Origin of the sequence: Paenarthrobacter nitroguajacolicus (assembly GCF_007786235.1) — a bacterium.
Taxonomy (GTDB): domain Bacteria; phylum Actinomycetota; class Actinomycetes; order Actinomycetales; family Micrococcaceae; genus Arthrobacter; species Arthrobacter nitroguajacolicus_A.
Genome location: NZ_VNFK01000005.1, coordinates 282682 through 337572, shown reverse-complemented (window position 1 = coordinate 337572; position 54891 = coordinate 282682). Strand labels below are relative to the sequence as shown.

Here is a 54891-nt window from a genome sequence, read left to right as displayed (position 1 = left end):
AGCACCTAGATGCCGTTTTCCGTGGATATCGTGTGGCCCGACCGAGTACTTCGATTGGGGAGAATCCATGGCTGATATTGACCTGCCGGGGCGGGCGTTCGCGACCACGCGTGCCGTCCTATGAGCTACACAGACGTCGAACATTCACCACGATTGGCAGCTAGCCGCTCTTCCTGGCGATGAATTGCCGGATCCACTCGACCGTCTGGGGGTGGTCCAAGTGCAGGCCATGCCCCGCGCCGGGTACCCGCACCAGAACCGAGCGAGGGATGTGCTCACGAAGGAGCAGGGCATTGGGCAACGGGGTGAGCCGGTCGTCCGTGCCGTGAAGAATCAGAGTAGGAGCCTTGATGGAGCCGAGTTCGCTCCAGGCATCGTGATCACGACTGGCCTTGAAGTGACGTGCTTTGGCCCAGGCCGAAGCGTGGGAATTGAAGAAGGTGTGCGTCGCTTCGGGATTGGCGCGGACCCACTCGGCATCGAAGAAGAGATCTTCCAGCCGGGCCATGTCGCCGCTGACCAGGGCCGCCAAGGCAGCTTTGTCCGGTTGGACGCTGACGTCCGGCCACTTGCCTCCACTCGTAGCCGCCAGGATCAGGGTCCGAACGGCCTGGGGATGATCGATGGCCAGCCACTGCCCGATCCTCCCGCCCATCGAGTGGCCGTACACGTGTGCTAAATCCGCATTCGCCGCTTTGAGGACGGCGGCAGCATCTTCGGCAAGGAGTCTGGTGGTGTAGCGCTCGGCGTCGCCCTTCCCACTGCGTCCAGTCCCCCGGTGATCGAAGCGGATGACGCGGTAGGAGCGGGACAGAAGCTCCGCCGTCGGGCCCCAACCGTCCATTGCCGTGGCCTGTCCGGCGATCAGCAGCAGTGGCTCGCCCTCGCCCGACTCGGTCCAGGCGAGTTCGGCGCCGTCGGGGGCGGTGGTGAAGTTCACCGTGACACTGTATCTTTGCCGTCCGCGGGGCGCTGCGGCGTGGAACACAGTGCGTCACTCTGCGACGAAAATGTCCTCAATGGCACAGTCGAAGGTCCGCGCAATGAGGAACGCCAGGGGAAGCGAGGGGTCAAACTTCTCCCGTTCGATGGATATCACCGTTTGGCGGGAAACGCCGAGCGCAGCCGCCAAGTCAGCTTGAGTCCAGTTGCGTCCGGCCCGGCGCTCGGCGAGGTTGTTCTTCACTTCAGATCCCGGTAGCGGATGACCAGATACCGAACTCCCGCATCCACTGCACTCAATCCAATAAGGCCAAGAAGGACCGGAAGCGCATCAACCGTGAACCGTCCGATGACCAGCACAAGGACAGCAACCAGCACCGCGACCAGAATATCCAAGAACGCACCTGCTCCGGCTTGGCGCATCCACTGCAGCTCCACGCTTTGTTCGCCGTGGGCATCGCGGGCCACCGTGTGGTTCGACACGAAGACCTTGGCGCCCAGCGACATAGCCGGGTAGGCAGCACACAGGGCACCAATCCCGGCAGCGAGCCAGAAGTCACCGGGGTTCGATGCCCCGACCAGCACCGAAACCGCGATGGTCAGGATGGCGCCGAGGATGAAGGCGAGAACGTAGTGGTGGACCGGCGCACGCCGGGATGTAAAGGAAGCTTTACTCATAATGAAAAGTAAAGCACCCTTTACATCGGGAGGCAATGGCCTCGGATTTAGTCAATGTATTCGCCCTGCACACTAGGCTGGCGGTGATGTATGAGCAGAAATCCAGCTCGTCGCCGGCCATCAATTCCATATGGAGGGCCTATGTCGAAGAGCCAGACGTGTACACGGACCCAGCGAACGAGTTCTGGGGCCTGGCTTTCACTCGTCGCAAGGACTCCACGCTCCGAGCCGAGCTGATCGGCCCGTCGCTCCAGCCGCGGCTTCTCCAGAGCGTCAAAGGCGACACGTACTGGGGCGTCGAATTCCGGGCCCATGTGGTCATCGACGGCGCGTCGAAGGAAAACATCCTTGGGGAGACCGTGGATCTTGGGGTGGACGGAGAGCTCTTCGATATACTCGGGCGGCGGTACGGCGTCCCGGAGTACGAAGGCCTGGAGGCCTTCGTAGGGCGTCTGCTCAACGACGGCGCAATCACCAGTCGCGACGACGTAAGCCGGTCCCTGGCTGGCGATGTGGGCGGATACTCGCCGCGCTGTTGGCAACGCCATATCCGTTGGGTCACGGGCCTCAGCCGGAAGCAGATCCAGCAGCTCGAACGCGCACGCGCCGCCTTCTTTCTGCTCCAGAGCGGATATTCCGCCAGCTCAGCCGCCGCAGCCGCCGGATACGCGGACCAAGCCCACATGACCCGCTCTCTGCGCCTGCTCCGATCTGAAACTCCTGCGCAAATCATTGCCCGCCACGTCGCGGGCTGAGTTGGCGTTTTTCTTCAAGCCAACCCGCACGAAAGATGGCTGACTTGTAGGTAACAACCACCGACTTCGAAGGGTCGTTATCATGAGCACTCCCAAAGCCCCGGGCGGCTACAACACCGTCAACTCCTTCATCATCACCGAGGATGCACCCGGAATGATCTCCTTCCTCACCGCTGTCTTCGGTGCCCATGAAGTCCCTGAAGCTCACACGCTCGACGACGACGGCCTAATCCTTCATTCCGAACTCAAGGTCGGCGACTCCACAGTGATGGTGGCGGCCAGGAAACCGGACTGGCCATTCACTCCCAGCCTCTTGCAGGTGTATGTGGATGACATTGACGCGACGCTGGCCACTGCCCAGGGCCTCGGGGCCACCGTGGTGACTACTCCAACCGAATTCTTCGGCGATCGCCTTTCGCGCCTCGTGGACCCATGGAGCAATCTGTGGTGGATCTATCAGCACAGCGGGGAAGCGCCTGAGTGGGATAACAGCGGCACTGACTGGGGCGAAATGAACACTGAGGAGGATACCGGTTGGACCCCAGAAACCACCCCGGAACTCGTGTACATTCACGACACCTTGCTCACCACGATGAAGGGTCTCGGGCGCTGAGGACGGTGCGCTCTTTGCCAGCTGGAGCTAGCGTTGAGTGATGACCGCTGACTACAGGTACGACGTCGAGGTGCTGCACCTTTTGGTGTCACCGGCACATGCCTACTTTGGCCGTGCCCGGGAAGGGGCGGCCGACGTGCCCACCACAGATGCCGATCAGGCCGAGTTGGTGGCTGGCAAGGGAATTGTCGGCGACAGGTTCTTCGGCAAGGCGGCGCACATGGATGCCGCCGTGACCTTGTTCGCGGTGGAAGCCCTGGAATCCATCGCCGCCGAGCTGGGAGCCGGCCCGTTTGATCCGCTCCTGACGCGCCGAAACGTTGTGCTGAGGGGTGTTGAGTTGGCTCCCCTGCTCGGGCACGAGTTCACCCTGGAATCCGGGGACGACTCCGTCAGGCTGAAGGCCGGCCGGCCCGCTCACCCCTGCGCCTGGATGGATGAAATGCTCGCTCCGGGGGCACACAAGGCGATGCGTGGGCGTGGCGGTGTCAGGTGCCAGGTGGTCGCAGGCGGCGTGCTGCATCGCGGACCAGCGGTGTTGCTCAGCCCTGTGCCGCTTGACCCTGCAAAGGCCGGAGACGCCAACGTGCTGCGGCCATCAAGGTTGCCTTAGTCCCGCTGCGTCCAAACTCACGGAGGGTCAGGGAGCGGACCGCCTGCCGTGTTTCATTTCCACCGCGGCTTGGAATGCATCCAGTCGTCGGGTTGCCTCAGCGACGACGACGACGTCACGGTTCGAGTGGAGCCACGTCGCAGCACCGGCCTCGTCCGCGAACAACCCGTAGTCCAGTGCGTCCCGGCTCTGCTCAATGACGAATCTCCACAGTGGTCCACGCGGGATCTCTGCTTGAGCCAGACTGGCACCTTTGAGCAAGGTGGTATCCACTTCCCGCTCATTGCCCAGTCTCTCTGCTGAGGCGAGCCATGTGGGCAGATGATCAACACTTTGGCGTGCTGGCAGTATCCTCCGCCCGCGCATTTCGTCCTGCCCGGACACATCCCGAAGGAACCCGCCTTGCTCCCCGGCAACCAGCGAGCCATCCGCTGTGCAGGGCACTACCACCACGTCCAGCAGCCAACCGCGCCAGCTCTCATCCACCCAAAGTTGCCTCAGCAGAGCTGTTGGCACGGGCAGTGAGCGAATCATCCAATCCTGGACTTGCTCGGCGCATTCCCGTTCATGGCTTGTCATCCACTCGACAAAAGCTCTCAGATCTGCGGATCTACATACGGCGCCGACATTTCCAGGCGAGCAATAGATTCTGACCCTTTTAGTACGCGGGGGAATTCAAATTCAACCCGCTCAGGTTGATGGGAGGGCCTACGCAGTCCAAAGAGGGTCAGGAAGCCACATGCCCCGCAACCGGAAAGCTCAAACTTCTTCCGCCGCCGGCGCCGCGAATTGGGCCTCGTACAGCCGGGAGTACGCCCCGCCGACTGCCAGCAGCTCCAAGTGGGTTCCCTGCTCCACGATCTGCCCGGCCTCCATCACCAGGATGAGGTCCGCGTCCCGGATAGTGGAGAGCCTGTGGGCAATCACAAAGCTGGTCCTGTCGGATCGCAGGGCGTTCATGGCTTTCTGCACCAACACCTCGGTGCGGGTGTCCACGGAGCTGGTCGCTTCGTCCAGGATCAGCACCGATGGCCGGGACAGGAAAGCCCTGGCAATGGTCAGCAGCTGCTTCTCACCGGCAGAGACGTTTCCGCCTTCGTCATCCAGCAGGGTGTCGTAACCTTCCGGGAGCGAACGAACAAAACGGTCCACGTAGGTAGCCTGCGCCGCTTCAATGATTTCTTCCTCGGAAGCAGCAGGCCGCCCGTACGCGATGTTGTCGCGGATAGTCCCACCGAACAGCCACGTATCTTGGAGGACCATGCCCATCCGCGAGCGCAGTTCCTGGCGCGAAAGTGAGGCGATGTCCACGCCGTCCAGCGTGATGCGCCCGGAATCCAACTCGTAGAAGCGCATCATCAGGTTCACCAGCGTGGTCTTGCCCGCACCTGTGGGCCCAACGATCGCAATGCTTTGCCCGGGCTCCGCGACCAAACTGAGGTCCGTAATCAGCGGCTTGTCCGGCGTGTACCGGAACGACACATTCTCGAACACGAGCCGCCCGCGTGAAGGGCCGGAAGCAGAAGCAGCGGGCTCCTCCGATTCTTCCTCTTCATCCAACAAATCGAACACCCGCTCTGCCGATGCCACGCCGGACTGCAGCATGTTGGCCATGGACCCGAGCTGCGCCAGCGGCATGGTGAATTGCCGCGAGTACTGGATGAAGGCCTGGACATCACCAAGCTGCATGGCACCGGAGGCCACCTGCAAACCGCCCACCACGGCGATTCCCACGTAGACCAGGTTCCCGATGAACGTCATGGCCGGCATGATCAAGCCGCTCACGAACTGCGCACCGAAGCTCGCCTGGTACAACTCCGAGTTCTTTGCGCGGAACTTCTCCTGTACCTCGTTCTGCCGTCCGAACACCTTCACCAGCGCGTGCCCGGTGTAGGTTTCCTCGATCTGGCCGTTGAGTTCGCCGGTGTTCTTCCACTGCGCCACGAACAGTTTCTGCGAGCGCTTGGCGATCAGGAGCGTGGTTCCGAGGGTCAGCGGGATGGTTACCAGCGCGATCAAAGCAAGGAGGGGTGAGAGCAGGAACATCATCACCAGCACACCCAGCACCGTCAGCAAGGAAGACACCACTTGGCTGATGGATTGCTGGAGACTTTGGGAAATGTTGTCGACGTCGTTCGTCACCCGGCTGAGCAGCTCACCGCGCTGGATGGAGTCGAAGTAGCGCAGGGGCAGCCGGTGGATTTTCGCTTCGATCCGCTGACGCAGCCGGTAGACGGTCCGCTGCACGACGCCGTTGAGCACGTACGCCTGCATCCAACCGAACGCTGAGGCCAGGACATACAGGGCCAGCGCCCACAGCAGGACGGAGGACAGCGCACCGAAGTCGATTCCGACGCCGGGTGTCAGGGTCATGGCGCCCAGCATGTCCGCTTTGCTGTCGTCGCCGGAGGCGCGCAGGCCTGCGATCACGTCGGCTTTGGAAACCCCTGCGGGCAGTTGTTTGGAGACGACGCCGGCGAAGATCAGGTTGGTGCCCTCCCCCAGGAGCCTGGGCCCAATCACGGACAAAGCCACACTGACCACGGCAAACACCAGCACCAGGGTCAGCCAGAACCGTTCCGGCCGAAGCGTTCCCAACAACCTGCGGGCAGAGGCACCAAAGTTGGACGCCTTCTCCGCCGGGATGTTCATCCCCGCGAACGGCCCACCCCGGCCAGGTCCCATCGCCGGCCGCTGGGGTCCACGCGGACCGGCTGATACGGCGCTCATGCTGCTTCCTCAGCCGCGAGCTGGGAGGACACAATCTCCCGGTACGTTTCGGAAGTCTCCAACAGCTCATGGTGCGTTCCCTGCCCAACGATCCTGCCGTCGTCGAGCACTAATATCTGGTCTGCATCGGCGATGCTGGAGACGCGCTGGGCGATGATCACCAAGGTGGCGCCGTTGGTGTGGCGCTTGAGGGCTTGCCGGAGCCGGGCGTCAGTGGCGGTATCCAGTGAGGAGAAGGAATCGTCGAAGATGTAGAGTTCCGGCTGCTTCACCAGCGCCCGCGCAATGGCGAGCCTCTGCCGCTGCCCGCCCGAAACGTTGGTGCCCCCTTGGGAGATCACGGCGTCCAGGCCGCCCTCCATCTCCTGCACGAAATCATCCGCCTGGGCCACGCGGAGCGCTTGCCACAGTTCGTCCTCAGTGGCGTCGGGTTTGCCGTATTGAAGGTTGCTGCGAACCGTGCCGGAGAACAGGTACGGCCGCTGCGGCACCAAGCCAATGTGCCCCCACAACAGGTCGGGGTGCAGGTCGCGGACGTCCACACCGTCCATCCGCACGGACCCGCTGGTGGCGTCGAACAGTCTGGGCATCAGGTTCACCAGCGTGGTTTTGCCGGCGCCGGTACTGCCAATGATCGCGGTGGTTTGCCCGGCCTTCGCGGTGAACGTGACGCCGCTCAGGACCGGCTGCTCCGCACCCGGGTAGGCGAATCCGACGTCGCGCATCTCCAACTCGCCACGGCGGATCCCGCCTGTGACAGGGTTCGACGGCGGCTGGACGCTTGAGTCGGTCTCCAGCACCTCGCCGATTCGGTCGGCAGAAACGGACGCGCGCGGGATCATCACGGCCATGAACGTCGCCATCATGACGGACATGAGGATCTGCATCAGGTAGCTCAGGAAGGCGATCAATGTGCCCACCTGCATGGAGCCGTCCTCGATCCTGAAGGATCCGAACCAGATGACCGCCACGCTGGAAACGTTCATCACCAACATGACCACAGGAAACATGAGCGCCATCAGACGCCCTGCCCTTAGCGCGACGTCAGTGACGTCGTCGTTCGCTTTACCGAACCGGGTGGCTTCCATGTCCTCCCGGACGAACGCCCGCACCACGCGGATACCGGTGAGTTGCTCGCGGAGAACGCGGTTCACGGCGTCGATGCGGACCTGCATCTTCCGGAACAGCGGCACCATCCGCGTCACGATCAGCCCCACGGCCACCAGCAGCACCGGCACGCAGACCGCGATCAGCCAGGACAACTGTGCATCCTGCCGCACGGCCATGATCACGCCACCAATACTGAGCATGGGCGCCGCGACCATGAGCGTGCAGGACATGAGGACCAGCTGCTGCACCTGTTGGACGTCGTTGGTGGAACGGGTGATCAGCGACGGCGCCCCGAACCTGGTGACTTCTTGCTCCGAAAACTCGCCCACCCTGCTGAAGATGGCGTCGCGCACGTCCCGGCCCATCCCCATTGCGGCTTTGGCGCCGAAGTACACGGCCACCACTGCGCACGCGATCTGCAGCAGGGTGATCAGCAGCATGAGCCCGCCCATGCGCAGGATGTAGTCCGTATCCCCGGTGGCGACGCCGTGATCGATGATGTCGGCATTGAGCGTCGGCAGGTACAGCGACGCGATGGACTGCGCCAGCTGGAAAACGACGACGGCGATCAGCAGCCGCTGATGCGGCCGCAGGAACCGAACAAGAACCTTCCACAGCATGGGAACTCCAAGCAGACGCCGTGTGAACCGAAGGCCAGTTTACGTCTGGTTGCTGCGGGCAACTAGAGGATTGCCGGTGTTTTAGTCGGTCACCAACTGCTGCTTTCCTGTAGCACTAAGCTTCCCCGTAAACAGCAGTGCTACGTCACTCAGCTCCGTTTCGGCAAACTGCCGAGTGCCGTCCACATCCCCGTTGAGGACGGTGGGCGCGAAGCGGACGTGCGTTGCATCTTCAATGCCAACAAAGTTCAACCAGTCGGCAAAGTAGGTGCTGCTGAAGTCGGAACCGAAAGCTGCCGGAACGCCGGGAGCGTAAACGCCGCTGGTGTGGATGGCCAAGGCATGCTTGCCCTCCATTAGCCCGCGGTAGCCCTGTTGCGGATCGAACCCAAAGCTCCACCCGGGCTGGGTGATGATGTCGATCCACTGCTTCAGGACGTACGGCACACCGGAGTTCCACATGGGGATGTTGAAGACGTAGGCGTCTGCGGCGGCGAACTGGTCGAACACGGCACGGGCTGATTCCCAAGCTGCAACCTGTTCGGGCGTCTGGTCCTGGCCGGTAAAGACGGCCATCTTCGCGGAGGCGGCGATCCGACCGAAGGCCGGCAGCGCACCGTCGTCGAACAAGTTCACGGTCTCCAGTTCGAACGTCTCTGGGGCGGCAGCCTGCACGGAGTCGATGAAGTGCCGGGCCAGCCGCAACGAGTCACTGTTGGAATAGCGGGGTGAGGCGTTGATATGGAGGATGGAGGGCATGGGATTCCTTTCAGGCGGTTCGGGGGCGATGCGCCCCTAAAACCACCCTCGCCCGGACGCCCCGCCCGGCGTAAGAACGCACTTATTTGTGCCTAGGGAACCTCTAAGTGCCTGCCACCGGCAATGATGGATGCATGACACTCACTGCTGAACAGAACCGCCGGAAAGCACAGCACCGCTACAACGCTTCCCTGGAACTCTGCCCGGCGCGCCAACTGCTGGAGGCCATCAGCAGCAAATGGGTGACGCTGGTGATGCTCGCCCTCGAGGAGGGTCCGCAGCGGCACAGTGATTTACGCAGGCAGATCCCGGGAGCCAGCCAGAAGATGCTGACGTCCACGCTGCGTTCCCTGGAACGCGACGGCCTGATTGGGCGGGAGGTCACCGCGTCCGTTCCGGTCCGGACCGACTATGAACTCACCCGCCGTGGACGATCCCTCCTTCCGATCATCTTCGACATGAAGGAGTGGGCGGAGGACAATATGGACGCCGTTGCTGCTTCCCGGCAGCAACATGACAGGGACCGTGCCGCCGCCGTAGCCGGACAGTAGGGTGGAATGGTTCGAGTAGATAACGCATCGAAGGGACCTGAGTTTTGGCTTACATCACCGTCGGAAACGAAAACAGCACTGAGATCGAGCTTTACTACGAGGACCATGGGAGCGGCCAGGCAGTGGTCCTGATCCACGGCTACCCGTTGGATGGCTCGTCCTGGGAGAAGCAGACCGCGGCCCTGCTCGACGCCGGTTACCGCGTGATCACTTATGATCGCCGCGGTTTCGGCAAATCCAGCCAGCCCACGGAGGGCTACGACTACGACACTTTTGCCGCTGACCTGAAGACCGTGCTGGAAACCCTGGATCTGAACGACGCCGTCCTGGTGGGCTTCTCCATGGGCACCGGAGAAGTGGCACGCTACATCAGCACGTATGGTTCGGCCCGCGTTGCCAAGGCTGTGTTCCTTGGCTCCTTGGAACCGTTCCTGCTGAAGACAGATGACAACCCGGACGGTGTCCCGCAGGACGTGTTCGACGGGCTTTCGTCCGCCGTCAAAGCAGACCGCTACGCCTTCTTCACCGACTTCTTCAAGAACTTCTACAACAGCGACACTTTCCTGGGCACCGACCGTCTCAGCCAGGAATCCGTGGACGCCAGCTGGAACCTCGCCAGCAAGTCCGGCGCCTTTGCATCGGTAGCTGCCCAGCCCACCTGGCTCACGGACTTCCGCGCCGACATCCCCAAGATCGATGTTCCGGCCTTGATCGTCCATGGCACGGCTGACAACATCCTGCCCATTGATGTCACAGGTCGCCGTTTCAAGGACGCCCTGCCCAGCGCCGAGTACTTGGAAATCGAGGGCGCTCCGCACGGACTGCTCTGGACGCACGGTGCCGAAATCAACAACGCCTTGCTGGGCTTCCTCAAAAAGTAGCCGCTCCACAGTCAACGGCCCCGACGCTGGGTTGTTCCGGCGTCGGGACTTTTCACTTTTTCTTGAGCCGCAGCGTCCGCGCCTTCCCACCGCTCTGCAGATATTCCTGCTCGGTGGCGTCGCCGGCGTTGCGTTCCATGGCGTGGAGCACTCCGTACGTGAAAGCACTGCTGCCGGTGTCCGTCGCAGAGCCGAGCTTCAACAGTTCCTCGCGGGCCATCACGCTGTCCTGATGCTCGCCCAGGATGGACTGGACTTTGTGGGCTGCGTCGCCCAGCTTCGCCGCCCGTTTGCCGTGGACACTCTCCACTGCTGCGGCGGCGAACCGCAGTTTCTTGGCGGACTTCCGGACTTCGTGAAAGGCCATGTCGCGCTGAGGCCCGACGGCGGCACTCACCGCTGCGTCGTGGCGCTTGCCTAGCCGTTTCACGGCCTTGTTGACGAGTTTTGCGGTGGTTTTCCGTGCAGGTTCTGTCCCCTTCGGGGCCACGGGCGGCGAGCTGATGAAGGCATCAAGGTTATCCAGCAAGCGAAAGTACCGGGGGCTGTTGAGCCGAGTCTTGATAGCAGACAACGCAGTGTCAGCCCGGACCGTCATGCGCTGGTCAAGTTCATCGTGCAGTGAACCGAAAACGAGCTTTTCGGGCAGTTCACCAATGCTGTTCCTGAGGCGTTGGTGCAGGACCTCGGTGTCCCGGTAGCGGCCCAGGGTTTTGGCCAGAGATTTCAGCTCTCGCTGAAGGCCGCGGACGGCCTCTACCTCGAAGAGCTTGCGATAGGTATGCAGCACCGACCGGATGCGGCGGATCAGCGAGCGCATTTGATGGACTGAATCCTCCCGATTCAGCCTCACGTGGGCATCTTGAAGAAGCAGATCGGCAACCTGGGCTTCCAAATAGTCCAGGACGGGAACTACTGCCGGTGCTTTGGCGCTGGCCGTTCCGCGATCAGCTGCCCGGGGCGCGGGCCATGATTCGCCCAGTGCGGTGGCCAACTTGGAGGTTCGCTGACTGGGCTTTGCTCCCGCGTCCGAAAGCTGTTCGGTCAGGCTGTCCAAGAGCGCGTCGTCAGCCTCATCCTGCGCCGTCAGCTCCACTTCCCATTCCCGCCACTGGAGTTCGCGACCCTGGCCGATAATGATGTGAGCGCTGACGTGATCGTCCACAAAGTCGGCTATCCGCTCCCCGCCGCTGCCGTACAGTGCGTAGCTGGTGCGTTCCGTGTTGAGGTTGGCTATGGCCGCCACTGCATGCCCGCGGGTATAGGCCAGAACACGGTCCATGAGTTCCACCGGGACGGTCTCTGCAGTGCCCAAAGGCGCCTGGATCTCTGTCCGTTTACCAGGGCCGAGGGGCAATTTGAGGTGCCAGCCGGCGTCGGGTCCTCCAGTGCGGCGACGCAAGGTGATGCCACGGGCGGCGAGAGCCAGATGATGCGTATCAAAGTAGATGGCATCCAGGCTGTGGCTCCCCGGTTCACCGACTTTTCCGATTCCATCGATCGTGTCGAGGGCAGGTATGGGTGTTGACTCCTCGGCATCGAACTTCCGCTCAGCTTCCACATTGCTGGACGTTGCCATGACTGTCGGTTCTCCTCTGTGGTTGCCAACTCCGGAAAATGCCGCGAGGGCCGGCCCGTTGCGGTGGCCGGCCCTCGTTGGAGCTATGTATTGGTGCTGTATCCAGTGTGAATCAGACTAGGGTGCCGCGCTAGATCCCGATTGAGCGCGGCAGAGTGGGCTCACCCGTGTCGTCTACGTCGCCGCCGGACACGGTTCCGCGCCAAGCTCCGGTTTCATGGCCCTGCGCCTCGATGAACTTCTTGAACTTGTCCAGGTCCGCGCCCACCCGCATGCCATCCACGCCGAGCGCCGAGCCTGCCTTTTCCGTGAGGCTTTCGGGCTCCCAGACGATCTCGACATTGACGCGGGTCTTGGTCGGTTCCAGGGATTCAAAGCTCACGGTGCCGCCGTTGCGGGGGCCATCGACGCTCGCCCAACTCACCAACGAATCCGGGATCTGCTCAACGATCTGTGCGTTGAAGTCTCGCTTCACACCGCCCACGTTGGTGGAGAAGTGCAGAGCGGTTTCGTCAATCTGTTCCACCGATTCCACCCCGTTCATGAACTCGGGGAAGGTTTCGAACTGCGTCCACTGGTTGTAGGCGACAGATACAGGCACGTCTACTTCGATTGATTTATTGACAGTAGCCATAGGGTTTGCTCCTTCGATCGTGTCTCGGGTGCTCATGTGTTTGCTGCTGGGCGGCGCGCCAGCCAGCTGGCTGCTTAACCAGTGGCGCGCCAGTCTAAGCGCGCCAGCCAAAGGTTCTAGCCGGCGTCGAAACTCTCTTCGTCATCGTCATTGGGCGACTCTTCCTGGGGAAGGTCGTTGCCGCTGCCGTCAGGCAGGTCATCGCTGGAGTCTGGTTGCAGGGACTGTTCGGCGTGGGACTGCTCGTCGATCCCGCCAAAGCGTCCGGCTCCCGGTTCGCCTGAGCTGTCCGAGTCCTCCGGATCCAAGTGGCTAAGGTTCGGTGCACCCGTGGCGTAAGTTTCGCCGTCGGGGCTGTCTTGGCTCAATCCGGCCTCCGAGAGGTCTTCTTCCACGCGGGGCTGGGCCTGTCCGCCGCCGGCTTCCTGCTCGGCGGTAGGGGTGCCGTAACCGCCTACTTCCTCTTCGGGAGTGGCATTCTGCTTGTCCATGTGACCTGTCCTTTCCAAACGGTGAACGTGTTAATGGAACTCTTCGAACCTATAAGTGCCGCTGGTGGCATGTCCATGCCCTGACGAAATTAGTCAGTAATCTTAGCGATTTGCGGAGGGAGGCGTTACTGTTCGGCGTGGACTTCCCGCGAAATCACGATGGCTGCGGAATTTCACACCCACCCTGAGGATCCAATCCGGTGTAATTCAACGGACCCGCCACGATATTCAACGCAATGGTCGCCACCTGCGAGCACTGCGCCGGCGGAGTGGTGAAGTAACCTCGCTGACCGGCGGCAACCGCCCCAATAACGAGCCACACGATGACAATTAGACCGATAATTGACCCGATTCGCATCACTGCCCCAATCGCTAGACTGCTAAGACCCCAGCTATTAGTAAGCATACTGACGAAAGCGCGATAGGGCAAAGAAGAGCGACCGCGGGCCCGGATACTCCCGGCCCGCAGCCGCTTCGTCCGCACTCAGTCGGTGGGATTGGCCTCTGTGGTCAAACCGCGGTTATCAGCGGTTTTCTCATCTTTCTCCTCTGCTGGTCCGGGTGGATTCGCAGACTCGCTGGGACCTGCGTCAACGGCATCCTCCGGACCTTCCGAAGCTGCGTCACCCACCGGAACCTGGCCACCGGTGCCGGGCTCATTTGGATCCCGTGGAATGGGATGCCCGGGAGTGGTGGTTCCATCGCGAACCTGGGCAAAGCCCGCGACTTCGCTGGGATCAGTTGTCATACGCGCGACGACCGGCCCCGGCCCACAACCCAGCCAATAAGGGCCAACACCAGCAAGATAATTCCTACCCACAGCAGGAAACTGAGGGCTTGGTTGAATCCACCGACAAGCAGCAAGATGATTGCGATTACGCCGGCGATGATGAGGAGTGTATTCATTGAGCTACGCATCCCTTCAATAAATGATGTCTATTCAGGAAGGCGTCCGCTGACACCCCGTAATGGAGCGCCACCCATGCCAACGGGCACCGATCGGAGAAATTCATCTCCATATCTTTTACGTACCCACCCGAAAAAGGTTCAAACCGAACTGTGCCGGGCGGAGCACGTTCACAGCATCATGATAAGCACCCTTTGGGTTACGGCGAAGTGCTTTGGTCAGGAAATTTAGTGCGTCGTCACTGGAACTGCCTGTGGGGTGACTCACGCCGCACCTCGGCACATCCCCGGCCCACCCTGCGTTGTAACAGTGACGAGGGGAGGCCTCATGCTCATTGTTCTGACGGGAATTGACGGTTCAGGAAAAACGACGGCGGCCCGCGCCTTGGTCGACTCGGCACGCACTAACGGCCGGAAAGCCCTGCTGCTTAGCAACCACGCTGCCCGGAGGCGGATGTCGCTGCTCAGCGAGCGCTTCGGCGGGCGGTTGCCGCCACGCGTTGCGGACTTCATCGAGACCGGCGTTCGCCTGTTCAACGTGCTGGTCAACCACGCCCGCGCCCAGCGTTTCGACGGTTTGGTGGTGATGGACCGCCACCTGCACTGCCAACTGGCGCTGCGCCACGCCAGCGGGTTGCAGCGGGGCTGGTTGATTCCTTGGCTACTCGAGAAACTCCCAAGCCCAGATGTCCACGTGCACTTCGACGTCGATCCGCGTCTCGCCCACCAACGGGTCACGGCCCGTGGGACCGACAATGAATCGCTGGCCGATCTGGAGGCGTTCCGGTCCGCCTACCGCTCGCTCCCTGAGTTCGACGACTTCGTGGTGGTGGACGCCAATGGGGCACCGGGCGATGTCGTGGCCCAGCTGAACCGGGCGATCGCGGCCTCGGAACCCACCCATCACCCAACCACGGGACAGATAACGTCCTCTTGAGCCTTTATGAGCGCGTTTGCTGTCCCCTACATTTCCAGCAGCGGCGCCGTTTGACTTGCTCTCTGTCGCTCGCCGGGTAGGCTCGCCCCAAATGCCGGCAACGGCGTGGGTAGTGATTTTGGGGGAAACTAATGAGCGCCAAAACCCGGCGAGGGCTTCTGATCTTCATCTGCGGATTCGGGGCCTACTCCATTCTGTTGTCCGAGTTGGGCCCGCTACAGGCCCTCCTTCTGGGCCTTCTGGTGGCCGCGGCTGCCATCTACTTGGATGGATGGCTACGACTCAGGTTCAGCAGCAAACATGCTGACATCAAGGCCCCCGATATCCCCGCCGACCGGCAGCTGCCGCGTTGAGCCAACCAGCGGAAAGCACGACGGCGGGAATCGCCTTGGCTCTTGCGGCTCGCCGGGGGGCCGGATCGGTGAAATGGGCCGGAGCCGGAACTGAGTTCGTCTTCTACGAGGCAACTCTGGGCGGGAACCGGGAGGGCTACCGAATTCCTCGTTCCGTCGAATTCAACACAGCCAACAACCGGGGCGTCACGGCCCGGAGTCTTCAAGATCAGGAGATGGCCCTGGCCCGGTGGGCTGCTGACAACGGAATCCCCACTGCCGGCATCGTGGATATGGTCGAGCAGAACGGTTCTCCCGTGTTGATTCTGGAAGTCGTGGATGACGATGGCTCGGAGCTGAGTTCCGCTACCCTCGGCTCAGTAGTTGCTGCCATGCATCGCCGGCCCTGTCCCGACATCACGTTGGTCGCCCAGGATGGAGTTCCCTTGGCAGCCCGGCTCCTACATCGCCTGGAGGAGCGATACGGGGAACTCCGTAAGCGTCACATCCTTCCGGCGCTACCCGACGCGGCAGTTCTGCTGGCAACCCTTGTAAGCAATACCAGCGCGCCGCGCCTCACCCATCTGGATCTTCGACGCCAAAACGTGAGGGTCCAGAACGGTGAGCCAACGTCAATCTTCGACTGGAGCAACGCCCTCGTGGCGCCTCCCGAACTGGAGCTTGCCCGGCTTGAGGAGTACTCGGTCATTGAGGAAAACGGCATCAACTTCAGCGCCTTCCTGGACGGCTACGCCCAAGGCGGCGGAAGCATCGACGTCGGGAGCGCGTCTTGGCCGCTCCTCAGGCTGGACGCGGCCGTGATGTTGGCCGTTGTCTTTGATTCGGTGGCCCCAAACGCCGGGTTGAGGGACCGTTTCTTGTCCCGGACCGAGACGCTGGTTGGCCAGCTTTGAAGACAGTAATCTCAGAAGCGCGGATCGGCCGCGACTCTCAGAAGGTCATCGCAGGCGTCGTGGGGGTGGCCTGCTTCTTCATCATCGCGACTGCTATTCCCAGCGGAGTGCTGCTGATCACCACAACCCTGGCTGTTCTTATGGCGCTGCTGACCGCGCTGGTGCTGCGTATGAGGGTGACAATCGAAGCATCAGCCGAAAACCTGGTGCTCCGATGCCGGCCGTTCCACGCGAAGACCATCCCGCTGGCAGACATCGTCGACGCCTCCCCCGCCCCGTCCAGTTCCATGACCGAGGGCTTCGGCATCCGGTACCTGGGGCAAAAAACGTGGGGCCTGCTGGTGGGTGGTCCAGCCATCACGGTGGAGACGCCGAACCGCACATGGATCATCTCCACGCCAGAGCCGGAGGCGACAGCAGCGGCGATTCTCGCCCACGCCGGCAAACTGAGGGACGGGTAACGTCCTACTGAGCTCGAAAGGGCGTTGTCTGTCCCCTACTTGGGTAGACCCACTTGGGTAGACCTACTTTGGTACAGCGGGGCGCATCAGCGGCGGGTTAAGCACCGCGCGGGTGGGGTGGCCCGCCGTCGGACGTGCCTCGGGGGCGAGCCGGAAAAGCGCAGCCGGACGGCCGGCGTCGCCTGTTGTCATACGGCCGGTGTCCTCCAGGAAACCGGGCGTCCCTGTCGCCTTCCGGTGGAAGTTGCGCGGATCCAGGCGGGTGCCCCAGACGGCCTCGTACACGGCACGAAGTTGGGCGATGGTGAATTCCTCTCCGCAGAACGCCGCGCCCAGGGGGGAGTATTCGAGCTTCGACTTAGCACGTTCCAGGGCGTCGTCGAGGATCCGTTGGTGGTCGAAGGCGAGTTCCAGCGCGCCGCCTTGGACTTCCCTCACCGGGTACCACGCGGCATGCTCCGCGTCGCTGCCGGCAGCCAACACCGGGAAGTCCGGCGCCAGCAGCAGGTGCGCCACGGTGAGGACGTCGCCGCGGGGGTCACGGCCCTTGGGTCCGTAGCTGCCCAGTTGCTCAAGGTGCCCGGGTAGATGCTCGACGCCGGTTTCTTCCGCGAGTTCACGGACCGCCGCCTCCTGCAGGTCCTCGCCTGCGAGGACGAAGCCGCCCGGTAGCGCCAGCTTGCCGCGGAAGGGCTCGATGAGGCGGGTGATGAGCAGTACGCGCAGTTCGCCGTCGCGCACGGTGAGGGCGACGACGTCGACGGTCACCGGGAAGCGCTGGGGCGCCGGATGGGATTCAGGCATAAATCAATCGTAGGAAATTATCGTCACGTTGACAATAATCCCGACTCGCCCTACTGTTTAGTTATCGTCAAGGTGACGACAATAAACGAAGGAGAACATCATGGCAATCATCAAGCGCTACCCCTGGATCAGCCACTTTCTCGGCAGCCCCACCGGCTACGTCGTCCACCTGCAGAAGGGCACGGTCAAGCACCAAGGAGTGGGCCAAGCGTTCTTCTTCCGCCCCGCGAACTCGGTGCTGAGTGAGGTTCCGGTGGACGACCAGGAACTGCCCACCCTCTTCCACGCCATCACCCGCGACCACCAGGACGTCAGCGTTCAGGCCAACGTGACCTACCGCTTCATCGATCCGGTGGCCGTATCCACTCGCCTCGACTTCGGATTGCAGACCGCGGGAAAGGCGCCGGCAACCGGTCGCGAACAGGTTTCCACCATCATCGGCCAGCTGTGCCAGAGCCACGCGATCGACCAGATCGCGACCACCACACTCGCCGAAGCGCTGGAACGTGGGGTCAGCCAACTCCGGGTGGTGCTCACCGATGCCCTCCGCGCCGATGCAAGGCTCCAGTCCACGGGCATTGAAATCCTCGGTGTGCAGGTCCTGGCGGTCCGGCCCGAAGCCGACGTGGAACGGGCCTTGCAGACACCCGTCCGCGAACAGCTCCAAGCCGAAGCGGACCGGGCGGTTTACGAAAGGCGGGCAGTCGCCGTCGAACGTGAACGCACTATCTCCGAGAACGAGATGGCAAGCCAGATCGAACTCGCGGTCCGCCGCGAAAACCTGGTGGCCCAGGAGGGCGCAAATGCCCGGCGTGCCGCCGAAGAGAAGGCAGCCGCAGGCCTGATCGAAGCCCAGGGATCCGCCGAACGCAAGGGCATTGGCGCCGCCGCTGAAGCGAACCAAATCCGCCTGGTGGGCGAAGCAGCCGCAGCCCGCGAAGCCGCCACCATGGAGGTCTACCGCGGCATGGAGCAAGCCACCCTGCTGGCACTGGCCCTCAAGGATGCAGCGGGCAGCCTGCCGAACATTGGTAACCTCACCATCACCCCCGACCTGCTCAGCGGAGCACTTGCCGGACTGTTCAAGGAACCCGCGGCCACCGCCGAAGTCACCAAGTAAGGACCCGTCATGGCAACCCCTCGCATCGTCCTCGTCCACCGGCGGACCGAACTGCAGGAACTCCTGAACCGGCACGCAACCCGCGGCCAGGCAGAGTTCTTCCTCAGCACCCGCGGCCGCAGTATCCAGGACGTACAGGACCGGCATGATCGCCTCACCGCCGCCCTCGCAACAATTCGGGCAGCGGTGCCGTCCGACTGGCGGCAGGCGGAAGTTGAACGCGCGGACCTCAGCCGCTTCCTTCTCACGGCAGAGGACATCGTCGCCGTGGTGGGACAGGACGGTTTAGTGGCGAACGTAGCCAAGTACCTGAACGGACAACCGGTCATCGGCATCGACCCCGAACCCGGAGCAAACCCCGGAGTCCTGGTCCGGCACACGCCGGCAGCCGCCGCAGCCCTGCTGGCCAGTGGCGATGTTGGGCGGCTGCGCCTGCAGGACCTCACCACCGTGACGGCAACGCTCGACGACGGTCAGCAGCTTTCGGCGCTCAACGAAGTTTTCGTGGGGCACGCCTCGCACCAGTCGGCGAAGTACACGCTCGCAGCGCCAAGTTTCACCCAGACCGGCGGACAGACCGAGCGGCAATCGTCGTCGGGCCTTATCGTTTCCACCGGCACCGGCGCAACCGGATGGTGCGCTTCGATTGCCCTGGAACGCGGCGGGCGAGCCTTGCCGGCACCCACCGATCCGCGGCTCGCGTGGTTCGTCCGGGAAGCGTGGCCCTCCCCCGTCACCGGCGCTTCGTTGACTGAAGGCGTGCTGGAGGCCGGTGAAGTGCTGCGGATCACCGTGGCATCAGACCAGCTCGTGGTGTTCGGCGACGGCATGGAGGACGACCGGCTCACCGCCTCGTGGGGACAGGAGATCATGGTGAAGCTGGGGCAGCGGCCGCTGCGGTTGGTTGTTTGAGCCCGCGGGGAAACGTCGCTAGGCGCTTGCCCGCCACATCGGCGATCCTCTACTTGCCCGGCTTTGTCCGCAACCTCCGCTAATGTTGGCTCACTTGTCGAAATTGAGACCATGGGGGTCAAATGGAATTTGCAGAACGGCTGTCTGCATTGGCGGCCAAAGTACGACAGCAGCGTGGGGTTATAGAGACTGAGGAGGCAACGAAAAATGCATTCGTCATGCCGTTCATCTCGTCCATCTTGGGCTACGACGTCTTCAATCCGCTGGAAGTTGTCCCCGAGTTCACGGCCGACGTAGGCGTAAAGAAGGGCGAAAAGGTTGACTACGCCATCGTGAAAGACGGGGAAGTTCAGATCCTCATCGAATGCAAGAAGTCCATTGAGCCCGTCAAGATCGAGCACGCATCCCAACTTTTCCGCTATTTCGCGGTGACCAATGCGAGGATAGCGATCCTCACGAACGGCGAGACCTATCAGTTCTTCACGGACCTCGACGCACCGAACCGAATGGATGCGAAACCGTTCCTGGTCCTCGACCTGAACGACATCGACGAGACCCTCCTGCCTGAACTTCAGAAATTGTCCAAGGACGTTTTCGATTTGGATTCCATCATCAGTGCGGCGGGTGAACTGAAGTACATCGGCGAACTCAAAAGGACTCTTGCGGCACAGTTCCGGGAACCGGAGGATGAATGGGTCAAGTTCCTTACGGCTCGCGTTTACACCGGAGCGTACACGCAGCGCGTCCGCGAGCAGTTCACAACTCTGGTCGGCAAAGCCACCAAGCAGTTCCTTAACGATCAGGTCAACGAACGCCTGAAGAAAGCTCTTGGCGCACAGGCTTACGCACCAAATGACGACGTCGCCGCCGCCGTCGTGTCCAGCCAGCCCGTTGCGGAAGCAGACCTCGCGGAGGCTGACGCAATCGAGACCACTCTCGAAGAAATAGAGGGCTATCAGATTGTCCGCGCCATTGTTTGCAGCGAGGTGAAACCCACTCGAGTGGTCCAGCGCGATGCCAAGTCTTACTTTGCCGTCCTTCTGGACGACAACAATCGCAAACCCATCGCGCGGCTTCACTTTAACCGAACGCAGAAATATATCGGATTGTTCGATGCCAACAAGGAGGAGACTCGCGTTCCGATTAGCTCTTTGGAGGAGATCTACGAACACACTGAGGCTCTCCGAGCGAGCGTAAAGAGCTACCTCTGAGCCTAAGCTCGTTGATCAGCGGCAGCGGGTTAATCCATTCGGTGTATTATTCATGGATTGGCCCGCTTCTTCATGCCCTGGGCCTCACTTCCTGACTCAACCCGAGGAGCTCCCTTGAGCCATCCCGAGCAAACCGCGGAACAAGTCCGTGCTCCCAAGGCCACCGCTTCGGGTGGTCGCACTGCCTCGCGGGCCTGGTTACTCGGGTTCCTGGCAGGCGTACTGGGCCTCGCGCCGTGGCTGATCGGCGGAGCGAAGCTGCCGCTGCAGAACTTGTGGCGGTCCGAGGCTCTTCCCGAGCACATGCCTTTTGCACTCTTGCCCCTCAGCCAATACGAGCTCACCACCATTGTTGCCCTCGTGACCGTGGGCGGAGCCGCGGCAGGACTGGCAGTCCGGATCTGGTCGCCGGAGTACCGCAGGCTGGCAACGTGGTGCGCAGTGGGCGGTGTCCTCGTGGTCCAAATCTTGGCAGCAGCGCAGTCGTTCACTGTGCTTAACCAGGGGCTGGAGAGCGGGAAGATGGCGAGCCTCTATTTCTTCGGCTTGCTGGCCGGAGTCATTCTTTCCCTTGCCGCCAGCATCGGAGCAGTACTCCTGTTCGCCTCGACGTCGCGAGTGGCCACGACGCTGGGCGCTGGACTCATGGCCATCCCGTTCACGTCGTGGGCGGTGGAATGGGTTGTCGGTTCAGTGGGGTACATCGACGTACCCCCAGTTGTGCCGACCATCGCACGATGGGTTCCTGCGGTACTTGTCGGTTGTGCTTTGGCTTGGTGTGGACTCAGTCCTATCCGCCGCGGGGTGGCGTGGGTCCTCAACTGTGCGTGCTTGTGGGTGATCCCCGCTCTGTTCACCTCGGTGCAATACGTCCTCGGAACCCGGGCTCTGGCCGGCGATGTCCAGGAAATGCTGTTGATGAGCCGGCAAATCCTCGCAGCTACACTCGGGCCTGACGGTGGGGCTTTGCCCACCATCTTGGCGGCACTGGCCATCGCACTCGCAGGCGTCGGAGCGCGTGCCATAGCAGCGCGCGGGAACTCCCAAAAAACCGTGGGTTAGCTTGCCCGGCCTGTGAACACGGTGCGCCCGAACGACCTCTTGAGGGCCCCTTAGCGGGCTGTCATCGCTTGGATGCTGCGGACCATACGAACGTCCCGCACGTCATCTTCTATGTTCACCGTTCCGTCCGCTACGAATCCGTGCTTCCGGTAGAACGCTTGGGCGCGCGGATTAGGGTCGGCGACCCAGAGGAAAGCGGGTGCGGCAGGGTCGATGACAGCGTTAAGCAGGGCCTCGCCCACCCCTGAACCGTGGAAGGCGGCATAGGCGTAAAGGACATACAGTTGCTGTGACTCCTCAGCGGAGTCAGGAATGGGGCCCGACATCGCTATGCCAATCACGGTGTCTTCGTGCGAAGCAACGGCGACACTGTTCTGTTCATAGCGAGAATCAGTGAGCGCTGCGGTCCAGAACTTCTCCCGAAATTCCAGTAGCCCTGGATCGTCCAGCACGTCGTCGCTCATCAACCCCCGGTAGGTTTCACGCCAGGTGTCAACGTGAACTTTCGCCATGCCTGGCGCGTCCGCCGGCTCGGCACCACGCACCTCAAAGTTGATCGTCATCGCTCAACGGTACATTCGCAAAGAGGGCCTGCTAGCTAACCGGCTTGTCTGGCGTTGCCCTTGAAGGTTGCCAGAAATGTTGCCACGCCGAGAATAAGTGACGTGGCCGTGGCCGCGGGCCAAGGAATGTTTCCGTTCACCCATAGTGCCGCGAAAAGCGAAAACGCTGCCACCAGCACCCCTGCTAAAACAGCAAACATTTTGGTCCTGCTTTTGGTCCCCATGCGACGATCCTACCCGCGCTCGGTAGGTCTCCCCTGCCGTCTTGTGCACGATCACTGATTCCCCCTGACCCACGGTCCTTCAAATTTCAACCGTTGTCCCTCGCAGAACCCCGGGGTAGGGTGACCGGACCGTCCACCCACATCACCGTCTGGAACAACTCTGGGAGACACCATGACACATGTGAGACGTCAAATGGCTGCTGTCACGGCAGCCTTGGCACTAACCGTGACAAGCGGAGCGATGGCCAGTCCCGCCTTCGCCGATCCCCGCGAAACAGATAAGAAACCCACGGCCACCGGCTACGGCGGGGCCGTGAGCACGGTGGATCCGGAAGCCTCCGCAGCCGCAATTGAAGTATTGAAGAAGGGTGGCAACGCAGCCGACGCAGCAGTTGCAGCCGCCGCTACCTTGGGCGTCACCGAGCCCTACAGCGCTGGCATCGGCGGCGGTGGCTACTTTGTTTTCTACGATGCCAAAACCAAACAAGTGGGCACCATCGACGGCCGCGAGACCGCACCTGCAAACATCAAACCCGACGCATTCATCGACCCTGCAACAGGCAAGCCCTACAACTTCACGCCCGAACTTGTGACCAGTGGCGTTTCAGTGGGAGTCCCCGGCACACCCGCTACCTGGGAGCGCGCGCTGGAGCGCTGGGGAACCCTGGACCTCGGCGAGGCGCTCAAGCCGGCCATCAAGGTGGCCAACCGTGGATTCGTGGTGGACGAGACCTTCCGCCAGCAAACCAAGGACAATCTGGCACGCTTCAACAACTTCACCTCCACGCAGGACCTGTTCCTCCCCGGCGGTGGCGCACCCGTCGTCGGAAGTGTCTTCAAGAACCACGACCTCGCGGCGACCTACCGGCTACTCGCCAAGGAGGGTACCGACGCCTTCTACAAAGGCCCTCTCGCCGAGGAGATCGTCAAGACTGTTCAAGCACCGCCCAAGGTGGCAAAGCCAACGCTTCCTGTTCCGGTCGGCGTCATGACTACTCAGGATCTGGCCAATTACAAGGTGCTGGACCAGGACGCCACCAAGGTGGAATACCGAGGCTACGACGTCTACGGCATGGCGCCATCCAGCAGCGGTGGGACCACGGTTGGCGAGGCACTGAATATCCTTGAAAACTACGACCTCAAGGACATGCAGCCAGTGGACGCCCTGCATCACTACTTCGAGGCCAGTTCCTTGGCTTTCGCGGATCGCGGCGCCTATGTGGGCGATCCGGCCTTCGTTAAGGTCCCCACCAAGACCTTGCTCGACCCCGTGTTCGCCAAGGAACGCTCCTGCGAGATTGATCCGACGACGGCGGCGGCCAAGCCGGTTGCCCCCGGAAACATACAGACGTACGACGGCGCGTGCCCGACTGCCGCGGCACCTCTCGCCAATGAATCGGACACGGAGAACATCTCCACAACGAACCTGACCGTTGCGGACAAGTGGGGAAACGTGGTGGAGTACACGCTCACGATTGAGCAAACCGGCGGATCCGGAATCGTGGTTCCAGGCCGTGGTTTCCTGCTCAACAACGAGCTGACCGATTTCAGCACTGTTTACAGCGAGACCGACCCCAACCGGATCCAGCCGGGCAAGCGTCCCCGATCCTCGATGTCGCCGACCATCATTTTGAAAGACGAGAAACCGTTCTTGGCCCTCGGCTCCCCCGGCGGTTCGACCATCATCACAACCGTGCTGCAGACCATCTTGAACCGGGTGGACAGGGGTATGACGGTCTCCGAAGCCCTCGCTGCGCCACGTGCTGCCCCCAGGAATGGCACAACGGTCAGCTCTGAGCCTGCCTTTATTGAGGCCTACGGCCCGGCGTTGGATGCGTTGGGCCATGACTTGGTTCCAGCAGGGGACGCGTTCACGTCGGCCGCCGAGATAGGGGCGGCAACAGCCATTGAGTTCGGTAAGGACGGACAGATGACAGCCGCAGCCGAGCCGGTTCGTCGAGGCGGCGGATCAGCCCTGGTGGTGAAACCGGTCAAACCTGGCAGGTAGAGCGCACCCTAATAGCCCGGCAGGAGTCCGCGAACGGTTGCCTGGAGCTTCTCCAAAGCCGCATCCTCCACGGTGCTGACGGCAAACTTCAGGAGTCCTCGGCATGCAAGTCCGGCGTCCGTCAGCTCACCACTGAGGAGGAAATCAAGCAGTTCGTCACTCGGTAGGAGTCGAACGAAGCCCGCCTCGGAGGCATCCCAAGAAGGGTCGTCGACGGGGCGGGCTTCTGCTGCGATGGCCAGGTGTTTACGCCTGGAAGAGTTGGCGGACCACCATTCGGAGCCTGCGTAATAAACAGACGAAGACCGGTATCCGGTCTCTTCCGACAACTCACGGTGAGCTGCAGCTTCCGGGTCTTCGCCCTGCTCCACGTAGCCACCGGGCAGTTCCAGCAGCGTCCGTCCTGGGCCCACGCGAAACTGCTCAAACAACACAACGTCCGTGCCGCCTTCCGTGAAGGCAAGCATGGCGGCGGAGTCCGGGCCGGCAATGACGTCCCACGCGGTGACGGAGCCGTCAGCTTCCAGGTATGTGTCCTGATTGACGGTGACAAAGCCCTTGTAGGCGCGCGTAGACCAGAGCTTTCGCCACAGTTCCTCCGAAGTGCTCAAGGTTGGCTGTTGTTCCTGAGCTCCCGACTGAATCTCCACAACATCACCAACGAAGCTGCCGCGATGATGATTCCGGAAATGAGGGACCAAACAGATTCGTCAGCACTTGAGAGGAAGATGTATGCAGCGTAGAAGGCCATGGTGAGGGCAAACAGAAGCCAGACCAACGGTGAACGATTCACGATGAGATCACTTCCCACACACCCATAGTTCCACGTCATTCAGGCCAGGGGTTGGCGTCGCGATATGGACCGGCCGGCGTTCGATTATGTTGAGACCTTCCGCGGAGGTCTCCTCCTCGAGGAGGCCGCGGCTGACAAAGGCCACGTCATGTGCGTACTCGGACGAGCGGTACGTGCCACCCTCATTGAAGCTGACATGGATCATGGTCACGTGCCGGGCACCGTTGACGGTGTCGCGGCTCTCCTTGGTGATGAGGCACGAATCGTCGCCCAGAGCCGAAACGAACGTTCCGCCGTCGTTGTTCTCAGATGCTAGGTGAGAGTCCGCGTTCGCAACGGTCATCAGGAAGCGGCCGTCCGGCGTCAGGCATTCGCGCACCTTTCGGAAGAGCCCACGCCTATCGGATGGATCCAGGAGGGTAATTGAACTGGCGCCAAGAACGACGCAACCGAACCTCTTCTCCACGTCAAAGCGGGTGAGTTCATCCAGTGAAGACTCGACGGCGGTCAGCGGACGATCCAGTGCGAGCAGCGGACCTGTGATCCGGCCGGACCCCGCTGCCAGCACCAGGATTGGCCCCTCGGTCTTGCGGGCCTCAGCAAGTAACTCGGGAATTTCCGTCCTGTCCTTGGCGGTCACCTGATCGTAGAGGTAGGGTCCTGGGACCTTGTGCAGTTCCTCTGGTGGATCGAGGGGCCCGAGTAGCCGCAGGATCGCGTCAACGGTTTGGTCCGGTGCGATGATCATCAACCCTTACTCTCCGGGAGTTCGACTAATAGTCACCGGTGCACGCGGACGGGGGCGGAACATGTGCACCACCCGCGTGCACCGGCAACGACGACATTAGTGTCCGTCTGAGATGCCACAGCCTAAAAAAGCGAAACTAGGTGGTGAATGAACCGAAAATAGGGGTACTTCGAGTCCATCTAGGTGGTGTTTTGAGTTTGTCTAGGTGGTGCGGCACACCATTACCGGCGTGACTTCGGGCTTAGCGTGAGAGCGGTTATGCTGGGTCACTCGACGATTGGGGACGTCTGGTATGAAGAGAATTTCTCGGAAAAACGCCAACAGTTACTGGTTGATCCTGGCCGGGTGTTACGGGCTGACCATTGGCATAGCTACGATGACAGCCATGCCGTGGCTTTTGATTGTGGGCGGCGTTTTCATTGTCTTTCCGCTGGTCGTGGGGTTCGTGTACGGCCAGATCGGCAGCAAAGTCCAATACCAACTCGTCCCGGAAAGACCGATGATCGTCATTGCGGCCACTGCCTTCGCGGTGGTCGCGACACTGCTGCATGGGTCTCCGGTCGCTGTCTGGGCGGGCCCTTTCCTGGCCGTAGCCACCTTTGTTGGCATGTACTTCTGCCTGCGCCGCTACGGTCACTTCCATGGCATTGCCCAAGACAGCCCAGACACCTCAGAAGCGGCTGAACACCTAGGCCAACGCGAAGACCACCTAATTGTGGCTGTTCAACCACCTAGGCACCCCTAAACAGCACCTAGTTTTCATGGTCAGGCCACCTAGAGCCGTCTTTCGGTGCCAGCATCTTCGTAGAGTCAACCGAATCACGGAGAGGTGCGGGATGAAGACACTAACGTTCACAGGCGCGGCAATGGCATTGGTTGCGGCCATCCCAGCATTCTTCACCAACCCGCTGGTTGGGTTCATGTTCTTGGCGACCGCCATTGCGATGGCGGCGACCGGGGTGGTCTACCTCCGTCAGCGACAGAAGCGCGAAAGCCCCGGCCGCTCAGCGTGAAGCTGAGGAGCCGGGGCACCGGGTACGAAGCCTACAGAACCGTTGTCCGCGACAGCGACAGGTCCTTTGTTTCGCGGAAGAACAGGACCACCACCACTGCGGACACCAGTGCCATGCCCATGAGGTAGAAGGCGGGAGCCAGCGGTGTCCCGAACCCAGCCACCAAACCAGTAGCAACGAACGGAGCCGTTCCACCGAACAGTACGTAAGCCAGCGTGTAGCCAATTGCTGAGCCGGAGGCTCGGACGGATGAAGGGAACATCTCAACAAGCGCCGGCACGTTGGACGTACCGATCACGGCCACCAGGGCACCCAGCACACTTGTCCCAAGGATCGCGAAACCGAGCCCCAGAGGCATGATGGAGAATGCCGGGATGGTCATCACCACGAAGCCAACACATGCCACCAGCAGCATCCGCTTGCGTCCGTAGCGGTCGCTGGCTCGTGCGGCCAACGGGCAGACCGCCGTGTACACCAGCATGGTGATCACACTGGTGATCATTGATTCGGCCGACGAGTAGCCCAGGCTCGAGGTCATGTAAGCGATCATGTAGCTGCTCATGAGGTAGTACGCGATGGCGTTGGTGATGCTGTAGCCGAAGAGCGTGAAGATCTGCCGCGAGCACATCCGGATGGCGTCACCCAAGGGCCGCTTGGCTACTTCACCGGTCTTTTCCAGCCCACGGAACACCGGAGTGTCGTCAACCTTGGACCGTATATACAGACCGATCAAACCAAGGGGCGCTGCCAGCAGGAACGGAATCCGCCAACCCCACGCCTGCAGATCCTCTGCACTCAGGGTGGCCGTGATGGCCGCACCCAGCAGTGCACCGGCAACGGAGGCAAGGCCAACGGTGGCCGGGATGATGCTCGCGTAGGTGGCCCGCTTGCCTTCCGGGGCGTACTCAACAATGAAAGCCGAGGACCCTGTGTACTCGCCACCGGTGGTGAAGCCCTGAACCGCACGGAACACGAACAGCAGGACCGGAGCCCAAATGCCGATCACCGCGAACGTCGGCAGAATGCCGATGCAGAACGTCGCCGCGCTCATGATCAGCACGCACAGGCCAAGCATCTTGTTCCGGCCAATCCGGTCACCGTAGCGTCCAAAGAAAGCCGCCCCGAGCGGCCTGGCGATGAAGCCGCCAGCGAAGATCGCCCACACGGCCAGAAGTGACGCCGTCGTGGAGTAATCCGGGAAGAAGAGCTTCGCGATGGTGACGGACATGACCGCATAGGCCGCGGAGTCGAACCATTCAACGAAATTTCCGACGGCGGCTGCCGCGGCAACACGCTTAAGGCTCCTGCGCGGGGAAGACTCGGTTTCAGCGGCTTTCTCGGTCATCGTATTCATGATTGTTGTCCTTCGGGGCGGGGAGAGGCTACAACGTGGGGGAGTTCGCGGAGCTGGGCCCGCTGGACTTTTCCGGTGGCCGACTTGGGCAGCGCGGAGACGTATTCAATGAATCGTGGGTACGCGAAGCGGGAGAAGTTCTCCTTCACATGCGCCACGATGGTTTCGCTCAGGTCCGCTCCCCCAGCGTGACCGGGCATCAGTTCGATCCAGGCCTTGATGGACTGGCCGCGAAGGTCGTCGGGCACGCCGGTCACCGACACGTCCCGCACGGGATCGAGTTCACGGATGACTGCCTCCAGCTCATAGGGGCCCACACGGTAACCCGACGTTTTGATGACGTCATCGATCCTCCCCAGGAACCAGAAATAGCCGTCATCGTCCGTGTAGGCCTGGTCCTTCGTGTGGTACCAACCCCCTCCGAACGCGCTGGCCGACGCCTCCGGCATGTTCCAGTATCCCAAGGGAAACTGCGGGTTGGAGCGCGCCCGGAGACAGACCTCGCCGGTCTCGCCCGTGGCTACTTCCTGCTCGTTTTCGTCCAGCAACCGGACGTCCCAACCGGGAAGCGGCTTGCCCATCGAACCGGGCTTGACCGGCACATCCGGGTAGTTACCCAGAAGGGGGTAGGACTCGGTGGAACCGTAGTAGTCCAGCAGCGTCACCCCATACTGCGCCTGGAACCAAGCGATAAGGTCCGGCGTCAGCGGCTCATTGGACGAGCAAACCGTCCGCAGGGACAGCGGGAAGCGAGTACTGGCGTCGGGCACGTCTTCGCGCATCTTGCGCAGGAACGTCGGATTGACGAGGGCGCTGGTGACGCGGTGGCGGCTCATGCTGTCCAGGAGGGCAGCGGGGTCGAAGCCGCCATTAGGCCGAAAGACCAGATGCGTGGCGCCAAGCCGGAGCGGGCCCATGAGCTTGGCGAGCGACCACGCCCAGTCACCCGCACCATAGAACACGTCGCCGTCGCCGATCTGGTGGCAGTACTCGAACTCGTTGTGGCCCAGCAGGGTCCGATGCGCATGCACGATTCCCTTCGCGCGGCCGGTGGTGCCCGAGGTGTAGAAGATGAGGGCGGGGTCGTCGGCTGTGGTTTCGACGTCCCGGAACGCGGTGGGGGCCTCCTTGATGGCCGGGCTGTCGATGTCGATGAACGTACCCTCGTAGTCCGTAAACAGGTGCTTCGCTGACTCCTCGGCAATGATCACCGACGCCCCGCTGTCCTCCAAACGGAACCGGATGGGCTCCGCAGCCCAGAGCAGGGACATGGTGACCAGGATGGCGCCGGTCCTCAGCACGCCGAGGTAGGCGGCCGGGGTATCGGAACGTTGCGGCAGCAGGACTGCGACGCGGTCGCCCTTCTTGACACCGGCCTTTTGGAGGGTGGCCGCGATCTGCCGCGACCGGTCCTGGATTTCGCCCCAGCTCACCTCGCGTTGACCTTCGACGGCGGACTCCAGGATGAGTGCGCGCTTGTCCCTTGGGTGCCGGTCGGCGACGTCGACGGCCATGTTGTAGAGCTCCGGAACCTCCCAGCGGTGGCTGTTCCGTAGTTCGGTGTAGCGGTCTTGGGTGGCTGTTGTTGTCATGGTTTGCCTCCTGCTTCTGTTGCTTCGGGGCTCAGCGGCGGCCGGCGAGGAAGCGGGCCATTTCGCGCTGCGGTTCGCCCGTACCGTAGGCCTCGCGGTGTACGCGCTTGGCTTCTGCCATGGCGTCGCTGAGGTCGTCGTCTTCCAGGCTGCGCAGGCGGTTCTTGGTCAAGCGGACCGCGCCCGGAGGAAGCAGGCTCAAGCGGGCGGCGAGGTCCTTGGCGTAAGCCAGCACGCCGCCGTCGTCCGCCAAGTAGTTGAGGAGGCCGAGGCGCTGAGCCTCGGCAGCGTCCACCAGCTCGCCGGTGAGGACGAACTGGGAGGTCTTGGACTTGCCCAGGATGCTCCACATGGCCCAGATTCCGGTGATGCTGGGGATTCCGGACAGGACTTCCGGCTGACCCATGCGGACTTTCGAGTCACCGACGCGGAGGTCGGCGAGGAGAGAGTACTGGAACCCGGATCCGGCGGCGACGCCATTGACCGCGGCGATGGTGATCTGGTCGAGGTTGCGGACGGCGCGGTAGAGGCGGTCGAAGCCGTCGATCCACGCCTCGGCGGATTCGTGATCCTCGGGGTTCATGGACGCGGTCTCGGCCAGGTCTTGCCCGGCGCAGAAAGCGCGTCCGCTGCCGGTAAGGATGACGGTGCGGACTTCGTCGTTGCCTTTGAGGCTTTCCAAGTAACCGATGAGATCGTTGCGCATGGCCTCGGTCCAGGCGTTGAGCTTGTCCGGGCGATTGAGTGTGATGATGGCGGTGGGGCCGGTCTGTTCGAAGAGGACGTCCTGGGACATTGGGGAGTTTCCTTTGCTTCGGTGGGGCTTCTTGATTCCCATCTGACCATCGGTGAATGTGACCCGTCTAACATCAATATCTACTTGCCTTGATACCAAACTGGTATGGTGCGTCGATGGACCTCCACCATCTGAAGTACTTTGTGGTGCTCTCCGAAGAGCTGCATTTCGGACGTGCCGCTCAGCGTTTGCACATGGCCCAGCCGCCGCTGTCGCAACGGATCAAGGACCTGGAGAAAGAGCTCGGAGTACAGCTGTTCCACCGCCGACGCACCGGAGTGGAGCTGTCCGAAGCAGGGGCTTTGCTGCTGGAGCACGCGCGCGGGGTGCTGGATCACGTAGCCATGGCGCAGGAATCGATGCGGCGGATCCGGCCAGGCGCTTCGGGCATCCTGCAGGTGGCCGTGCCGCCGGACACGAACCCGGTGGCATTGTCCACGATGGTGTCATTCTTTGCTGCGTCTGCGCCCGACGTTCTGCTGAACCTGCACGAGCTCACCACAGTTGAGCAGGTTGAACGACTGCGCGACGGCGAACTGGACGTTGCGGTGGTCCGTCACCCGTTGAGCAGCGTGGGTTTCGAGTCCGGAGCTCTGTACTCGCGGGCGCTCGGGGTGGTGCTGAACGCTTCACATCCGTTGGCTTCAATGGATTCCGTGCGGCTGGGCGACCTGGCCGGGAGCCCGTTGATCATCTTCCCGCGGCACATGGCGCCCACCTTGTATGACTCGTTCCTGCATACGTGTCGGGATGCCGGGTACTTGCCTGCGGCGATTGTGCACGCGCGGAACCAGCACTTCACGCACGGGCTGATCATGGCCGGCCGCGGAGTGCACTTCAACGAAGAGCCGTGGACGCCCCTGCCTTCGGGAATTGTGTGGCGACCGCTGGTTGGTGATCCGTTGGCGTGGCGGACCTCGGCGCTGTGGTTGAAGAGCCGACGGTCAGCGGAGACGGACGCGTTTGTGGCCGCTGTCGGGGCGGGGTTGGAAGCGGGTGGGCACGGGTAGTGGGCTGGAATTGCAGTATCCCCTTGATCGCCTCCGCGCCCGAAGCGTAACCTGCACGAAAGCAAGCTGTGATGGCAGGATTGGCCTAGGAGCACGGCATGAATGTGCTGAGTCAGATACTCGCCGGATCCACCGGCCTGGCGTTGATAAGCGTTGGCGTCCTGGAGATCTTCTTCCATGGCGATCAACGGTTTTACCGGATCTTCCTGATTCGACCTGAAGACGTGCGCGCAGTGCGGATGTGGGCGATGAATGTTGGCGCCTACAACATCACCTTCGGCCTGGGCATCGCAGTGGGCCTGTGGCTGGTGAACTTCTCAAGCACTCCCGCCAGCGGGTCGGCGATAATTATCTTCTGCTGCGCGTGCCACGTCTTCCTTGGTTTCTGGCTTTGGGTCACAGAGAAACGCCTTCTGGTCAGCGCCATCGGCCAGGCGCTCTTTCCCGCGCTGGCGATCATTTTCTACGTTCTCCTTCACTAGTGGGGCAGTAGCCGAATCCTCGTGGCGGCGTTCTTGGTGGCTAGGCGCCACAGCGACGCCCGTGAGAGCATCGTTGAGTGACCGACAGTACTTCGATTGAACTGCCGCCCCTCTACGAGTCCCTGACCTGGCTTACCCCACTCTCCGAAGAACGCGCTGCGCACCTTGCGGCGTTCCTGTCCGAACCGGCGCCGGCTGAGGTTCTGGACATGGGATGCAGATGGGGTGAACTACTACTTCGGGTTTTGACGTCAGCCCCGCAGGCACGGGGACGCGGAGTAGACAGTGCTTCCGCGTCCATCGACCGAGCGAGGCAACAAGCATTGACTCGTGGGCTGCTCGACAGAGCGACGTTTGATTCGATGCCTGGGCTGGAAGCACAGGTTCGCCCCGCAGACGCTGTCATCTGCATCGGCGCGAGCCAGATCTGGGGGCCGCCGGTAGAGGACTCGCAGCCGCTTGACTATGCCGCAGCCCTGCGCGCCCTTCGAGCTCTGGTGCTTCCCGGCGGCCGACTCGTCTACGGCGAAGCGATCTGGTCAGCAACACCTCATCCGGCTGCCACCACCCCTCTGGCCGGACGTGATGACGAGTTCTTAACACAAGATGCGTTACTCGAGCAGATCCGCGCCGCTGGTTTCGAGGTGGTGGACCACGACCAGGCAAGCCTTCAGGAGTGGGACGTCTTCGAGGCCGGGTATCGCGACAGGTTTACCCGTTGGCTAGAAGCAAATGATGCAGTCCATCCGGCCGCAGAGCAAGTCCGCCGACGATATGAGGAACAGCGCGCTGCATATGAAGGGGGCTACCGAGGCGTACTCGGGATGGCCTATTTCTGTCTCAGGGGGTAGGAATCCACTGTGACTCACCGTCAGCGGCCCTAGTCACCAGTGTCGGCTGACCGTTTCTGCAGAGCGGAGGAGAAGATGTGGGTGAAGTAGACGCCGTACTCGCTATCGTCCGAGAACTCGGGTAGGTCCAGGTCGCCGCTTGTCTCGAACTCTGACCATAGCTTTTCCCCAACAGACTCCCACGGCGTCGGACCGCACCCACAACACCAAGGGAATGACTTCGACATCCAGCCCAGGACAAACCGAACCGTAGTGTCAATCTCCTCCGCCGAAGTGAGGAAGGCAGCCAGCTCGGGGAACAAAGACGCGTCGTAGTCGTAATCAGGTAGGCCGGTCAGAAAGTCCGGTTCACTGCAAGACCACCACTCGATAAACGCGAGCCTGAGTGCGGTTCCTTTGTCCGGAGGAAGGGAACGCCAGCGTTCAAGCAAAGCTTCACGCGATGCAGAGAGTGCTCCCGGGCGTTCCAACTCAATTGCTTCTCGCAATGACAAGGGCCGCTTATCGTTCACGTCGCGATTCTACGACATCTGTTTCGGCTCAGATTGGCGCCTCAGCAAATGGTGCGGCCGAAAGGGGATGCCTCAGCGCACGCTGGACCGAAGATCCGATTGCAAGTTCGCCCCGCTGACGGATCGAGTTCCCAGCCATCCGTGAAGTATGAGCACAAGTGCGGCACCTGACAACAACCCGTCAGCAATTCCGGCGGGCAAGAGGAAAATCATGAGCACGAGCGTGACCGCACAGTTGACGAGTGAAAGCGCCAGGCCCCACAGGCGGCCCCTCCAGAGGGCAATGCCCCCAGTCACCCGGAGAGCAGCGAAGACTCCACTCATCGCCATCATGAGATAAAGGTTGTCCTGCAGGTATGGCAAGGCGAATATATGTGCGTTCCGGGTAATGACATCCTGTGTGACCCCTAGGCCCAGCAGCACTAAGAGTCCGATGAATACTAGGCCCTCCATCAGGACACCCTGTGCGATAAGCAACCCTGCTGCACCGCGGAGCTCTCTGGTGGACCGTGATGGCTTTTGCACTGCAGGAGTCTATCAGTGCGCTATTCGCGTACTTCCGAAGCGCTGTGCCCGCCCAACACGGAACGGGGTCCTCCGCGGGCCGCTAAGAAAGACCTAGCTGCACTTCGTACGGGACGACGACAACCTGAACATCGTCCTCATACAGGACGTCGCCCGGATCGCTTGAATAGACCGCCCTGCAGGGAACATCATGCCGGCGCAGAAGATCGACATAGAAATCTATTCTGCTCAACAGGTGTGTGGCCGTTAGTTTGAACCACGCCTGTGCGCCCGGGGCTGCGTAGATCGACGCCTCAGGCGTTACGTAAGCCGCGTCGTAAAAATCGTTTGCCCTGCGCCAACGGCCCCAATCTTCGGGGCTGAGGCTGCCCTCCTTCGCCAATCGGTTCGCGAGGGCGAAGATCCCAAGGTGTCGCCCTTTCGCATCAGGCGTGCTCGATTGGTAGCGCACAAAGCGTTGTTCCATAACGCCTAGCCAACCAGCTGCGTTATCGGATCACAGGGATTGACGACGCGGGCGTCCGTAGCAGACCTTCCTACTGCCGGACGGGTCGGGTCTCGACTAGCCGCCAGCCAGCCGCCCCTCCGGATGCTGCCGCAGGGACATCAAGGCGAGCGCGTACAGCAAGCCGCGGGCCCCGCCGAACAACCAAGGGAAAGGCAGGTCGAAGCCTATCCAGAACACTGCTTCCACAGGCAAGAGGGCCAGCCCAAGAACCAGCCCGGACTTGCGCCCCCTCCATGCCAGCCAAGCCGCCCACGACGCAACCAGCACTGCACCAAGGAACGCAATGAGCAGCGCCACGAAGGTCCAGCTTTGCAGGCCGTCCCATGGACCCGCGTACATCGGGAACAGGTCCATGAACATCGGCAGGTACCCGTTCTGTAGGAGGTGGATGCCGACTGGAATAGCGGGGATCCCGAATGCTGCAGCGTAGATCCACGTCAGCACGGCCGCCACACGCGCTTTCTGCATCGTCTTCCTCGTTTCGGCAAGCCCGAAAATCCCGCACCCAGCGAGGCTGGATAGAACCAGTGTGGAGCAGAACACCCCTCGGCGGAAGCTTCCGGCATCGAAGCGGCGGCGCCCACATGTTAACGAACGATAGTGTTATCTCGGCTGGGGACCACCCAGCGCTAAAAGCAGACCCATTGGGGGAAATAGAGTGAAGAAGTTTGCGCTGCAGAGCGTCGGAATATCGGCGCTGGTAGTGATGGCACTGACCGGATGTGGTGGGTCAACCGGCTCCACTGATAGCGCTTCGCAAGAGGCTGCGGCGTCGCCCACGCCCACCGCTGCCAAGCAGTACACCAACGACGAGCTCGTTGAACTGGTGAAGCAGATCAAGCCTAAGTCTGGCAAGGAATTGACCGTTGCTTCCAGTGAGGAAGTCGCCCAGGAGAATCCCATGAAGGCGCTCATGAGCATGTTCACCATCGAACCGTCTGAGTGCAAGGACCTTGCAACGCTGGGCGGAAGTGAGACCCTCGCCGGTTCCACCACGGCTGCCGGCGCCGACCTGGATGCTGAATCCGGGGTCATGACCATGGTGACGCTGACGTCCGGGCTCGATAAGCAGAAGCTTCAGGACAGCATCGATAAGAACGGCGTCCAGGCAGAGAAGTGCGCCAAGATGACGCTGTCCATGTCCGGTCAATCGATGAACGTCTCCACTGAAAAGTTCGACGGCATCAACACGGTCCCCGGAACAGTGGCCTACAAGACCGAAATGTCCACAGCCAGCGGCGCGGCACAAACCACGTACATGGCCTACGCCATCAAGGAGGGCGTGCTGATCTCCGCTACGGCGTCCGGCAAGGGCGCTGACGCCAACGGCGTTGCCACGGCCAGCGACCTCATGGAGCAGGCAGCAGCACTGATCAAGTAGCAGCCCGCCCGATCAGGGCCGCGACCCTCAAGGGTCGCGGCCCTCGTCGTTTAACTGACAGCAACCCGCTCCCGTACCTCCGTCACCGTGCTCCTGTTCCGCGCCGACTCTTCGACGGCGGCCAGGACCCGCTGGATCTGCAGCCCGTCATCGAACGACGGCGACGGCTCGCTTCCGTCGCGAACAGCAAGCAGGAAGTCCCGGATCTGGTGCGTGAACGTGTGCTCCCAACCGATGATGTGCCCCTGCGGCCACCACGCCGCAGCGTAAGGGTGCTCGGGCTCGTTGACCAGGATCCGCCGGAAGCCCTGCTCCCGCACGGGAACCGTAGCGTCCAGGAAACCGAGCTCGTTCAGATTCTCCAGATCGAACGTCAACGAACCCAAAGACCCGTAGATCTCTATCTTCAAAGAGTTCTTCTGTCCCGTAGCCACTCGTGACGCTTCTACGGAGGCACTCACGCCGCCGGTCAGGCCCAAAGTGGCCCACGCGGCGTCGTCGACTGTCACTTTCTCAAGCCCAGCGGCACCGGGACGTTCGGCCACAAAAGTCCGCAACGTTCCGGTCACCTCGGTGACGGTTTGGCCTGTGAGGTGCTGGACCTGATCGATGGCGTGGGAGGCGATGTCGCCGAGCGCCCCGGACCCGGCCGTCTCCTTGCGGAGCCGCCAACTCATGGGGGTTTCGACGTCGGAAAGCCAGTCCTGCAGGTACGCGGCACGGACGTGCCGCACGGTTCCGAGACGTCCTTCGGCAATCAGTTCGCGGGCCAATGCAAGTGCAGGAACGCGGCGGTAGTTGAAGCCGATCATCGATTGCACACCCCGGCCCCGCGCCGAAGCTGCGGCGGAAGCCATCAACTCGGCCTCCTCCAGAGTGTTGGCGAGCGGCTTCTCCACCAGCACATGCTTCCCGGCGGCCAGAGCTTCCAGAGCGATCTCCGCGTGCATCCAACCGGGCGCGCAGATGTCCACAATGTCGATGTCGTCCCGCGAAATCACGGAACGCCAGTCGGTAGCTGACTCGGCCCAACCGTACTTGGCGGCGGCTTCGGCCACCGCCAAGGCGTCCCGGCCAACCAGCACTTTCTGTTCGAAGGCCGGGACGTCGAAGAAGCTGGCCACGTTCCGCCACGCGTTCGAGTGGGCCTTCCCCATGAAGGCGTAACCGATGGCGGCCACGCCCAACGGACGGCCAGAAGTAAGCGAAGCGGTCATGGCCTACTCGAACCAGCCCCGTGAAGGGTTGGAAACCTCGGGTGACTCCCGGAAGACGCCCGGCTGCGCCACCCAGCCGACACCGTTGGCGATGACCTTCTGGATCTGTGGCTGGTGGTACACCGGGTACTCCTGGTCGCCGGGGCTGAAGTAGAAGATCCGGCCCTTGCCGCGCGAGAACGTCACGCCGGAGCGGAACACCTCCCCCCCGGTGAACGAGCTGATGAAGATCAGGTCATCAGGCTCCGGAATGTCGAACAGCTCGCCGTACATCTCCTGCTGCGGAATCACGATCGGGCTCTCAATGCCGGCCGCGATCGGGTGCGACGGCTTGACCGTCCACACCAGCTCGCGTTCGCCCTCGTTGCGCCACTTCAGCGAGCAGGTGGTTCCCAGCAGCCGGGTGAAGATCTTGGCGAAGTGCCCGGAATGGAGCACCACAAGTCCCATGCCACCCAGGACGTGTCGCTGCACGCGCTCCACTACTTCGTCAGCAACTTCTCCATGCGCAATGTGCCCCCACCAGAGCAGCACGTCGGTCTGCTCCAGAACTTCCTCGGAGAGTCCGTGCTCGGGATCGGCGAGTGTCGCCGTCGTGATTTCGGAGTCCGGGTAGAAGCCGCGCAGCCCGGCGGCGATGGCGCCGTGGATCCCTTCGGGGTACATCTCGCCAATGGTTGCGGGCTCGTTACGGGCCTCGTGCACGGCCTCGTTCCAGACGACAATCTTCAATTTCGAATCAGACATTTCAGAGCACCACTTCACGTTGTTCAAGGGCGGATTTGTAGCAGGCATCGAGCACCAGGGCCCGGCTGAGGGCAAGGGAACCGTCATGGCTTCCCCACACCGTTTCGCCGCCGCGCACAGCGGCGATGAAGTCGTCGACGACGGCCTGGTGGGCTCGCCCGGGTTCGGCCACCACCTCGAAGTCGGCGTTCTCACCGTCCTTTTCGGTGAAGACGTGGACGTCCGCTACCGGGTTCTCAGAGGCGCCGACCGAGCGCAAGTCCGCGCCGCCGTCGGTCCCGTAAACAGTGAAGTCCATCAGGTCCCGCTCGTCGCGGTACGTGGCCCAACCGGCTTCCAGGATCAGGGTCCCGCCGCCTTCCAGCCGGATGAATGCGGAGGCGAAGTCTTCCACTTCAAACTTGTGGCTGGAGTTCGACGCCGTATACCTCGCGTTGCCGCCGAGGCCGCGCGGGCCGAGTTCGGAATGGGTCGACGCCGAGACGGCCAGCACCTTGGGTTCGCCAAGGAGGTGCAGCGAGTAGTCCAGGACGTGCACGCCGATGTCGGCAAGCGGTCCGCCGCCGGCCAGTTCCGGGTTGGTGAACCAGCTGCCCAGCATCGGAATGCCCTGCCTGCGCAGCCACGACGCCTTGGCGTAGTACGGGCGACCCAGCGTGCCGGCGTCGATCACTTCCTTGAGTGCCTGAATGTCGCCGCGGCGGCGATGGTTGAACGCGACGTCCAGGACGCGGCCTGCCTTACGGGCGGCATCCACCATCTGTTGACCCTCGACGGCGTTACGCGCCAACGGCTTTTCGCTCAGCACATGCAGTCCGCGCTCGAGCGAGGCAATGGCGATGGGTGCGTGCAGGAACGTCGGCACGGCGACGCTGACGGCGTCGAGGCCTTCCAGCTCGATCATGTCCTCCCAGCGGGCGAACGCGTGCGGGATGCTGTACTCCTCCTTCAGCTGGGCAAGGAGGTCGGCTTCCATGCCCGCGACGGCGACGATCTCGACGCCGTCGATGTTGCTGTACGCCTTGAGGTGCTGCTGGCCGGCCCAACCGATGCCCACAACTCCCACCTTGAGGGTTGTGGACGGGGCCTGCTGCTGAATGCTCACGTTGTTCCTGTTCTTTCCGGGTTTCTGGGAGTCAGTGGGTGGTTCTTGGATTTTGTGACGGGGTCAGCCCTTGACCGCGCCGGCTGTCATGCCGGAAACGATGCGTTTCTGGCACAGCAGCACGAGGATCACGAGCGGGACGGTGATGATCACCGACGCGGCGCTGATGGTGCCGAGGGGTTGGTCGAACTCGCTGGTGCCGCTGAAGAACGCGATCGCGACAGGCACGGGCCGGGCTTCGGGCGAGGTGGTCAGCGTGACGGCCAGGAGGAATTCGTTCCAGACCGAGATGAACACCAGGATCGCCGTCGTCGCCAGGCCGGGGACCGCCAGCGGCAGGATGACCTTGCGGAACGCGGTGAACGGCGTGGCGCCGTCCATGTACGCGGATTCCTCGAGCTCACGCGGAATCTCCTTGAAGAAGGACGTCAGCGTATAAATCGCCAGCGGCAAGGCGAACGTCAGCTTCGGGATGATGAGGCCGAGCAACGTGTCGTACAGCCCGATCTCGCGCCAAATGGAGAACATCGGGGCCGCGATGGCGATGGCCGGGAACGTGGTACCGAGAGGATCAGCGTCAGGATCATCGCCTTGCGGCGCATCTTCAATCGGGCCAGCGCATAGGCGGCGAAGGACGCGAACACCAGCGCCACTGTTGTAGTCACGACGGCGATAATCACCGAATTGCGCAAGGCCAAGAGGAACTCGGGGTTCTGGAAGACCACCAGATAGTTCTCCAGGGTCGGTTGGCTCGGGAAGAGCTCGCCTTGTGACAGGCTCGCGCCCTTCTTAAGGGAGGTGTTGACCAGCCAGTAGAAAGGGATGAGCGAGAAGCCCATGACCGCCACCACGAACACCCACACCATGGGGTGCAGTTTCGCCTCCCCACGCAAGCGACGCTTCGGTGCCTTGGCGCGCGTGGCGAGTTCCGGCGTCGGGCGTTCTGCAGTCAGCGTGCTCATTGTTCCTCCTTCGCGACGTCGCGGATGTTGCCGCCGGCGAAGCGTACGTAGATAACGGAGACCACCATGACGGTGAGGAAGGTCAAGATGGACAGCGCCGAGCCTTCGCCCACCAGCCGGTTTTCGCGCAGTTGGGTGTAGGCGAGCATGGACATGGATTCGGTGCCGTTGGCTCCGCGGGTGAGGACGAACGGCAGGTCGAAGACGCGGAGGGCGTCCATGGTGCGGAAGATCGCGGCGAGGACGATTGCCGGGCGCAGGAGCGGCAGGGTGATGTTGACGAAGGTCTGCCATTTGCTGGCGCCGTCGAGTTCCGCGGCCTCGTACGTTTCGGCGGAGATGACCTGCAGGCCGGCCAGGATGATGAGCGCCGCGAAGGGCGTGGTCTTCCAGACGTCGGCCATGACGATCACGGCCATCGCGTAACCGTGCTCCCCGAGCCACACGACGTCGCCGCCCGGCAGGCCCAGCGCGGAGAGGACGTTGGTGACCAGGCCCATATTGGGCTGGAACATCGTTTGCCAGGTGATGGCGCTGACCACGGTGATGATCGCGTACGGCAGCAGCACCACGGTGCGCAGGACCGCGCGGCCCTTGAACGCGAGGTTGAGCAGGAGCGCCATGGCCGTGCCGAGGACCAGTTCCAGGCTGACCGACAGCCCTGCGAAGAGGAACGTCTGGCCGAACGCCGCCCACCACTCCCGGCTTGCGAGGGCGTTGATGTAGTTTTCCAGGCCGACAAAGCGGGACAGGCCTGCGGTGCGGACGCTGTACTGATTCAGCGAGAGCCAGATCGCGTAGCCGATGGGGACCGCCGCAACCAGCGCCATGATCACCAGCGACGGCGCGGTCATGCGGAACGCGAGCTTGCGTTCGGCGCGGTCGCGACCGCTTGTCTTCGCTGGGCCGCGGCTTGGCGGGATTGTTCTGAGGGCCATGGCTAGAAGCTCGCCTTGGCGGTGGTGATTTCGTCAGCCATCTTCTTCACGGCTTCCTCGGTGGAGGCGGTGCCGGAGAGGACGGCGTAGACGTTCTTGTAGATCGCCTGGCTGATCTGCGGGTAGACCGGGGAGATCGGGCGCGGCTTGGCACCCTTCACCGAGGCGAGGAGTTCCGTGGCGAACGGCATCTTTTCTAGCACAGCCGCGTCAGAATAGGCGGCCTCGTTGACCGGGGCCTGCGAGTAGTCCATGGCCACGTGCTTCTGCCAGTCCGGCGTCGTGGCGAAGTTGATGAACGCGACAGCCCCTGCCTGGTTGGTGGAGTGGGCCGAGATTGCCAGGTTCCAACCGCCGAGCACGCCGGAGGCCTTGCCGCCTTCCCATGCCGGCAGCGGCGCGACCGCGAAGCTGGACGCCAGCGGTGTCGCGTTCAGCAGGCGGTACACGTGCGGCCAGTTGCGCTGGTACCCGAAGTCGCCGGACTCGTAGGCGAGGCGGGCCGGGTCTTCGTTGTAGGTGAGGACGGCGCGGTCTGCTGAGCCGTTCTTGAGTCCGTCGCTCATGAAGTTGAGGACGTCGCGGGTTTCCTTGGAGTCGATCGTGACGTCGCCCTGGTCGTTGAGGACTTCGCCGCCTGCGCTGTAAAGCATTTCGAGGAAGTTCACCGTGAGGCCCTCGTACTGCTTGCCTTGGTAGACGTAGCCGTTGCCGGGAGCCTTGGCGGCTTCCGCGTAGAGCTGCTGCCAGGACTCGGGCTTGGCTACCTTGTCCTTCTGGTAGTAGATCAACCCGGCGTTGGTGAAGAACGGCGAGCCCCAGTACTTGTCCTGGTACTTGGTGGTTTCCACAGTGGAGGGAATGAGCCGGTCCTTGTTGGCCTCCACCAGTTTGGTCTGGTCCAGCAGCCAGCCCTGAGAGGCGAACTCGGAGGTCCAGATCACGTCCGTGACGAAGAGGTCGCACTCCGTGGACTTACCTTCGAGCCGCTGCACAATCTGCGTGCGCGCCTCATCAGTGGTGGCGCCGATCTCGGTGTACTTGGCCGTGACCTTGCCGTTCCCCTTCGTGAACGCCTCCGCCGTGCCCTTGTAGATACCGCTCGCGTCCTTGACGCCGCAGATGTTCACGGTACCGCTGGCATTAGCGCCCGACGCCGGATCGGCAGCTGCCGCTTGCTCGGCACCTTGGGGTGCGGCTCCCCCGCCGCACGCGCTGAGGAGGAGGGCTGCGGCGATTGCGGTCGCCGCTAGGGTTTTGCGTTTTGCGGCTTTGTTCTGGAGCGGGAGAGCAGGTCGGTTCAAGTCCACAAGTGGCTCCTTTGGTGGCTGTGGGTGGGTGGCGTTCAGTGCGCGTTTGGGCTGTCCCGCGTCCTGAGGGGTGGCTTCTTTGCCGGTGGTGCATATGGTTCGTGGAATCGATTCCAAATGTGTTCAAAAGAATCGGTCTTGCGGCCGTGGAATCGATTCCAAAGTAGTGTGACAGGGACCACGGAGAGCTGTCAACCCTCTTTATTTGGTGGAGTCCCGGATGACGAGTTCGTGCGGGAGGAAGGTTCTTCCCTTGCGATGTGAACCCTCGATTGTCATTCGTTCCAGGAGTTCAGCGAAGGCTACGCGGCCCATTTCGTAGGCTGGTTGCCTTACGGTGGTCAGCTCCGGAACGCACATTTCCGCCTGGGCTGAGTCGTCGAAGCCTGCTACGGCGATGTCCTCCGGGACCTTTAGGCCTGCATCGGTGAGTTCACGGACGCAACCCGCGGCGACTACGTCGGTGCCGCAGAAGACGGCGTCGGGAAGGTCTTTCTGTCCCAGGAGTTTCTTTGTGAGTGCTCTGCCCGAGTGGAAACCGAAGTTGCCTTCGCCGAACAGGATCTGGTCTTGTTCCAAGCCTGCTTCCTTGAGTGCCTGGCGGAAGCCTTCCTCACGCAGCCGACCCGAGCGGGCTCCCCTGTGGGCGAGCATGGCCAGCTTCTTGGCGCCCGTGTCGATCAGGTGTTTGGTGATGTCGTAGGCTGCCTGACGGTCATCGATGGAGACCCCGAAGGCCGCCTCAGCATCGACAATTTCACAGACCTGGATCACACTCAGTTGCTCGGCGACTGAGTTGACCTCGTCGTCCGGCATGGTGGGCGAGAAGATTACGAGGCCGTCTACCGATCCGTTTCTCAGCATGTCCACGAGTTGCTGTTCGCGGTCGCGATCCCCGTCTGTGGCGGCGATAAGGCTGACGTAGCCATTGTCCGCGGCCGCGTCTCCTACGCCCCGGAAGACTTCGCTGATCACGAGGGAGTCGAGGTTCTTCGCTAAGGCCAGGACCCGCATTGTGCGGTCTCTTCGGAGATCCCTTGCTGAGGCGAGCGGACGGTAGCTCAGCTCCTTGATGGCAGCGTTAACCTTTTCCTTGGCCGACGCACTGACAGCCGAGCTCCCGTTCAAGACGCGTGAGACCGTCCCTACGGACACACCCGCAGTCCTGGCGACGTCCTGAACTGTCGCTCGAGCCATTCGATTATCCTTCCTCGAGCCGTTCGACCGCTTCTGCGCAATTGCCGTGGCATGCCCAGCGGCGCTCCTCAGCTTAGCCGCAGCACGAGCATCGAACTGGACTGACGGTCAGTCGAAGTTCGACCGCTGAAGTGAACACGGAAGAGGCGTTGGGGTACCGACTTGGTGATTGCTCGGGGCGCACGCCACCACAGGCGTCATCACGAATGGATATGCCGCCCAAAGTCTCGTTAGAGGCGTGAACTCATCCAAGTTGAGAAAATCAACAATGAGACAGTTTGCTTGGACGTCGCAAGGCCTTGGTTCGGAGGCATACCGATTCACCGAGGCCTTACGAGAGGGGTCGCATTAAAGGATCCTTTGACGCGACGGAACTGACTCCGAGCACGCGCAGTCTGAGCGAAGTCGTTGGTGATGCTAGCAGGCCGCTGCACAATCGAAATTACTCGCTTTGGACATGGGGCTCGATCTTATCTAAGTAGCTCACTGCACATCTCGTCAGACGAGCTAATTCGGACGCATCTTGTCGTGCCGCGATCGGACGGATTGCTCGGCATTCCGGGGCTTAGATGACTGTTGGTCTGGCCCCCGTTCCTCAGGGCGTCCTGCTCGGAACATCCCGAGGCGAACTGATTCGCAACGTGTTAAAGCTAGTTGGACCGGTGGACACCCGATTGGATTAGGGCTGCCGGCTCTGCGGCTAAGCCACTTGTCAGCGATGGTCGAAAGGGAGCCCGTCGTAGGTTACTTTTCGACCGTCACAGGAGGTCAAGTTCGCACTACCTGCGGCGGGGCACCGTTGAAACCGAAGAGGTAGGGACCATCTTCGCGATGCTCCCTACCTAAAGATCTCAAGCGCCGAACTGACGCAGATTCTTATAGACAGGTTCCTTGGAGAATGAGTCCTTGAGTCGGTCAAACAGCGTCTCCATAGCGCGATCAGCCTGCTCAGGAGTGAGGGAGATGTCGTCACTGACCATGGAGCCTCCCCCTAGATCGATGCGGATATCGGCATCCGCACGACTCACCCTAGCGTTCTTGCCCTGACGCTTTGACGCCTTGGTTGTTGCCATTTCAACCTCCTTCGTTGAAAAGATTCTACGGGGTCGAACTTCGCTTCAACAGACGGCAGGCCTTCCGAAGCAGATCCTTGGCTGTGGTGCCTGCCATTCGAGCAAGACGCCCGAACCTAATCCCGGTTTTCGCGACGCCGCGTGGGACATTCGACAGATAGACGGCGAGCAGAACGAGGATGGCACAGGCAGCGATGGGAACACCAGTCCAGACCACATCCCTCGCCAACTTCTCCAGCGGGAAGGCCACGGCTACACCGGCCGAAATGAGAACGGCCGTGCAGCAGATCAGAATCAGCCTCAAGGGCTGCAGCAGCGTTGCAAGCGTCCTGTGCTCCGGCGCCCTTGCCATCCAAGACAGAAACAAGGCGGGGCCAATGAGAATGAGCGACACAGCTTGGGACGGAAGGGACCTCGTCGTCAGGATTTTCCAGTCCCAGAACTTCTCCCCGGCCACGAACATCGCGAACACGGCAAGAGCTACCGTGGCAATGATTGTGAATGAGAGGATACCCGCACCAGCGGGAGCGACCCTGGCTCGAACAATCGCACCTGACGTCGAACGGAGAGGCGTGAACGCGACGTGGGCGCTTGCACGCGGCCCGCTAGGCGTGTCCTGAAAGGGTTGTCTGACGGGCTCACCGGCGAAAGTCTCGGTCACCTTTAACTGTTTGACAATGAGGCCAGCGGGAGCTTCGAATTCCACGTGCTGGCTCCGGGCGAGTCCTACGTCGGGCATCGAGAAGTCGATCACTCCGACCCGGTTCCAAGGCGAAGGAGTAGGCAAGTCACGGTCGTAGGAGAATTTCAGGACCACCCGCTGGCCGACGAGATCCGAGTCCACGACAGCTACGAGCAGGAAATGGTCCAAGAAACCCTTGGCGATCTCCTGGATGAGCTCCGACACGTCCGCGGCGTAGCCCTTTGCCTGGGCAGCCACCACAATCCCGGCCTCCAGACGTGCCCGTTGTTCATCGCTGCCCGTTCCAGGCTGGAATGCCACGACATCCTGAAGGAGAGTGAAAAGCTTCGCGTCGTGGGCCTCGGCCAACCCGCCGGGGGTTGCGTCGAGCATGAAAAGGAGCATCTCCGCCGAGAGCCTTGAATTGTCTCGGGCACCGAGAATGGGCAGTGGGTGACCTGATGGATCCTTTGTCGTGACTCTGCGAAGAGCGCCTTTCTCAATGAGGGCAAGAGGAACGAGAACTTGGACCTGCGCATTTGTCAGGGGAATTTGCAGGTCTTTAGGAACAGTCACATCGAATGAGACCGAGCGGCGGGTAGTGCCGCTCTCCCCGAGGGCCAGTGAATCGACGCGACGGTGCACCCACTGAGAGGATCCCAGTAATAGCATTGCCAATGGAGCACCGCGAGAGATGTCGTCTTTGATTACGGGCCAGTCGATCACGTCGGTCACCTATCAACACTACAGACCAGCTCTGACACTTTCCGGCAGCGCGGAGCCGTGTCGAAAAGTGTGCTAGAACTAGGCAAGGGCGCATCGTCGAGCCTGATCGGTAAGCGCAGACAGATACGGCCGCGCGGGGCGGTGAGTCCTGGTCCTGATGGGCCCCTGATCAGAGGATTTATGCCTCCTCGGCTAGGGTTGGTGGCTTTGTTTGTCCTCGGACGGCATCTCGCGGTTTGGGCTTGCCATTAGTGTCACAAAAAGTTCGCTTTGAGCTGTCTGCATCTCTCCGACGAGGCCGCTTAGTCTCCCAGCGCGTTCCGGGTCCGTCAGCTCCGACCAGTCCAGGATGAGTTCCCGGAAGCGCTGGAACGACGAAAATGAGTAATTAAAAAGCATGTCGCTGTATCTCTTCTCCACTGCAGTCGGCTTGCTTTCCAAAGTGTCGACTACCAACAACTCAGCGAAGCGACAAAGTAAGCCGCCCAACAATCGAATCATGGCGCGGCCTTCACCTCGTTGACTGGTGTTCAGCGACCACATGTTGGTGGCGTCACTCATACTTTTCTGCCACGCTTCCAGTCCAGCTGTATCAAGCGTGGTAGCGAGCACATTTTGAGTGGTTCTATAGGCGGCGGACATAGCCGCAAGCTCCCGTTCGAGCCGCGAGGCGGACAGCTGATTGGCAAACTGCTCTTCAGTCAGCTCTTGTAGTTTTTTCATCTCATTGGCGTGATGAACCTCCAACTGTGCCAGCTGCGCAGCAAGTATCCTTCGCTGGTGCCTATTAGACATAACGAGTACCGAAATCGCCACCACGGCACCGACAACGGTGCCCCAGAACCCAACCCAGGCAGTAGCGTCGATGCCCCAGAGTTCTCCAAAACGAAATCCGCTTGACATAGGTGGAGTCTAGAGGGATGTCCTAGACCCGTAGTAATGCCCTTTGATAGAAGCTAGACGTTACGCTCTTCGATATGACTGCACACATCGTCGGCCATGCACCCGTCCCGACGAGTGATCCGAAGCCCTCTGCCGGCCGGCCCGGGGTCACGGCCTTGGGTGTTCTGAAGGAACGCGTCTACACCGCACAGACTGTGAATGACTACTACGGCATCATCGAACAACTCACGAAGAATACTGCCAAGTTCAGCGTCCACGGATCTGTTCATAACTCGAGGCACCCCGTTCGGGCCCGCACATGCGAGGGCATGCAAGCCGCCAAAGCCCAGGGCCGGCTCAGCCGCAAACAACTGGTGTTACGGATGATGGACAGACACCGAGATGATCAGACCCTAGAAGGGTGCCACAACGACATCGACGGGGCGACGGCATGAGTGCCCTGCCCGGTGGCGCCGCGGACAAGCTCGGTAACCAGTTTGAGTCCTGGTGGACACTCAACCGGGTGTCCGCACTGCTACGCAGCGAGGCGTCGCGCATGAGAATTGAGCCTCCGGGTGATGAGGGGGAAGGAATAGAGTTCTGGATCGAGGAAGGCGGCGTCCGATGGTGTGAGCAAGTGAAGCACGTTCCATCCACAAGGAACTGGACTCTTGGAGCATTAAAGGAACGAAAGGTCCTTTCCCGGGTCCTTCGTCATCTGGAGGACGGCCACAAAGTCCGTTTGGTCCTGTCCACTCCTGCATCCGATCTTGCCGACCTGACGTCACGGGCTCGAGTTGCAGCGAACCTCCCAGAGTTTCTGGCAATCGCGGCCGGATCTTCCGAATCGCATCTGGAGGCAATCGCAGCCCACTGGGGCATCCCCCACGATGCTGCATGGAGACACCTCCGGAATATCCAAGTTGAGCAGCACACAGAGCATGACTTGGAATCGCTCGTACGAGCCAAGTACGAATTGCTCGTCAGTGACAACCCTGAAGTCGTCATGAATGAACTCAGCGGTTGGCTGGTTTCCCGGCTCCACCGGACAGTGACCGGACCGGAAGCTTGGGCGCATCTGCAGAAGCAGGGGTTCAACCGTCGGCACCTTGTAGGGGATCCGAGCACACTCGAATCCCTCTTGGCCACAATCGAACGGCATCACCGGAGGACATCACAGCTCAGACCTTCCACTGCCCTGCTAGACCACGCTCGCATCGACGGCGTCATCAATTGGCTGGTATCTACAGAAACAGCCGGGCAACAGATTCTTCTACTTCACGGGGACGCAGGGTCGGGCAAATCAACCCTCGTCGATAACGTCCTCGAACGACTCACTACTATGGGCTGGTTCTGCGGCATACTAAGCATGGACAGGACGTCCCCCGGTATACACACCTCAAAAGCACTCGGCGAAGCAGCTGCGCTATCCGCTTCACCGGCAGTCCTACTTTCGGGTGTGTCAGATGGTTCGGCAGCCGCGCTGTTCATCGACCAGCTTGATGCGGTTGCCACCTATAGCGGCCGAATGCAGGACAACTACGATGCTGTCGACGACGTGTTGTCCGAAGCTGCCGCCCATCCAAACCTCAGGTTGGTTCTCGTTGTCCGCAGCGTAGATCTTGAGGAGGATCCCAGACTCGGCCGGTTGCGTGCGGACAAAGAACGGGTCGCGGAACTGAGGATCGACAGGTTCACTCCGGCCCAGGTAACCGAAGCGCTGGAACGGTCCGGCCTTGATCCAAAAGGTATTGATGTACCAACCTTGAAGCTGCTTGAAGTGCCCCTCCACTACGCGATCTTCAGTCGACTGGACGAATCCGAAAGGTCCGGGGCCTTTTCGACCCTCCCCGATCTTTACGACCGCTTCACGGCACAAGTAATACGCGACGTACGAGCCCGGATAGGTTCTCTTGACTGGCTTGCCATCACCGGACGGCTGGTCACACACATGAGCCGGAACGAAGTACTGCGGGCCCCTGCAGCCATACTGCGTTCGGCAGATCCAGCCGAAGTGGACGCGCTGATATCGTCCGGTGTGCTCTTTAAGGAAAACTCGTCAGTCTCCTTCTTCCATGAAACTTACTTTGACTACTTGTTCGCAGAGGCATTCATTGCCGAGGGCGGAGATCTGGAACAGTTTCTTTTGGCGTCCGGCCAAGCCCTGTTTCGGCGTGCCCAGACCAGGCAGGTACTTGAATACCTGGCCAAAACGGACCGGATGGAGTTCATTTCCACCGTCGTGAGACTGCTTTCCAGCCAATCGATCCGGTCCCACCTGCTGGATATTCCCCTAGTGCTCCTGCGTCAGTGGGATGCCACGGCAGAGGACTGGCGCGCCGTCAGAACCCTTGCCTTCGGACCCTCCCGACGTTCCCGACAATTGCTAGGACTCCTGTCATCCCCATCTTGGTTTGATGCGGCCGATGCCGCCAGCGACTGGGAAGCTATGCTGGCTGACGAGGACAAACTCCCTGTAATCGCTAACCAACTCATTTCTGCCGCTCGAGTCAGGCCAGAGCGAGCAGCCCAGCTGGTCAGACCACACATCGGCGAATCTGAGCTATGGAAGTCCATCTGTGCCGCGCTGGTGACATGGTCCCTCTCCCCCGGCCTCGCACCGTTGGCGGTCGAACTACTGGAAGCAGGCCAAGTTGACGGAGTCAGGGGCCCTATTGCGGCCAACAGCGATTTTTGGACCATCCTCTACTCCCTGGCCGAAGAGGCCCCCGCAGCCGCGGCCAGCGTCGTCGGCGCCTACCTGCGCCGTGCCACTGCCCTGTCACACCGGGACGGCATCACCGACCCCTTCGACACTGACCACCTGCCCAACAGCTCCTCGTCGGGGGGCGAAGACATCATCCTTAAGGTCGCATCAGGTGCGCCGGAGCACTTCGTTGCCGAGGTACTGCCCTTCATCACGAGCTTGTTGGGTGACTCAGCCGAAGCCAGCGAGGATGGCGGTTTACTGCACGGAACCCGTTGGCACTACCGGTTCCCCGGCGAACCCACCGGGATCGATGATGCACTGTTCTTCGGCCTGGAGACTGCGCTGCGAACCCTCCCTGCTAAACGAGAGCCGGAACTGCTGGAACTACTCCGCCCACTGATGACCAGCGAGGTGGAGGAATTGCGTTTTCTTGCCTGCCGCGCACTGGCCACCCATCCCATGGCGAATGAATCCATCCAGTGGCTGACTTCGGACACGCGAAACTTAGAGCTGGGATACATGAACAGTTCCAGGTGGGCCACCCGCGAGCTAATAGAGTCCGCCACGAAAAGCTGCGAGCCAGGTCTCCTGGAACGGCTAAGCGACGTCCTGCTCAGCTACTACACGGACTATGAGAAGAGCCCCGCCGGGCGTACTTCATTCGGGTTCGCCCAGTACGAGCTGCTAAGCGGCATTGACCCCAACCGCAGAATCCCCTCGGTCAACCAGCGTCTACAGGAACTAGAACGCAAATTCGAGAACCGGTCGCCGACAGCACCAGTTCCTGTGACCGCGGCAGTCGTAGGATCTCCCGTACCAGAGTCGGCGCGCGGCATTCTCACCGACGCCCAGTGGATCGACGCAATCCACACCCATGAAAGCGATACGGTCGATTGGTCAGACCATGGCGGACCCCGTGGGGGCATACGCGAGCTGTCAGTGGTGCTGGGTCAGCAGGCAGCGGAGGAGCCAGCCCGCTTCGCAATCCTGGCACTCAACCTAAACGATCCTCGTCATGCAGTTCATGTGGGGTCAATCATCCGCTCCGTAGCCGGGAAAATACCCATCGAACTGTTCTCACGGCTGTGCGTGCACGGACGCCAACTAGCCGGACAGGATCTGGGCCGAGACATCTGCAGTGGTGTCCGCGACGTGGCTTCCGAGGCAACAGACGACCTGATCGAGTTGATCATCTCCTGCTCATCAGATGACGACCCAGCCCGTGAAACGGCTCGTACCGCAACCGGGACCGGTCAATCCTTGCATAGCGGAGACCTGTCCATGGCGGGCCTGAACTGCACCCGGGGCGCTGCCGCCGGTTGTCTGGCCCGAGTCCTTTTCACGCAACCGCACCGCTCCGAACAGATCTTGCAGACCGTGCGAAAACTAGCAGGGGACCCGATTATGGCCGTCAAGGTGCGCACCGCAGAAGCCATTCTCACCTTGCTTAACACACTGCCGGATGAAGCGCTGGATATCGCCGAGAGAATGTTTGCAGACTCCCCGGCCGAACTCACCAACGCACGCGAAACGGCCGAACTCCTGAAGCATGCCTGCCTCAGGCGCCCACGTGCCTTCGCGCCCCACCTCCATCGTGCGCTTGTGGCCGATGAAGCCACGGCTAAGAGGGCGGGGTACGCGTGGATAGCAGCATTTGTAAACGGCGCTTTGGAGACCCCAGCCCCCAGCGAAGTTTCCAGCCTTAGTGCAGCCGCCCGTACTGGGGTCGCAAAGAGCCTCTTCCACTCCCCCGGAGCTGCCCTGGAAATCTTGATTCAACTTTTGAACGACGATGATGACGAGGTTCGCAAGAATGCCGCACGCGCCGTCCGCAAAACCCACGAACTGACCCCCGAATCAGCAGAAATGCTAGTGTATGAATTCATCCGAAGCCCCGCTTTCACAGAACATATGGAGAACCTTTTCGCCTCGCTGGACCGCAGCAGAGTCCTCCTGCCGCTATCCACGATCGAGGCCTGCGAACGGGCCGTAAATGTTAAAGGGGATGACTTGGGGGACTTGAGACTGGACGGGGCGCTCATCAGCACACATCTCATAGCGATCACCCTACGCCTATACAAGCAAGGGAACGCCGAGGTCCGGGGCCGCTGCCTCGATGTCATCGACCGGTTGTCAGACATTGGGGCATACGGACTGGAAGGATCCTTGGATCGCGAAAGAGTCTGAGAATGCGGCGGGCGTATTTGGACCATACGATGACCGTGTCGAAAATCGCCGGCCGACAACGGCCGACGAGTGAATTTGGAGATCACATTGACTGCTCTTGTTATACCAACAAGACGCACGCCTCGTCACGTTGGTGCCACGGCCGCCTGGATGACAACTAAGCGACCAGTTGCAGTGCCCGTGCTGCACACACCAAGAGAATTGCGTCGCTCGATAGTTAGCTTGCAGGTGACTCAGCGCATGGACACGCGTACGCGCCCTCATAACGGCCCAGACGAAGCTAGCCTTCCAGATCGGGCAAGTGCATGTCGCAAATAGCTTCCCTCGAAGCGCTCCGAACGTCGCGGAGAAGTTGAAAACGGCATCCAAACGATCGACAAGACTGCGAATGGATAAATCGATTTCTCTGATGTGAACGGCCTGAATACCCGACTGGAACAGATTTAAGGCTAATGAGAGTCCCGCCTCAAAATCGGCCACTACTTTGACAACAACAGCACCTCATCTACATCAGCTCCCGGGACCCTACGTACTTTAGGAGAGCGCCCCCGAACAGTGCCTGAAATCAAGATAGGGGCGGCGTGATTCGCCTGGAACAAGCGGACTCATCCGCGATCTTCAGGTTGGGCCCAAGCGATGTTCGCTGACTCCGACGACACCACACATGACGCCGGTCGGTAACTTGGTGCTCATCCAGTTGATGCTGGGATATGCTGCCCGGAGTTGTGGCAGAAGACTCATGGGGGCCTGAATGAATGCAAAGACGCCGCTCATCTTTGGTCGGACTTTGGTGGAGCTGATCCGGGCACGGCATCCGATTCTTCTTGTTGAGACCCATGAGGGCAACCGTGTGATCGCCGCAGCGGAGGCTGTCGCGATCAGCCCTGACATTCGCCGGCCGCGGAAAGTCGTCACCTACACGGTGTCAAAAGGCCTCCACACTCCGGGCCAGGCTGGGAAACCCACGGCACCGGACGCGGCCTTGACCGAGGCCATCAAGGCGCCCGAACCGACAATCTTTGTGTTCTTCGACCTGCACCATTTCCTTGGCTCACAAGGCCGCCCTGCCGAACCCGCCATGATCCGCGCGGTTCAGGATGCTGCCCTGGCGTTCCGCACCGGCGAGGTCCCGCACACGCTGATCATCGTCTCCCCCGGGCTAACCCTCCCGACGGACCTGGAGAAAGAGGTCACGGTCGTGGATCTGCCGTTGCCGACCGCCGGGGAAATCGAGGGCGTGTTGGACGAGATCGTCGGCGCGAATGCCGCGTCGATCGTCGTCGACCTGTCCCCCGATGACCGTCAGCGACTGATCCAAGCCGCTCAAGGCCTTACCTTGGGTGAGGCAGAGAACGCTTTCGCCCGGGCAATCGCTTCAGACCGCAGGCTGGATGCCTCCGACATCGCGCTGGTCCTGGACGAGAAACGCCAAACGATCCGCAAGTCGGGTCTGCTGGAATTCATCTCCCCGGAGGGGACCATGAATGATGTCGGTGGTTTAGAGAACCTGAAGAAGTGGCTGAACAAGCGCAACGGTTCCTGGCTGCCCGAAGCTCAGCGCTGGTCGATCCCCGCACCCAAGGGTGTCCTCATCACCGGTGTCCCTGGCTGCGGAAAGAGCCTCACCGCCACCTGCATGGCCACACTCTGGGGACTGCCGTTGCTTCGCCTGGATGTTGGCCGCGTCTTCTCCGGTCTGGTGGGTTCAAGCGAACAGAACATGCGCGGCGCCCTGAAGCTCGCCGAGGCCGTGTCGCCGTCCATTCTGTGGATCGATGAGATCGAGAAAGGCTTCGGCTCCAGCGGCAGCGGCGACTCCGGAACCAGCCAACGGGTGTTCGGAACGTTCCTGACGTGGATGCAGGAAAAGAAGAATCCCGTTTTCGTCATCGCTACAGCCAACAAGATCGACTCCCTGCCCCCAGAGTTCCTCCGCAAGGGCCGCTTCGACGAGATCTTCTTTGTGGACCTTCCCACCAAGGAAGAACGAGTCCACATTTGGCGGATCCAGCTGGAGAAGCGCCTCACCACCGACTCCGCAGCCAGCGGTGACTTCGAAACCACCGAAAGCTCGTTGGAGCTCCTCGCCGAACTTACTGAGGGCTTCTCCGGGGCCGAAATCGCCGAAGCTGCTGTCAGCGCCTGCTTCGAAGCATTCTCGGAACGTCGCATGCTGAACGAAAAAGACTTACGCCGCGCCATCGCCAACACCGTCCCTCTATCGGTCACCCAAGCCGAGCAGATCAAAGGCATCCGCGATTGGGCCTCGACGCGTGCCGTGGCCGCTACATCCATCAGTGCCCGAGAGGAATACTCCACCACCGGGGCCGAGGCCAGCACAGACGTCAATTCCTGGCGCGGCGGCCGCCAGATCGATTTCTAGGCGGACCCGATGAGCCTCGAAGTCCTTCTCATCCCCATCGGCATCGCCGCGATTGCGGCCATCCGGGAAGCCAAAAGCACTGACCTGTGCGAAAAATGCAAGACAACCCGGATCACCGACCAGCAACTCCTCCAGGACGCCTTGGTGGCGATGGGCGCCACCGAACTGAGCGTGGCCGATGGCCGGGTCACCGGCAACAGCCCTTACGGCCGGATCACTTTCCAGCGAATTGGAGAGACCTTTCTGGGCCGGGTCGACAATGACGAGGACCAGACCGGAAACATGCTGGCCGCGCTGGATGTGAGTGTCGGCGCCTTGCTGCAGCAACGCACCATCGACTCGCTCCACGCCCGCGCCGCGGAGATGGGCATGGTCCTTGTCTCGCAAACGGCCGCCAACGGCGAAGTGCAACTCGTCTTCGAACAGGGGACATGATGCGGAAGAAAATTATCACCTTCACCGTCGCAGCGACCGGCGCCATCACCGCCGAAGCCCACGGTCCCGGGCCAAGTTGCGCCGATGAACTCGCCGCCATCCAGGCCCTGCTGCCCGACGCCGTCATTGCCGATTCCCGCCTGACACCAGCGTATTTCCAAGCAGCGACCTCCGATGCAGTAAGTCACCATCAGTACGAAAAGGACAACGGACGATGACACCCGAAGAAAAACTCTGCTCGCGCTCCTGGCGCATGCGCAACAGCGCAGGGATCCTCTGGAGCATCCTTTCCTTCGGGCTCCTTACCGGCGTCGGGTTCCTCATCCGGGGCGCGAAGTCCAAGGACAAGCTCTTCATCGGTC

Annotated in this window: 60 protein-coding genes and 1 pseudogene (1 of these 61 only partly in view); 26 read left to right on the top strand and 35 right to left on the bottom strand. The window is 61.5% G+C overall.

Annotated features, from left to right (window positions below; translation table 11 throughout):
* Positions 1–160: 160 nt before the first annotated feature.
* The 3 genes from FQP90_RS09195 to FQP90_RS09185 are packed head-to-tail and all read right to left on the bottom strand — an operon-like array spanning position 161 to position 1620.
* Positions 161–940 carry an alpha/beta fold hydrolase gene (locus tag FQP90_RS09195; RefSeq protein WP_144649456.1) on the bottom strand — a complete coding sequence of 260 codons (780 nt, stop codon included), beginning with the start codon at positions 938–940 and terminating at the stop codon, positions 161–163.
* Between the two features lie 54 nt (positions 941–994).
* Complete coding sequence (locus FQP90_RS09190; RefSeq protein WP_144649454.1) at positions 995–1186, bottom strand: helix-turn-helix transcriptional regulator; 192 nt, start codon at positions 1184–1186, stop codon at positions 995–997.
* Positions 1183–1620 (bottom strand): hypothetical protein, encoded by a 438-nt coding sequence (locus FQP90_RS09185; RefSeq protein WP_144649452.1) that lies wholly within the window; start codon positions 1618–1620, stop codon positions 1183–1185. Before FQP90_RS09185 ends, FQP90_RS09190 begins: the two co-directional genes overlap by 4 nt.
* 86 nt (positions 1621–1706) lie before the next feature.
* Between FQP90_RS09185 and FQP90_RS09180 the strand changes: the two genes are divergently transcribed.
* The 3 genes from FQP90_RS09180 (at position 1707) to FQP90_RS09170 (ending at position 3601) form a co-directional block, all read left to right on the top strand.
* Positions 1707–2375: a helix-turn-helix domain-containing protein gene (locus tag FQP90_RS09180; protein WP_167510447.1), complete on the top strand. Its 669-nt coding sequence runs from the start codon at positions 1707–1709 to the stop codon at positions 2373–2375.
* A gap of 82 nt (positions 2376–2457) precedes the next feature.
* On the top strand, positions 2458–2988 hold the full coding sequence (locus tag FQP90_RS09175) for a VOC family protein (RefSeq protein ID WP_144649448.1): 531 nt from the start codon (positions 2458–2460) through the stop codon (positions 2986–2988).
* 40 nt (positions 2989–3028) lie between these two features.
* Positions 3029–3601, top strand: coding sequence for an MOSC domain-containing protein (locus FQP90_RS09170; RefSeq protein WP_144649446.1), 573 nt, complete (start codon positions 3029–3031; stop codon positions 3599–3601).
* Between the two features lie 27 nt (positions 3602–3628).
* On the opposite strand, the gene FQP90_RS09165 is transcribed toward FQP90_RS09170, so the two are convergent.
* The 4 genes from FQP90_RS09165 to FQP90_RS09150 all read right to left on the bottom strand — a co-directional run bounded on the left by FQP90_RS09165 (position 3629) and on the right by FQP90_RS09150 (position 8820).
* On the bottom strand, positions 3629–4087 hold the full coding sequence (locus tag FQP90_RS09165) for a hypothetical protein (RefSeq protein ID WP_144649444.1): 459 nt from the start codon (positions 4085–4087) through the stop codon (positions 3629–3631).
* 273 nt (positions 4088–4360) lie between these two features.
* On the bottom strand, positions 4361–6331 hold the full coding sequence (locus tag FQP90_RS09160) for an ABC transporter ATP-binding protein (protein ID WP_144649443.1): 1971 nt from the start codon (positions 6329–6331) through the stop codon (positions 4361–4363).
* The gene (locus tag FQP90_RS09155) at positions 6328–8061 is read right to left on the bottom strand and encodes an ABC transporter ATP-binding protein (protein WP_144649441.1); all 1734 of its coding nucleotides are present in this window, start codon (positions 8059–8061) and stop codon (positions 6328–6330) included. The genes FQP90_RS09160 and FQP90_RS09155 overlap by 4 nt, the downstream gene beginning before the upstream one ends.
* A gap of 81 nt (positions 8062–8142) precedes the next feature.
* On the bottom strand, positions 8143–8820 hold the full coding sequence (locus tag FQP90_RS09150) for an FMN-dependent NADH-azoreductase (protein ID WP_144649439.1): 678 nt from the start codon (positions 8818–8820) through the stop codon (positions 8143–8145).
* 134 nt (positions 8821–8954) lie between these two features.
* Between FQP90_RS09150 and FQP90_RS09145 the strand changes: the two genes are divergently transcribed.
* Both FQP90_RS09145 and FQP90_RS09140 read left to right on the top strand, forming a co-directional pair.
* On the top strand, positions 8955–9371 hold the full coding sequence (locus FQP90_RS09145) for a winged helix-turn-helix transcriptional regulator (RefSeq protein WP_144649437.1): 417 nt from the start codon (positions 8955–8957) through the stop codon (positions 9369–9371).
* 44 nt (positions 9372–9415) lie between these two features.
* Positions 9416–10252 carry an alpha/beta fold hydrolase gene (locus tag FQP90_RS09140; protein WP_144649435.1) on the top strand — a complete coding sequence of 279 codons (837 nt, stop codon included), beginning with the start codon at positions 9416–9418 and terminating at the stop codon, positions 10250–10252.
* Between the two features lie 52 nt (positions 10253–10304).
* Here the strand turns inward: FQP90_RS09140 and FQP90_RS09135 are convergent, their stop codons facing one another.
* The 5 genes from FQP90_RS09135 to FQP90_RS23275 all read right to left on the bottom strand — a co-directional run bounded on the left by FQP90_RS09135 (position 10305) and on the right by FQP90_RS23275 (position 13862).
* The gene (locus tag FQP90_RS09135; protein ID WP_144649433.1) at positions 10305–11831 is read right to left on the bottom strand and encodes a CYTH and CHAD domain-containing protein; all 1527 of its coding nucleotides are present in this window, start codon (positions 11829–11831) and stop codon (positions 10305–10307) included.
* Between the two features lie 130 nt (positions 11832–11961).
* Positions 11962–12465 (bottom strand): SRPBCC family protein, encoded by a 504-nt coding sequence (locus FQP90_RS09130; protein WP_144649431.1) that lies wholly within the window; start codon positions 12463–12465, stop codon positions 11962–11964.
* A 116-nt stretch (positions 12466–12581) separates the two neighbouring features.
* On the bottom strand, positions 12582–12956 hold the full coding sequence (locus FQP90_RS09125; RefSeq protein ID WP_167510446.1) for a hypothetical protein: 375 nt from the start codon (positions 12954–12956) through the stop codon (positions 12582–12584).
* A 484-nt stretch (positions 12957–13440) separates the two neighbouring features.
* Positions 13441–13704 (bottom strand): hypothetical protein, encoded by a 264-nt coding sequence (locus tag FQP90_RS09115; protein WP_144649427.1) that lies wholly within the window; start codon positions 13702–13704, stop codon positions 13441–13443.
* A complete protein-coding gene (locus FQP90_RS23275) occupies positions 13701–13862 on the bottom strand; it encodes a hypothetical protein (protein ID WP_167510445.1) in 162 nt (53 codons plus the stop codon). The genes FQP90_RS09115 and FQP90_RS23275 overlap by 4 nt, the downstream gene beginning before the upstream one ends.
* 328 nt (positions 13863–14190) lie before the next feature.
* Here FQP90_RS23275 and FQP90_RS09110 point away from each other — a divergent pair, with 328 nt between their 5' ends.
* The 4 genes from FQP90_RS09110 to FQP90_RS09095 all read left to right on the top strand — a co-directional run bounded on the left by FQP90_RS09110 (position 14191) and on the right by FQP90_RS09095 (position 16506).
* Complete coding sequence (locus tag FQP90_RS09110; protein WP_144649425.1) at positions 14191–14799, top strand: dTMP kinase; 609 nt, start codon at positions 14191–14193, stop codon at positions 14797–14799.
* Between the two features lie 131 nt (positions 14800–14930).
* Complete coding sequence (locus FQP90_RS09105) at positions 14931–15152, top strand: hypothetical protein (protein ID WP_144649423.1); 222 nt, start codon at positions 14931–14933, stop codon at positions 15150–15152.
* On the top strand, positions 15149–16045 hold the full coding sequence (locus tag FQP90_RS09100) for a phosphotransferase family protein (protein WP_144649422.1): 897 nt from the start codon (positions 15149–15151) through the stop codon (positions 16043–16045). The genes FQP90_RS09105 and FQP90_RS09100 overlap by 4 nt, the downstream gene beginning before the upstream one ends.
* Positions 16042–16506 (top strand): hypothetical protein, encoded by a 465-nt coding sequence (locus tag FQP90_RS09095; RefSeq protein WP_144649420.1) that lies wholly within the window; start codon positions 16042–16044, stop codon positions 16504–16506. The genes FQP90_RS09100 and FQP90_RS09095 overlap by 4 nt, the downstream gene beginning before the upstream one ends.
* A gap of 63 nt (positions 16507–16569) precedes the next feature.
* On the opposite strand, the gene FQP90_RS09090 is transcribed toward FQP90_RS09095, so the two are convergent.
* Positions 16570–17310: an NUDIX hydrolase gene (locus FQP90_RS09090; protein WP_144649418.1), complete on the bottom strand. Its 741-nt coding sequence runs from the start codon at positions 17308–17310 to the stop codon at positions 16570–16572.
* A 100-nt stretch (positions 17311–17410) separates the two neighbouring features.
* Here FQP90_RS09090 and FQP90_RS09085 point away from each other — a divergent pair, with 100 nt between their 5' ends.
* From FQP90_RS09085 to FQP90_RS09070, 4 genes are all read left to right on the top strand, one after another.
* Positions 17411–18430, top strand: a complete 1020-nt coding sequence (locus tag FQP90_RS09085) for an SPFH domain-containing protein (RefSeq protein ID WP_144649416.1) — start codon at positions 17411–17413, stop codon at positions 18428–18430.
* A gap of 9 nt (positions 18431–18439) precedes the next feature.
* A complete protein-coding gene (locus FQP90_RS09080; protein ID WP_144649414.1) occupies positions 18440–19342 on the top strand; it encodes an NAD(+)/NADH kinase in 903 nt (300 codons plus the stop codon).
* 122 nt (positions 19343–19464) lie between these two features.
* Positions 19465–20553, top strand: coding sequence for a type I restriction endonuclease (locus tag FQP90_RS09075; protein ID WP_144649412.1), 1089 nt, complete (start codon positions 19465–19467; stop codon positions 20551–20553).
* 114 nt (positions 20554–20667) lie between these two features.
* On the top strand, positions 20668–21615 hold the full coding sequence (locus tag FQP90_RS09070; protein ID WP_167510444.1) for a hypothetical protein: 948 nt from the start codon (positions 20668–20670) through the stop codon (positions 21613–21615).
* A 50-nt stretch (positions 21616–21665) separates the two neighbouring features.
* Here FQP90_RS09070 and FQP90_RS09065 read toward each other — a convergent pair whose 3' ends face one another.
* Positions 21666–22178, bottom strand: a complete 513-nt coding sequence (locus FQP90_RS09065) for a GNAT family N-acetyltransferase (protein WP_208759972.1) — start codon at positions 22176–22178, stop codon at positions 21666–21668.
* A 35-nt stretch (positions 22179–22213) separates the two neighbouring features.
* Positions 22214–22402 (bottom strand): hypothetical protein, encoded by a 189-nt coding sequence (locus tag FQP90_RS09060; RefSeq protein ID WP_144649410.1) that lies wholly within the window; start codon positions 22400–22402, stop codon positions 22214–22216.
* A gap of 172 nt (positions 22403–22574) precedes the next feature.
* Between FQP90_RS09060 and ggt the strand changes: the two genes are divergently transcribed.
* Positions 22575–24410, top strand: a complete 1836-nt coding sequence (ggt, locus tag FQP90_RS09055; RefSeq protein ID WP_144649408.1) for a gamma-glutamyltransferase — start codon at positions 22575–22577, stop codon at positions 24408–24410.
* 8 nt (positions 24411–24418) lie between these two features.
* On the opposite strand, the gene FQP90_RS09050 is transcribed toward ggt, so the two are convergent.
* The 3 genes from FQP90_RS09050 to FQP90_RS09040 are packed head-to-tail and all read right to left on the bottom strand — an operon-like array spanning position 24419 to position 25951.
* Positions 24419–25021 (bottom strand): NUDIX hydrolase, encoded by a 603-nt coding sequence (locus tag FQP90_RS09050; protein ID WP_144649406.1) that lies wholly within the window; start codon positions 25019–25021, stop codon positions 24419–24421.
* Positions 25018–25203, bottom strand: a complete 186-nt coding sequence (locus FQP90_RS09045) for a hypothetical protein (RefSeq protein WP_144649404.1) — start codon at positions 25201–25203, stop codon at positions 25018–25020. The genes FQP90_RS09050 and FQP90_RS09045 overlap by 4 nt, the downstream gene beginning before the upstream one ends.
* Before the next feature lie 7 nt (positions 25204–25210).
* Positions 25211–25951 (bottom strand): class I SAM-dependent methyltransferase, encoded by a 741-nt coding sequence (locus FQP90_RS09040; RefSeq protein WP_144649402.1) that lies wholly within the window; start codon positions 25949–25951, stop codon positions 25211–25213.
* A 292-nt stretch (positions 25952–26243) separates the two neighbouring features.
* Between FQP90_RS09040 and FQP90_RS09035 the strand changes: the two genes are divergently transcribed.
* Both FQP90_RS09035 and FQP90_RS23270 read left to right on the top strand, forming a co-directional pair.
* Positions 26244–26696, top strand: coding sequence for a hypothetical protein (locus FQP90_RS09035; protein WP_144649400.1), 453 nt, complete (start codon positions 26244–26246; stop codon positions 26694–26696).
* 91 nt (positions 26697–26787) lie between these two features.
* A complete protein-coding gene (locus tag FQP90_RS23270) occupies positions 26788–26964 on the top strand; it encodes a hypothetical protein (protein ID WP_167510443.1) in 177 nt (58 codons plus the stop codon).
* 31 nt (positions 26965–26995) lie between these two features.
* On the opposite strand, the gene FQP90_RS09030 is transcribed toward FQP90_RS23270, so the two are convergent.
* The 3 genes from FQP90_RS09030 to FQP90_RS09020 are packed head-to-tail and all read right to left on the bottom strand — an operon-like array spanning position 26996 to position 30706.
* A complete protein-coding gene (locus FQP90_RS09030; RefSeq protein WP_144649391.1) occupies positions 26996–28318 on the bottom strand; it encodes an MFS transporter in 1323 nt (440 codons plus the stop codon).
* A complete protein-coding gene (locus FQP90_RS09025; protein WP_144649389.1) occupies positions 28315–29910 on the bottom strand; it encodes an acyl-CoA synthetase in 1596 nt (531 codons plus the stop codon). The genes FQP90_RS09030 and FQP90_RS09025 overlap by 4 nt, the downstream gene beginning before the upstream one ends.
* A gap of 31 nt (positions 29911–29941) precedes the next feature.
* Entirely contained in the window at positions 29942–30706 is a 765-nt protein-coding gene (locus FQP90_RS09020; RefSeq protein ID WP_144649387.1) for an enoyl-CoA hydratase/isomerase family protein, read from the bottom strand.
* A gap of 116 nt (positions 30707–30822) precedes the next feature.
* Here FQP90_RS09020 and FQP90_RS09015 point away from each other — a divergent pair, with 116 nt between their 5' ends.
* The 3 genes from FQP90_RS09015 (at position 30823) to FQP90_RS09005 (ending at position 33049) form a co-directional block, all read left to right on the top strand.
* Positions 30823–31716 carry a LysR substrate-binding domain-containing protein gene (locus tag FQP90_RS09015; protein WP_144649385.1) on the top strand — a complete coding sequence of 298 codons (894 nt, stop codon included), beginning with the start codon at positions 30823–30825 and terminating at the stop codon, positions 31714–31716.
* Positions 31717–31814: 98 nt separating this feature from the next.
* The gene (locus tag FQP90_RS09010) at positions 31815–32198 is read left to right on the top strand and encodes a DUF1304 family protein (RefSeq protein ID WP_144649383.1); all 384 of its coding nucleotides are present in this window, start codon (positions 31815–31817) and stop codon (positions 32196–32198) included.
* Positions 32199–32275: 77 nt separating this feature from the next.
* Positions 32276–33049 (top strand): SAM-dependent methyltransferase, encoded by a 774-nt coding sequence (locus FQP90_RS09005; RefSeq protein ID WP_144649382.1) that lies wholly within the window; start codon positions 32276–32278, stop codon positions 33047–33049.
* A gap of 29 nt (positions 33050–33078) precedes the next feature.
* On the opposite strand, the gene FQP90_RS09000 is transcribed toward FQP90_RS09005, so the two are convergent.
* The 4 genes from FQP90_RS09000 to FQP90_RS08985 all read right to left on the bottom strand — a co-directional run bounded on the left by FQP90_RS09000 (position 33079) and on the right by FQP90_RS08985 (position 35062).
* Positions 33079–33561, bottom strand: coding sequence for a hypothetical protein (locus FQP90_RS09000; RefSeq protein ID WP_144649381.1), 483 nt, complete (start codon positions 33559–33561; stop codon positions 33079–33081).
* Positions 33562–33633: 72 nt separating this feature from the next.
* Entirely contained in the window at positions 33634–34086 is a 453-nt protein-coding gene (locus tag FQP90_RS08995; protein WP_244296624.1) for a hypothetical protein, read from the bottom strand.
* An 82-nt stretch (positions 34087–34168) separates the two neighbouring features.
* Complete coding sequence (locus FQP90_RS08990; protein ID WP_167510442.1) at positions 34169–34552, bottom strand: hypothetical protein; 384 nt, start codon at positions 34550–34552, stop codon at positions 34169–34171.
* 96 nt (positions 34553–34648) lie between these two features.
* Positions 34649–35062 (bottom strand): hypothetical protein, encoded by a 414-nt coding sequence (locus tag FQP90_RS08985; RefSeq protein WP_144649380.1) that lies wholly within the window; start codon positions 35060–35062, stop codon positions 34649–34651.
* Positions 35063–35252: 190 nt separating this feature from the next.
* Here FQP90_RS08985 and FQP90_RS08980 point away from each other — a divergent pair, with 190 nt between their 5' ends.
* A complete protein-coding gene (locus tag FQP90_RS08980; RefSeq protein WP_144649379.1) occupies positions 35253–35975 on the top strand; it encodes a hypothetical protein in 723 nt (240 codons plus the stop codon).
* Between the two features lie 50 nt (positions 35976–36025).
* On the opposite strand, the gene FQP90_RS08975 is transcribed toward FQP90_RS08980, so the two are convergent.
* From FQP90_RS08975 to FQP90_RS08930, 10 genes and pseudogenes are all read right to left on the bottom strand, one after another.
* Positions 36026–37192: a Gfo/Idh/MocA family protein gene (locus FQP90_RS08975; RefSeq protein WP_144649378.1), complete on the bottom strand. Its 1167-nt coding sequence runs from the start codon at positions 37190–37192 to the stop codon at positions 36026–36028.
* Between the two features lie 3 nt (positions 37193–37195).
* Positions 37196–37939, bottom strand: coding sequence for a ThuA domain-containing protein (locus FQP90_RS08970; RefSeq protein WP_144649377.1), 744 nt, complete (start codon positions 37937–37939; stop codon positions 37196–37198).
* Between the two features lies 1 nt (position 37940).
* Positions 37941–39044 carry a Gfo/Idh/MocA family protein gene (locus FQP90_RS08965; protein ID WP_018778751.1) on the bottom strand — a complete coding sequence of 368 codons (1104 nt, stop codon included), beginning with the start codon at positions 39042–39044 and terminating at the stop codon, positions 37941–37943.
* A gap of 63 nt (positions 39045–39107) precedes the next feature.
* Positions 39108–40006, bottom strand: a pseudogene (locus FQP90_RS08960) (carbohydrate ABC transporter permease).
* The gene (locus tag FQP90_RS08955; RefSeq protein ID WP_144649376.1) at positions 40003–40944 is read right to left on the bottom strand and encodes a carbohydrate ABC transporter permease; all 942 of its coding nucleotides are present in this window, start codon (positions 40942–40944) and stop codon (positions 40003–40005) included. The pseudogene FQP90_RS08960 and the gene FQP90_RS08955 overlap by 4 nt, the downstream one beginning before the upstream one ends.
* A 2-nt stretch (positions 40945–40946) precedes the next feature.
* Positions 40947–42254 carry an ABC transporter substrate-binding protein gene (locus FQP90_RS08950; RefSeq protein ID WP_144649375.1) on the bottom strand — a complete coding sequence of 436 codons (1308 nt, stop codon included), beginning with the start codon at positions 42252–42254 and terminating at the stop codon, positions 40947–40949.
* A gap of 201 nt (positions 42255–42455) precedes the next feature.
* Complete coding sequence (locus tag FQP90_RS08945; protein WP_144649374.1) at positions 42456–43451, bottom strand: LacI family DNA-binding transcriptional regulator; 996 nt, start codon at positions 43449–43451, stop codon at positions 42456–42458.
* Between the two features lie 851 nt (positions 43452–44302).
* Positions 44303–44524 carry a hypothetical protein gene (locus FQP90_RS08940; RefSeq protein WP_144649373.1) on the bottom strand — a complete coding sequence of 74 codons (222 nt, stop codon included), beginning with the start codon at positions 44522–44524 and terminating at the stop codon, positions 44303–44305.
* A 25-nt stretch (positions 44525–44549) separates the two neighbouring features.
* Positions 44550–45941, bottom strand: coding sequence for a hypothetical protein (locus FQP90_RS08935; protein WP_144649372.1), 1392 nt, complete (start codon positions 45939–45941; stop codon positions 44550–44552).
* Between the two features lie 183 nt (positions 45942–46124).
* Positions 46125–46835, bottom strand: a complete 711-nt coding sequence (locus FQP90_RS08930; protein WP_144649371.1) for a hypothetical protein — start codon at positions 46833–46835, stop codon at positions 46125–46127.
* Positions 46836–46909: 74 nt separating this feature from the next.
* Between FQP90_RS08930 and FQP90_RS08925 the strand changes: the two genes are divergently transcribed.
* The 6 genes from FQP90_RS08925 to FQP90_RS08900 form a co-directional block, all read left to right on the top strand.
* On the top strand, positions 46910–47269 hold the full coding sequence (locus tag FQP90_RS08925; protein ID WP_144649370.1) for a hypothetical protein: 360 nt from the start codon (positions 46910–46912) through the stop codon (positions 47267–47269).
* Positions 47266–51711, top strand: a complete 4446-nt coding sequence (locus tag FQP90_RS08920) for an ATP-binding protein (RefSeq protein ID WP_144649369.1) — start codon at positions 47266–47268, stop codon at positions 51709–51711. The genes FQP90_RS08925 and FQP90_RS08920 overlap by 4 nt, the downstream gene beginning before the upstream one ends.
* A 751-nt stretch (positions 51712–52462) precedes the next feature.
* Complete coding sequence (locus FQP90_RS08915) at positions 52463–54094, top strand: AAA family ATPase (protein WP_144649368.1); 1632 nt, start codon at positions 52463–52465, stop codon at positions 54092–54094.
* 9 nt (positions 54095–54103) lie between these two features.
* Positions 54104–54529, top strand: a complete 426-nt coding sequence (locus FQP90_RS08910) for a hypothetical protein (protein WP_144649367.1) — start codon at positions 54104–54106, stop codon at positions 54527–54529.
* On the top strand, positions 54526–54747 hold the full coding sequence (locus tag FQP90_RS08905) for a DUF2997 domain-containing protein (protein ID WP_144649366.1): 222 nt from the start codon (positions 54526–54528) through the stop codon (positions 54745–54747). Before FQP90_RS08910 ends, FQP90_RS08905 begins: the two co-directional genes overlap by 4 nt.
* Positions 54744–54891, top strand: partial view of a ComEA family DNA-binding protein gene (locus FQP90_RS08900; RefSeq protein WP_144649365.1) — the 5' portion only. 617 nt of this gene lie beyond the right edge of the window; only the first 148 of its 765 coding nucleotides appear in the window; the start codon lies at positions 54744–54746; its stop codon lies beyond the right edge, outside the window. Before FQP90_RS08905 ends, FQP90_RS08900 begins: the two co-directional genes overlap by 4 nt.

Excerpts from the sequence above, each read along its gene's own strand:
- FQP90_RS09185 (WP_144649452.1), bottom strand. The coding sequence starts at position 1,620 with ATGAGTAAAGCTTCCTTTACATCCCGGCGTGCGCCGGTCCACCACTAC.
- FQP90_RS09180 (WP_167510447.1), top strand. The coding sequence starts at position 1,707 with ATGTATGAGCAGAAATCCAGCTCGTCGCCGGCCATCAATTCCATATGG.
- FQP90_RS09175 (WP_144649448.1), top strand. The coding sequence starts at position 2,458 with ATGAGCACTCCCAAAGCCCCGGGCGGCTACAACACCGTCAACTCCTTC.
- FQP90_RS09170 (WP_144649446.1), top strand. The coding sequence starts at position 3,029 with ATGACCGCTGACTACAGGTACGACGTCGAGGTGCTGCACCTTTTGGTG.
- FQP90_RS09160 (WP_144649443.1), bottom strand. The coding sequence starts at position 6,331 with ATGAGCGCCGTATCAGCCGGTCCGCGTGGACCCCAGCGGCCGGCGATG.
- FQP90_RS09155 (WP_144649441.1), bottom strand. The coding sequence starts at position 8,061 with ATGCTGTGGAAGGTTCTTGTTCGGTTCCTGCGGCCGCATCAGCGGCTG.
- FQP90_RS09150 (WP_144649439.1), bottom strand. The coding sequence starts at position 8,820 with ATGCCCTCCATCCTCCATATCAACGCCTCACCCCGCTATTCCAACAGT.
- FQP90_RS09145 (WP_144649437.1), top strand. The coding sequence starts at position 8,955 with ATGACACTCACTGCTGAACAGAACCGCCGGAAAGCACAGCACCGCTAC.
- FQP90_RS09135 (WP_144649433.1), bottom strand. The coding sequence starts at position 11,831 with ATGGCAACGTCCAGCAATGTGGAAGCTGAGCGGAAGTTCGATGCCGAG.
- FQP90_RS09130 (WP_144649431.1), bottom strand. The coding sequence starts at position 12,465 with ATGGCTACTGTCAATAAATCAATCGAAGTAGACGTGCCTGTATCTGTC.
- FQP90_RS09125 (WP_167510446.1), bottom strand. The coding sequence starts at position 12,956 with ATGGACAAGCAGAATGCCACTCCCGAAGAGGAAGTAGGCGGTTACGGC.
- FQP90_RS09115 (WP_144649427.1), bottom strand. The coding sequence starts at position 13,704 with ATGACAACTGATCCCAGCGAAGTCGCGGGCTTTGCCCAGGTTCGCGAT.
- FQP90_RS23275 (WP_167510445.1), bottom strand. The coding sequence starts at position 13,862 with ATGAATACACTCCTCATCATCGCCGGCGTAATCGCAATCATCTTGCTG.
- FQP90_RS09110 (WP_144649425.1), top strand. The coding sequence starts at position 14,191 with ATGCTCATTGTTCTGACGGGAATTGACGGTTCAGGAAAAACGACGGCG.
- FQP90_RS09105 (WP_144649423.1), top strand. The coding sequence starts at position 14,931 with ATGAGCGCCAAAACCCGGCGAGGGCTTCTGATCTTCATCTGCGGATTC.
- FQP90_RS09090 (WP_144649418.1), bottom strand. The coding sequence starts at position 17,310 with ATGCCTGAATCCCATCCGGCGCCCCAGCGCTTCCCGGTGACCGTCGAC.
- FQP90_RS09085 (WP_144649416.1), top strand. The coding sequence starts at position 17,411 with ATGGCAATCATCAAGCGCTACCCCTGGATCAGCCACTTTCTCGGCAGC.
- FQP90_RS09080 (WP_144649414.1), top strand. The coding sequence starts at position 18,440 with ATGGCAACCCCTCGCATCGTCCTCGTCCACCGGCGGACCGAACTGCAG.
- FQP90_RS09075 (WP_144649412.1), top strand. The coding sequence starts at position 19,465 with ATGGAATTTGCAGAACGGCTGTCTGCATTGGCGGCCAAAGTACGACAG.
- FQP90_RS09065 (WP_208759972.1), bottom strand. The coding sequence starts at position 22,178 with ATGACGATCAACTTTGAGGTGCGTGGTGCCGAGCCGGCGGACGCGCCA.
- FQP90_RS09060 (WP_144649410.1), bottom strand. The coding sequence starts at position 22,402 with ATGGGGACCAAAAGCAGGACCAAAATGTTTGCTGTTTTAGCAGGGGTG.
- ggt (WP_144649408.1), top strand. The coding sequence starts at position 22,575 with ATGACACATGTGAGACGTCAAATGGCTGCTGTCACGGCAGCCTTGGCA.
- FQP90_RS09040 (WP_144649402.1), bottom strand. The coding sequence starts at position 25,951 with ATGATCATCGCACCGGACCAAACCGTTGACGCGATCCTGCGGCTACTC.
- FQP90_RS09035 (WP_144649400.1), top strand. The coding sequence starts at position 26,244 with ATGAAGAGAATTTCTCGGAAAAACGCCAACAGTTACTGGTTGATCCTG.
- FQP90_RS23270 (WP_167510443.1), top strand. The coding sequence starts at position 26,788 with ATGAAGACACTAACGTTCACAGGCGCGGCAATGGCATTGGTTGCGGCC.
- FQP90_RS09030 (WP_144649391.1), bottom strand. The coding sequence starts at position 28,318 with ATGAATACGATGACCGAGAAAGCCGCTGAAACCGAGTCTTCCCCGCGC.
- FQP90_RS09025 (WP_144649389.1), bottom strand. The coding sequence starts at position 29,910 with ATGACAACAACAGCCACCCAAGACCGCTACACCGAACTACGGAACAGC.
- FQP90_RS09020 (WP_144649387.1), bottom strand. The coding sequence starts at position 30,706 with ATGTCCCAGGACGTCCTCTTCGAACAGACCGGCCCCACCGCCATCATC.
- FQP90_RS09015 (WP_144649385.1), top strand. The coding sequence starts at position 30,823 with ATGGACCTCCACCATCTGAAGTACTTTGTGGTGCTCTCCGAAGAGCTG.
- FQP90_RS09010 (WP_144649383.1), top strand. The coding sequence starts at position 31,815 with ATGAATGTGCTGAGTCAGATACTCGCCGGATCCACCGGCCTGGCGTTG.
- FQP90_RS08990 (WP_167510442.1), bottom strand. The coding sequence starts at position 34,552 with ATGGAACAACGCTTTGTGCGCTACCAATCGAGCACGCCTGATGCGAAA.
- FQP90_RS08985 (WP_144649380.1), bottom strand. The coding sequence starts at position 35,062 with ATGCAGAAAGCGCGTGTGGCGGCCGTGCTGACGTGGATCTACGCTGCA.
- FQP90_RS08975 (WP_144649378.1), bottom strand. The coding sequence starts at position 37,192 with ATGACCGCTTCGCTTACTTCTGGCCGTCCGTTGGGCGTGGCCGCCATC.
- FQP90_RS08970 (WP_144649377.1), bottom strand. The coding sequence starts at position 37,939 with ATGTCTGATTCGAAATTGAAGATTGTCGTCTGGAACGAGGCCGTGCAC.
- FQP90_RS08955 (WP_144649376.1), bottom strand. The coding sequence starts at position 40,944 with ATGGCCCTCAGAACAATCCCGCCAAGCCGCGGCCCAGCGAAGACAAGC.
- FQP90_RS08945 (WP_144649374.1), bottom strand. The coding sequence starts at position 43,451 with ATGGCTCGAGCGACAGTTCAGGACGTCGCCAGGACTGCGGGTGTGTCC.
- FQP90_RS08940 (WP_144649373.1), bottom strand. The coding sequence starts at position 44,524 with ATGGCAACAACCAAGGCGTCAAAGCGTCAGGGCAAGAACGCTAGGGTG.
- FQP90_RS08930 (WP_144649371.1), bottom strand. The coding sequence starts at position 46,835 with ATGTCAAGCGGATTTCGTTTTGGAGAACTCTGGGGCATCGACGCTACT.
- FQP90_RS08925 (WP_144649370.1), top strand. The coding sequence starts at position 46,910 with ATGACTGCACACATCGTCGGCCATGCACCCGTCCCGACGAGTGATCCG.
- FQP90_RS08920 (WP_144649369.1), top strand. The coding sequence starts at position 47,266 with ATGAGTGCCCTGCCCGGTGGCGCCGCGGACAAGCTCGGTAACCAGTTT.
- FQP90_RS08915 (WP_144649368.1), top strand. The coding sequence starts at position 52,463 with ATGAATGCAAAGACGCCGCTCATCTTTGGTCGGACTTTGGTGGAGCTG.
- FQP90_RS08910 (WP_144649367.1), top strand. The coding sequence starts at position 54,104 with ATGAGCCTCGAAGTCCTTCTCATCCCCATCGGCATCGCCGCGATTGCG.
- FQP90_RS08905 (WP_144649366.1), top strand. The coding sequence starts at position 54,526 with ATGATGCGGAAGAAAATTATCACCTTCACCGTCGCAGCGACCGGCGCC.